The 57,671-nt window shown below is 37.9% G+C and carries 53 protein-coding genes and 1 pseudogene (2 of these 54 cut by a window edge); 9 read left to right on the forward strand and 45 right to left on the reverse strand.

Annotated elements, in window-relative coordinates; all coding sequences use genetic code 11:
* The 4 genes from rpoD to ccpN form a co-directional block, all read right to left on the reverse strand.
* On the reverse strand, positions 1–590 hold the 5' portion of the coding sequence (rpoD, locus tag AC07YC_RS08110; protein ID WP_004227165.1) for an RNA polymerase sigma factor RpoD. It extends 538 nt beyond the left edge of the window; only the first 590 of its 1,128 coding nucleotides appear in the window; its start codon is at positions 588–590; the stop codon falls past the left edge of the window.
* Between the two features lie 32 nt (positions 591–622).
* Positions 623–2,449: a DNA primase gene (gene dnaG / locus AC07YC_RS08115; protein ID WP_494919102.1), complete on the reverse strand. Its 1,827-nt coding sequence runs from the start codon at positions 2,447–2,449 to the stop codon at positions 623–625.
* Positions 2,450–2,664: 215 nt separating this feature from the next.
* On the reverse strand, positions 2,665–3,477 hold the full coding sequence (locus tag AC07YC_RS08120) for a pyruvate, water dikinase regulatory protein (protein ID WP_336635732.1): 813 nt from the start codon (positions 3,475–3,477) through the stop codon (positions 2,665–2,667).
* 17 nt (positions 3,478–3,494) lie between these two features.
* Positions 3,495–4,127 carry a transcriptional regulator CcpN gene (gene ccpN / locus AC07YC_RS08125; RefSeq protein WP_008178461.1) on the reverse strand — a complete coding sequence of 211 codons (633 nt, stop codon included), beginning with the start codon at positions 4,125–4,127 and terminating at the stop codon, positions 3,495–3,497.
* Positions 4,128–4,875: 748 nt separating this feature from the next.
* On the opposite strand from ccpN, the gene AC07YC_RS08130 reads away from it, so the two are divergent.
* Together AC07YC_RS08130 and AC07YC_RS08135 are read left to right on the forward strand one after the other, a co-directional pair.
* Positions 4,876–6,990: a serine hydrolase domain-containing protein gene (locus tag AC07YC_RS08130; protein ID WP_494919018.1), complete on the forward strand. Its 2,115-nt coding sequence runs from the start codon at positions 4,876–4,878 to the stop codon at positions 6,988–6,990.
* Between the two features lie 556 nt (positions 6,991–7,546).
* Complete coding sequence (locus AC07YC_RS08135; protein WP_144787439.1) at positions 7,547–8,932, forward strand: glycine--tRNA ligase; 1,386 nt, start codon at positions 7,547–7,549, stop codon at positions 8,930–8,932.
* Between the two features lie 49 nt (positions 8,933–8,981).
* Here the strand turns inward: AC07YC_RS08135 and AC07YC_RS08140 are convergent, their stop codons facing one another.
* The 18 genes from AC07YC_RS08140 to deoC form a co-directional block, all read right to left on the reverse strand.
* The gene (locus tag AC07YC_RS08140) at positions 8,982–10,712 is read right to left on the reverse strand and encodes an HD-GYP domain-containing protein (protein WP_494919019.1); all 1,731 of its coding nucleotides are present in this window, start codon (positions 10,710–10,712) and stop codon (positions 8,982–8,984) included.
* A 990-nt stretch (positions 10,713–11,702) separates the two neighbouring features.
* Complete coding sequence (gene recO / locus AC07YC_RS08145) at positions 11,703–12,491, reverse strand: DNA repair protein RecO (RefSeq protein ID WP_402792652.1); 789 nt, start codon at positions 12,489–12,491, stop codon at positions 11,703–11,705.
* Between the two features lie 154 nt (positions 12,492–12,645).
* Positions 12,646–13,563 carry a GTPase Era gene (gene era, locus AC07YC_RS08150; protein ID WP_025114286.1) on the reverse strand — a complete coding sequence of 306 codons (918 nt, stop codon included), beginning with the start codon at positions 13,561–13,563 and terminating at the stop codon, positions 12,646–12,648.
* The gene (locus tag AC07YC_RS08155) at positions 13,550–13,963 is read right to left on the reverse strand and encodes a cytidine deaminase (protein WP_008179431.1); all 414 of its coding nucleotides are present in this window, start codon (positions 13,961–13,963) and stop codon (positions 13,550–13,552) included. Before AC07YC_RS08155 ends, era begins: the two co-directional genes overlap by 14 nt.
* A 65-nt stretch (positions 13,964–14,028) precedes the next feature.
* Positions 14,029–14,379, reverse strand: a complete 351-nt coding sequence (locus AC07YC_RS08160) for a diacylglycerol kinase family protein (protein WP_336635735.1) — start codon at positions 14,377–14,379, stop codon at positions 14,029–14,031.
* Positions 14,380–14,853, reverse strand: coding sequence for an rRNA maturation RNase YbeY (gene ybeY, locus AC07YC_RS08165; RefSeq protein ID WP_336635736.1), 474 nt, complete (start codon positions 14,851–14,853; stop codon positions 14,380–14,382). It lies immediately after the preceding gene.
* An 8-nt stretch (positions 14,854–14,861) separates the two neighbouring features.
* Entirely contained in the window at positions 14,862–16,982 is a 2,121-nt protein-coding gene (locus AC07YC_RS08170; RefSeq protein WP_336635737.1) for an HD family phosphohydrolase, read from the reverse strand.
* 257 nt (positions 16,983–17,239) lie between these two features.
* Positions 17,240–18,196, reverse strand: a complete 957-nt coding sequence (locus AC07YC_RS08175) for a PhoH family protein (RefSeq protein WP_008179439.1) — start codon at positions 18,194–18,196, stop codon at positions 17,240–17,242.
* 2 nt (positions 18,197–18,198) lie between these two features.
* A complete protein-coding gene (locus AC07YC_RS08180) occupies positions 18,199–19,311 on the reverse strand; it encodes a sporulation protein YqfD (RefSeq protein WP_336635738.1) in 1,113 nt (370 codons plus the stop codon).
* Between the two features lies 1 nt (position 19,312).
* The gene (locus AC07YC_RS08185; RefSeq protein WP_043990604.1) at positions 19,313–19,561 is read right to left on the reverse strand and encodes a hypothetical protein; all 249 of its coding nucleotides are present in this window, start codon (positions 19,559–19,561) and stop codon (positions 19,313–19,315) included.
* Between the two features lie 56 nt (positions 19,562–19,617).
* The gene (locus tag AC07YC_RS08190; protein WP_336635739.1) at positions 19,618–20,097 is read right to left on the reverse strand and encodes a hypothetical protein; all 480 of its coding nucleotides are present in this window, start codon (positions 20,095–20,097) and stop codon (positions 19,618–19,620) included.
* A gap of 25 nt (positions 20,098–20,122) precedes the next feature.
* Complete coding sequence (gene floA, locus AC07YC_RS08195; RefSeq protein ID WP_494919020.1) at positions 20,123–21,127, reverse strand: flotillin-like protein FloA; 1,005 nt, start codon at positions 21,125–21,127, stop codon at positions 20,123–20,125.
* Positions 21,128–21,130: 3 nt separating this feature from the next.
* Positions 21,131–22,459: an NfeD family protein gene (locus AC07YC_RS08200; RefSeq protein ID WP_494919021.1), complete on the reverse strand. Its 1,329-nt coding sequence runs from the start codon at positions 22,457–22,459 to the stop codon at positions 21,131–21,133.
* Positions 22,460–22,761: 302 nt separating this feature from the next.
* The gene (rpsU, locus tag AC07YC_RS08205; protein ID WP_004227078.1) at positions 22,762–22,935 is read right to left on the reverse strand and encodes a 30S ribosomal protein S21; all 174 of its coding nucleotides are present in this window, start codon (positions 22,933–22,935) and stop codon (positions 22,762–22,764) included.
* Between the two features lie 383 nt (positions 22,936–23,318).
* Positions 23,319–23,888: a manganese catalase family protein gene (locus AC07YC_RS08210; protein ID WP_031417041.1), complete on the reverse strand. Its 570-nt coding sequence runs from the start codon at positions 23,886–23,888 to the stop codon at positions 23,319–23,321.
* A gap of 24 nt (positions 23,889–23,912) precedes the next feature.
* Positions 23,913–24,176 carry a spore coat protein CotJB gene (locus AC07YC_RS08215; protein WP_008179462.1) on the reverse strand — a complete coding sequence of 88 codons (264 nt, stop codon included), beginning with the start codon at positions 24,174–24,176 and terminating at the stop codon, positions 23,913–23,915.
* On the reverse strand, positions 24,173–24,397 hold the full coding sequence (locus AC07YC_RS08220; RefSeq protein WP_008179464.1) for a spore coat associated protein CotJA: 225 nt from the start codon (positions 24,395–24,397) through the stop codon (positions 24,173–24,175). The genes AC07YC_RS08215 and AC07YC_RS08220 overlap by 4 nt, the downstream gene beginning before the upstream one ends.
* 128 nt (positions 24,398–24,525) lie before the next feature.
* On the reverse strand, positions 24,526–25,197 hold the full coding sequence (gene deoC / locus AC07YC_RS08225; protein ID WP_025114298.1) for a deoxyribose-phosphate aldolase: 672 nt from the start codon (positions 25,195–25,197) through the stop codon (positions 24,526–24,528).
* 378 nt (positions 25,198–25,575) lie between these two features.
* On the opposite strand from deoC, the gene mtaB reads away from it, so the two are divergent.
* A complete protein-coding gene (gene mtaB, locus AC07YC_RS08230) occupies positions 25,576–26,925 on the forward strand; it encodes a tRNA (N(6)-L-threonylcarbamoyladenosine(37)-C(2))-methylthiotransferase MtaB (protein ID WP_336635741.1) in 1,350 nt (449 codons plus the stop codon).
* Positions 26,926–27,004: 79 nt separating this feature from the next.
* On the opposite strand, the gene AC07YC_RS08235 is transcribed toward mtaB, so the two are convergent.
* The 13 genes from AC07YC_RS08235 to AC07YC_RS08295 form a co-directional block, all read right to left on the reverse strand.
* Positions 27,005–27,772: a CsxC family protein gene (locus AC07YC_RS08235; protein WP_336635742.1), complete on the reverse strand. Its 768-nt coding sequence runs from the start codon at positions 27,770–27,772 to the stop codon at positions 27,005–27,007.
* Positions 27,773–27,898: 126 nt separating this feature from the next.
* A complete protein-coding gene (locus tag AC07YC_RS08240) occupies positions 27,899–29,293 on the reverse strand; it encodes a BC_2427 family protein (RefSeq protein ID WP_494919022.1) in 1,395 nt (464 codons plus the stop codon).
* A gap of 260 nt (positions 29,294–29,553) precedes the next feature.
* On the reverse strand, positions 29,554–30,354 hold the full coding sequence (locus AC07YC_RS08245; RefSeq protein WP_494919023.1) for a CsxC family protein: 801 nt from the start codon (positions 30,352–30,354) through the stop codon (positions 29,554–29,556).
* A gap of 220 nt (positions 30,355–30,574) precedes the next feature.
* Entirely contained in the window at positions 30,575–31,312 is a 738-nt protein-coding gene (locus AC07YC_RS08250) for a 16S rRNA (uracil(1498)-N(3))-methyltransferase (RefSeq protein ID WP_494919024.1), read from the reverse strand.
* A gap of 83 nt (positions 31,313–31,395) precedes the next feature.
* Entirely contained in the window at positions 31,396–32,337 is a 942-nt protein-coding gene (prmA, locus tag AC07YC_RS08255; RefSeq protein WP_494919025.1) for a 50S ribosomal protein L11 methyltransferase, read from the reverse strand.
* A 21-nt stretch (positions 32,338–32,358) separates the two neighbouring features.
* On the reverse strand, positions 32,359–33,477 hold the full coding sequence (gene dnaJ, locus AC07YC_RS08260) for a molecular chaperone DnaJ (RefSeq protein ID WP_336635747.1): 1,119 nt from the start codon (positions 33,475–33,477) through the stop codon (positions 32,359–32,361).
* A gap of 232 nt (positions 33,478–33,709) precedes the next feature.
* Positions 33,710–35,545, reverse strand: a complete 1,836-nt coding sequence (dnaK, locus tag AC07YC_RS08265) for a molecular chaperone DnaK (RefSeq protein ID WP_336635748.1) — start codon at positions 35,543–35,545, stop codon at positions 33,710–33,712.
* 75 nt (positions 35,546–35,620) lie between these two features.
* Positions 35,621–36,193 carry a nucleotide exchange factor GrpE gene (grpE, locus tag AC07YC_RS08270; RefSeq protein WP_494919026.1) on the reverse strand — a complete coding sequence of 191 codons (573 nt, stop codon included), beginning with the start codon at positions 36,191–36,193 and terminating at the stop codon, positions 35,621–35,623.
* Between the two features lie 17 nt (positions 36,194–36,210).
* Positions 36,211–37,239: a heat-inducible transcriptional repressor HrcA gene (gene hrcA / locus AC07YC_RS08275; protein ID WP_336635750.1), complete on the reverse strand. Its 1,029-nt coding sequence runs from the start codon at positions 37,237–37,239 to the stop codon at positions 36,211–36,213.
* 89 nt (positions 37,240–37,328) lie between these two features.
* Positions 37,329–38,474, reverse strand: coding sequence for a radical SAM family heme chaperone HemW (gene hemW, locus AC07YC_RS08280; protein ID WP_336635751.1), 1,146 nt, complete (start codon positions 38,472–38,474; stop codon positions 37,329–37,331).
* Between the two features lie 171 nt (positions 38,475–38,645).
* A complete protein-coding gene (chrA, locus tag AC07YC_RS08285; RefSeq protein ID WP_494919027.1) occupies positions 38,646–39,842 on the reverse strand; it encodes a chromate efflux transporter in 1,197 nt (398 codons plus the stop codon).
* Between the two features lie 55 nt (positions 39,843–39,897).
* Complete coding sequence (locus AC07YC_RS08290) at positions 39,898–40,758, reverse strand: DUF4179 domain-containing protein (RefSeq protein ID WP_494919028.1); 861 nt, start codon at positions 40,756–40,758, stop codon at positions 39,898–39,900.
* Between the two features lie 116 nt (positions 40,759–40,874).
* Entirely contained in the window at positions 40,875–42,065 is a 1,191-nt protein-coding gene (locus tag AC07YC_RS08295) for a DHH family phosphoesterase (RefSeq protein WP_494919029.1), read from the reverse strand.
* 135 nt (positions 42,066–42,200) lie between these two features.
* Between AC07YC_RS08295 and AC07YC_RS08300 the strand changes: the two genes are divergently transcribed.
* From AC07YC_RS08300 to AC07YC_RS08310, 3 genes are all read left to right on the forward strand, one after another.
* The gene (locus AC07YC_RS08300; RefSeq protein WP_494919030.1) at positions 42,201–42,908 is read left to right on the forward strand and encodes a polysaccharide deacetylase family protein; all 708 of its coding nucleotides are present in this window, start codon (positions 42,201–42,203) and stop codon (positions 42,906–42,908) included.
* Positions 42,909–43,259: 351 nt separating this feature from the next.
* Positions 43,260–44,903 (forward strand): pyridoxal phosphate-dependent decarboxylase family protein, encoded by a 1,644-nt coding sequence (locus AC07YC_RS08305; RefSeq protein ID WP_494919031.1) that lies wholly within the window; start codon positions 43,260–43,262, stop codon positions 44,901–44,903.
* Complete coding sequence (locus AC07YC_RS08310) at positions 44,887–46,584, forward strand: methyl-accepting chemotaxis protein (protein WP_336635756.1); 1,698 nt, start codon at positions 44,887–44,889, stop codon at positions 46,582–46,584. The genes AC07YC_RS08305 and AC07YC_RS08310 overlap by 17 nt, the downstream gene beginning before the upstream one ends.
* Before the next feature lie 81 nt (positions 46,585–46,665).
* Here the strand turns inward: AC07YC_RS08310 and AC07YC_RS08315 are convergent, their stop codons facing one another.
* The 5 genes from AC07YC_RS08315 to AC07YC_RS08335 all read right to left on the reverse strand — a co-directional run bounded on the left by AC07YC_RS08315 (position 46,666) and on the right by AC07YC_RS08335 (position 50,417).
* Positions 46,666–47,094 (reverse strand): GatB/YqeY domain-containing protein, encoded by a 429-nt coding sequence (locus AC07YC_RS08315; protein WP_144787418.1) that lies wholly within the window; start codon positions 47,092–47,094, stop codon positions 46,666–46,668.
* 238 nt (positions 47,095–47,332) lie between these two features.
* Entirely contained in the window at positions 47,333–48,322 is a 990-nt protein-coding gene (locus tag AC07YC_RS08320) for a zinc-dependent alcohol dehydrogenase family protein (RefSeq protein WP_494919032.1), read from the reverse strand.
* Between the two features lie 41 nt (positions 48,323–48,363).
* Positions 48,364–48,540 (reverse strand): GNAT family N-acetyltransferase, encoded by a 177-nt coding sequence (locus AC07YC_RS08325; protein WP_494919103.1) that lies wholly within the window; start codon positions 48,538–48,540, stop codon positions 48,364–48,366.
* A gap of 172 nt (positions 48,541–48,712) precedes the next feature.
* The gene (locus tag AC07YC_RS08330; protein WP_494919033.1) at positions 48,713–49,393 is read right to left on the reverse strand and encodes a VOC family protein; all 681 of its coding nucleotides are present in this window, start codon (positions 49,391–49,393) and stop codon (positions 48,713–48,715) included.
* 259 nt (positions 49,394–49,652) lie between these two features.
* Positions 49,653–50,417, reverse strand: coding sequence for an SMI1/KNR4 family protein (locus AC07YC_RS08335; protein ID WP_494919034.1), 765 nt, complete (start codon positions 50,415–50,417; stop codon positions 49,653–49,655).
* A gap of 197 nt (positions 50,418–50,614) precedes the next feature.
* On the opposite strand from AC07YC_RS08335, the pseudogene AC07YC_RS08340 reads away from it, so the two are divergent.
* The 3 genes and pseudogenes from AC07YC_RS08340 (at position 50,615) to AC07YC_RS08350 (ending at position 51,959) form a co-directional block, all read left to right on the forward strand.
* A pseudogene (locus AC07YC_RS08340) lies at positions 50,615–51,165 on the forward strand (GNAT family N-acetyltransferase).
* Positions 51,166–51,168: 3 nt separating this feature from the next.
* The gene (locus tag AC07YC_RS08345; RefSeq protein ID WP_036127223.1) at positions 51,169–51,612 is read left to right on the forward strand and encodes a GNAT family N-acetyltransferase; all 444 of its coding nucleotides are present in this window, start codon (positions 51,169–51,171) and stop codon (positions 51,610–51,612) included.
* A 212-nt stretch (positions 51,613–51,824) separates the two neighbouring features.
* Positions 51,825–51,959 (forward strand): hypothetical protein, encoded by a 135-nt coding sequence (locus AC07YC_RS08350; protein WP_255350092.1) that lies wholly within the window; start codon positions 51,825–51,827, stop codon positions 51,957–51,959.
* A gap of 80 nt (positions 51,960–52,039) precedes the next feature.
* Here the strand turns inward: AC07YC_RS08350 and AC07YC_RS08355 are convergent, their stop codons facing one another.
* From AC07YC_RS08355 to AC07YC_RS08375, 5 genes are all read right to left on the reverse strand, one after another.
* The gene (locus tag AC07YC_RS08355) at positions 52,040–53,155 is read right to left on the reverse strand and encodes a M20 metallopeptidase family protein (RefSeq protein ID WP_336635762.1); all 1,116 of its coding nucleotides are present in this window, start codon (positions 53,153–53,155) and stop codon (positions 52,040–52,042) included.
* 90 nt (positions 53,156–53,245) lie between these two features.
* On the reverse strand, positions 53,246–54,667 hold the full coding sequence (locus AC07YC_RS08360) for an amino acid permease (RefSeq protein ID WP_042737440.1): 1,422 nt from the start codon (positions 54,665–54,667) through the stop codon (positions 53,246–53,248).
* Positions 54,668–55,003: 336 nt separating this feature from the next.
* Positions 55,004–55,648, reverse strand: a complete 645-nt coding sequence (locus AC07YC_RS08365) for a GntR family transcriptional regulator (RefSeq protein ID WP_494919035.1) — start codon at positions 55,646–55,648, stop codon at positions 55,004–55,006.
* Positions 55,649–55,839: 191 nt separating this feature from the next.
* Positions 55,840–56,805 (reverse strand): ABC transporter substrate-binding protein, encoded by a 966-nt coding sequence (locus AC07YC_RS08370; protein ID WP_494919036.1) that lies wholly within the window; start codon positions 56,803–56,805, stop codon positions 55,840–55,842.
* 81 nt (positions 56,806–56,886) lie between these two features.
* Positions 56,887–57,671 carry the final stretch of a helix-turn-helix domain-containing protein gene (locus AC07YC_RS08375; RefSeq protein ID WP_494919037.1) on the reverse strand. 850 nt of this gene lie beyond the right edge of the window, so 785 of the gene's 1,635 nt are visible here — the last part of the coding sequence; the start codon falls outside the window, past its right edge; it ends in the stop codon at positions 56,887–56,889.

The raw sequence follows: 57,671 nt of genomic DNA on the forward strand, positions 1-57,671 counted from the left end.
CACCATGTAGCGTACGTAGAGAATTTAAACCCTTTACGGTAATCAAATTTCTCAACGGCCTTAATAAGACCCATATTCCCCTCTTGAATTAAATCAAGGAATAGCATTCCACGACCTACATATCGTTTAGCGATAGATACTACCAGACGTAAGTTTGCTTCTGCAAGACGTTTACGTGCTTCTTCATCACCTTGCTCAATACGCTCAGCAAGTGCGATTTCTTGCTCTGCAGATAGTAAATCAACTCGACCGATTTCCTTTAAATACATACGTACAGGGTCATTGATTTTAACACCTGGTGGTACACTCAAATCATTTAAGTCGAAAGTCTCTTCGTTCGCTTCTTCTTTCATTAGACTTTCTTCTTCAAATTCTTCTTTTCCAATGATTTGAATGTCTTTATGCTTTTCAAGATCCTCAGCAAAATGGAAAATTTCTTCATTTTCCAATTCATAAGGTGTTAGTTTCTCTGAAATTTCTTTCATAGAAATTTCACCCTCTGTTTTTGCTTTTTCTTGTAGGAATTTTTTTGCATCATCTAATGTAATTTCTACTTCTATCTCTTTTGAACGTTCTGACTTGTCCGCCATAAACCTTCCTCCTTCTAAACAACCGAATCGGGTTAAATCGCCGATAACGATTTTCTTAAATGAATAATCTGTTGGGCGATTTCAAGTGCACGTGCATACTCATGCATCTTCTCCGCTTCCTTTGACTCATGCATCTTTTGATAAATTTCTTGCTCAATTCTATATTTTTGAAGCTGACGGATTGAGTCCACAACCTCTGCCTCTGCTTGATCAGGATCTCGCTCGACTAAAGCCGCTTCCATAACAATTTTCCGTAATTCAGCGTCATCCAAAATCTCCATAAAGCGTTGATAATCAGGATGACCATATTCCTCATAAAATCCTACTAAGCGAACAAAAACAGCCATATAAGCATCTCGTACAAATGGCTCTTTTTGCTCACTCCGTAATACCCTGTCCACTACATCTATATTATGAAGCATATGAGCCAGTAATAAACGTTCGGCACGTTCAGCTGCATCCATAGGCTTTTGTTGTTGCGTGACTGGCATTGAAGGCGATTGTGTCGGCATTTCTGGTTTTGCAGAACGTACCTGATTCGCCTCCAGCTTTCGGAATTGGGCATAAATGGCTTCTTCCGAGATATTTGTTTCATTTGATAGCTGTCGTATATACAAATCTCGTTCAACTGGCGACGATCTACCTATGAGCTGTTCAAGCACTTCTTGTATATATTGAAGCGTATCATTTTCAAATTGAAAGTTCTTATTTCGTCTAGCATGCATCATCATAAAAGCAATATACGCATGAGGGTTTTCCAAAATTTGTTCCTTAAATGCTTGTCCGCCTAACGTGCGAATATATTCATCGGGGTCCAATTTTTCTGGTAACACAGCAATATCAACTTTCATGCGCTCTGTATGCAAAAGCTGCGCCGCTCTTTTCGCTGCATCAAATCCAGCATTATCACCATCATAGCAAATCGTAATTTGCTCAACTAAGCGCTTAAGCTTTGTGATATGCTGATTTGTTAGCGAGGTACCCATTGTTGCTACAGCATTCATAACACCTACAGAGTTAGCTGCTAACACATCCATAAAACCTTCCATCAATATTACTTGACGATTTTTTCTGATAGAAGTTCGTGCTTTATCTAGGTTATAGAGCACTTCACTTTTCTGAAATATTGGTGATTCTGGACTATTTAAATATTTCGCTTCCTCACCCGTTGATGAAAGTATTCGTCCTGAGAAGGCAATAATTTTACCATTCTCATCTCGAATCGGGAACATGATCCTTCCTCTAAAACGATCAAAATAACGTTCTTCTCCCTCTCTCTTAATAATGAGCCCACTTTCCGCCATTTCTTGTAAGTTATAACCTTTTCTTTCAAGCAATATGGTTAGGGCGTCAAAGCTTGGGAGAGACCAACCGATGTTATTAGATTCTATAAGCTCCCTTGTAAATCCTCTTTCTAGCAAATAATTTAAAGGTTCTTCGCCATCCTCTGTATTTAACAGTAGATGGTGGAAAAAATCTGCTGTAAAAGCGTGTGCTTCTTTCATCCTTTCTTCCGCTTTAGAAATCGTTTTTGTTCCCCCAGGAAAACTTGGCTCAACATCTAAATGTATGCCAGCTCGCTCTCCAAGTTTCACAACTGCATCTGGAAAAGATATGCCTTCAATGTCCATTACAAAAGTAATGGCATTTCCCCCTGCACCACATCCAAAGCAATGGAATATTTGCTTGTCCGTAGATACAGAGAAAGACGGTGTTTGTTCTCCATGGAATGGACAGAGGCCAAACCAATTTCGCCCACGCTTGGTCAGCTGCATGTATTCACTAATAACATCAACGATATCCGATTGTGTACGAATCTGTTCAATTACTTCCTCTGGAATCTTCCCTGCCAAATCCATCATCACCATCTTTAATAATTACGTTCTAGAAACACAATTCGCTATTCGTTTTAAAATTCCTTTATTTCTCGACAAAAAATTAGGATTTTTCTCTTATAAATATTTTTACCACAATTTTATTATTATAAAACAAAAATTAGTTTTTATCTATACTAATTTCAAAATCCACTCAAAAAAACCGCCTCTATCACCGAGGTGGTTTATTTTCGTACAATTTATTTGCAAGTCAAAATATGTTCTATGATAGTATTTGCTGTCTCTTCCACAGCTTTATTAGTCACATCTATTACTCGACAGCCTATTTTGCCGACAATTTTTTCAAAATGTTGAATCTCTTCTAAAATACGTTTATGTTGCGCATAAATGGCATCATCGTTTAATCCGAGAGACATTAATCTTTCTTTCCTTATAGAATTTAACTTCTCAGGAGAGATGATTAAACCAAAACATTTTTTAGGGTCCAACTGTAATAGCTCTTCAGGTGGTTCTACTTCTGGAACTAAAGGAACATTCGCCACCTTATACTTTTTATGTGCTAAATATTGTGAAAGGGGCGTTTTAGATGTTCGGGATACGCCTACCAACACGATATCAGCTTGTAATAATCCACGGGGATCACGACCATCATCATATTTTACTGCAAATTCAATGGCTTCAATTTTTTTAAAATAATCATCGTCAAGCATATGAACAATTCCAGGTGTCTCCAATGGATTTTCTTCCATAAAGGTTGCCATTGATTGTAATGCAGGACCTATTATATCGACTGCATGTATCTTTTCCTGTTCACATAAATCACGTAATAGCTTTCGCATTTCTTGTCGAACAAGTGTGTAAACAATAAATGCTTGTTGTTGTGCTGCAAGGAAAACAATCTTACGAATAAGCTCCTCCGATTGAATATGTGGAAATCGTCGGATAACAGTATTCTCTAGACCGGGTCGAAACTGGCTAATTACTGCTTTTGCAACTTGGTCGCCAGTTTCACCAACAGAGTCAGATACAACAAATACGCGTAGTCTTTTCATGCAGCTCTCCTTCAAATTTAGTCATTTTGCGCAAGAGATAAGAAAGCTCGTGTAATCGTTGTTTTTGTAAGACGGCCTATAATCGTCAAACCACCCTCTTGTGGTTCAACTACTGGTAGCGAATCAACTTCTCGTTCAATGAGCTTGTTCGCGGCAACAACCAAAGAATCTGATCTTTCACAGTACGAAATATTAGGCATACGTGTCATAATTATATGTACAGGAATTTTATTTAAATCCTGCGTGCCAATACTTGTACGCAGTAAATCTTTGCGAGATAGTACGCCTGTCAAAAACTCATTCTTATCTACGACAAAGAGTGTACCAACATCTTCTGAAAACATAAAGCAAATTGCATCATAAACCGTCATTGTTTCTGGGACAACTACAGGGCCTGAATGAAAATCCTTTACTTTTAAATTGTGAATACTATCCATCAATGTAACGGATGCCTTTTTCCCTGAATAGAAATAACCAACTCGCGGTCTTGCATCTAAAAATCCCGCCATCGTAAGAATCGCTAAATCTGGTCTTAAAGTCGCTCTAGTCAGATTGAGACGTTCTGCAATATGTTCCCCAGTGATAGGGCCGTTTTCTTTCACAATTTGTAAAATGTTTTCCTGACGTTTATTGAGTTCGATTGGACTCACCGCCTCAAATCTAATAGTGTTATACTTATGCTCAATTATTATATACTATAGAATGATAGGTATGCAAAGTATTACACTAATTCTATACAAAAGGTGTTATAATAATGCTTTGCATAATTAAAGCAGTATTTCAATTATACAACATACTGCATAAAATAGCAGTAATCTGTGTTAAGTTATGGCGCATATGTGTAGAGGGTTTTAGATTAAGGGTAATTTCTTTAATTTGTATTTTGTCATGAAGGCTATACGACTTGTTGAATCACTTATAAACGAGCACCATCAATCATGCTATTAAAACTATTCGTATTCCCGCGAAGTACTAAAATCAATTATTAAAAGGCTTTACGGTCGGTAATCGGTTGTTGAACAATTTAAGCCAATATTCTTATACTACGGCTCTTATGCAAGGATTCTTGCTGAGGAGAAGTAGTATTTTTTTGTTCTCCATACTAATTCAAATGGCTATCATTGCTACTTTGGTAAAAGTTCATTCGGGCTCATCATAAAAAATTTAAGGCCATTTTTAAACGAATAAATTAAACATATTGAAAAAAGCTCCTCCACTATGCATCTAAGCTGATATAAAAGCACCCCTTCCGTAATTCCTATTGTCGACTGTAACATTTTTTCACTTGTTCATACTCTGTTCATACTATCGTCACTGGCAGTACATCTCCGTTGTATAAGCTTTCCTTAGGGCCCGTTAAGAGGTCCCATTAACAGCTAATGAAAGGAGAAGATTCAAATGATAATGAGAAAGGCAATGAAAATGAGGATGGGCACTAGAACATCAATCCTTGTAATCCTCCTGCTAACCATACTAGCCCCTATGTCTACACTGGCCACATCTGCCATCGATAACAGCGGTAGTCTTACATTTGAGGTGACCACAGAAGTAGGCATAGAAAAAGCTAAGCTGCTCACTGAAACGTACGGCGCTACGAGTTTGCAATACGCACTCATCCATGATGGAGAAATTGTCATTTCAGGGCATGCTGGCAAAAACGACTTACACGGCAATAGACCGCTTACTGCAAAAACAATGTACGGTATAGGTTCTACGAGCAAAATGATGCTTACAGCGGCTGTTATGAAGCTTGTTGACGAAGGTAAGGTAGATTTGGATTTGCCCGTGGTGAACTATATACCTGATTTTAAGATGAAAGACGACCGTTACAAACAAATTACACCTCGTATGCTCCTGAATCATTCCTCTGGCCTGCTAGGAACTTCGTCGCTAAATACATTTTTATATGACGATAACGACACGTATGCATATGATTCCTTGCTAGAGCATTTAGCCACTCAAAACTTAAAGGCTGATCCAGGAGCATTTTCGGTTTACTGTAACGATGGTTTTACGTTAGCTGAGATTCTAATAGAACGAGTAAGTGGCATGAGCTTCACCACATTTATCAGCAAGTATTTGATGGAGCCTCTAGAAATGAGCCATACGAAAACGCCGCAGAATCTTGTGGATTCTTCAAAACTAGCGGGGATCTATTCCCCTGCCTATAACGGACAACTACCAGCAGAAAATACTAATATTATTGCTACTGGGGGCATTTATTCCACAGCTGAAGATCTCGTTAAATTCTCACAAATCTTCACAGGACAGGTCGATGATATTCTTTCTCGTGAATCAGTAGTAGCTATGGCACAAGATGAGTACAAAAGAGGCATGTGGCCTGAAGAAGCTGATCCATCTTTCGTTGCTTACGGGCTTGGCTGGGACAGTGTACGCTTGTTCCCATTCAGTGAATATGGCATCAAGGCACTTACGAAAGGTGGAGATACATTATCTTATCATTCTTCATTAGTTGTACTTCCGGAATACAACATGGCTGCGGCTGTTGTCTCCTCAGGAGGTCAAAGTTTATTAGATCAGCTGTTAGCTAATGAGATTCTGCTTAGTGCCCTTCAGGAAAAAGGGATTATTCATGAACAGAAGCCGAAAAAGTCGCATGGCGTGCCTATAAAGGCTGAAATGCCTCAGGAGTTATCGCAGCATGCAGGTATTTATGGTGGAATTTCAGGTGCGTTAATGAAGGTAGAAATTAATTCTCTTGGTGAATTGTCTGTATCTATGCTTACGGTCCCTAATAACCCTATCCAAACGTATTCATATACAGCAGATGGTTCATTTGTGAACAAGGAAGGGACAGAAAAGATTAAGTTCATAGAGGAGAAAAATGGACACACCTATTTATGGTCCAGCTTGTATTTTAATGTATCGGGTCTTCCCCAAACAGCTGTCTCAGAGTATAAAGCTGAAAAGCTAGAAGCCAATATCTTAACGAAAGACATAGCTTCCGTATGGGAGAAACGTAAAGGGGAAAAATATTATTTGATGAATGAGAAATATTCATCGATGCTCTACACTAATGCTGCACCAACTGTAACAATTGATATGATTAAAGATGTTCCAGGCTATTTGTTAACTAATCAAATTATTGGAGCAAACCAAGCAGTTAACCAGCTACAAATCCCTGGCATGGCTGGTCGAGATACAATGGAAATTGAATTTTTCAAGAAAAATGGAGTGGAATATTTTACAGTAGCAGGAGGTTTATACGGTCATGAGGAGCTTGTAAAACCGCTCTACCCCGGCAAACAATCTGTGACAACGATTCAAGCGGACGGCCATGCTAAATGGTTTTCAATACCAACAAATGCTAAAGACAAAATCATGACAGTTAAAATGCCGTCCAAGGGCTCCTTTGCTGTATACGACCAAGCAGGTAATTGCGTGAACTATACTGTGGTTAGTGGTATAAACGAAGTCTTACTACCAGAAAACGGTAGAGTTGTATTTGCAGGAGAAGTAGACGCCAAATTTGAGATTTCATTAAAAAAATAAATGTTCGCTTATCTAAAAAGCTGTCCTTCGGTCATGATTGACCGTATGGGACAGCTTTTTGGGAGGACTAGTAAAAGCCCCCAAACATAATTTAGCCAAAATTCATAGTCCCCACGTGTGACGAGGCTGTTAACCGTCAAAACTGGTTTATGGCCTTCTGAACATCCTATGCTCTCTACACAGTTTAATAATGATTGCGAATCAATGAACTACGTGCTACAATGTTGACACATACGCTAGCTCTCTTAATATGTTCGAGCAAATTGCGTTATACAGGCGATGATGGGAAAAAAGTATCTGTTCCATTCAAGAGCGAGTAGAAGATGGTGAAAGTCTACATAGTAACAGAGAAAAGGCACTCCTTGAGCTAACTTTTTGAAAAGAGGTTTTAAACGTTTTGTTTAAAACAATCAGGGTGGAACCGCGGGTATTAGCACTCGTCCCTGGGCATACATTGTGCCCGGAGACGGGTGCTATTTTCATTTAGTCAATACTGAATGAAAAGCTTTAGCGTTTTACCGCTAAAAAGATGAAAAATTTTGAAGGAGGCTATTTTATGGCTAACAAATCAATGGAAACAATTGTATCATTAGCAAAACACCGAGGCTTTGTCTTCCCAGGCTCAGAAATCTACGGTGGTCTAGCAAACACTTGGGATTACGGTCCACTTGGTGTTGAATTAAAAAACAATATTAAAAAAGCTTGGTGGCAAAAATTCGTTCAGGAATCAGAGCACAATGTTGGTATCGATGCTGCCATCTTAATGAACCCAAAAGCTTGGGTGGCTTCTGGTCACGTTGGGAACTTTAACGATCCAATGATCGACTGTAAATCATGTAAGGCTCGCCATCGCGCTGATAAAATCATTGAAGACGCAGCGTTAGCAAAAGGTGATGAAATCATTGTTGATGGTATGACATTCGATCAAATGAAAGAAACAATGATTAAATACGATGTAGTATGCCCTGATTGCGGAAAAGCTGATTTCACAGATATTCGCCAATTTAACCTAATGTTTAAAACATTCCAAGGTGTAACAGAGTCTTCTACAAACGAGATTTTCTTACGTCCAGAAACAGCACAAGGTATTTTCGTAAACTTTAAAAATGTTCAACGCTCTATGCGTAAACGTACTCCATTTGGCATTGCACAAGTTGGTAAATCTTTCCGAAATGAAATTACACCAGGTAACTTTACTTTCCGTACACGTGAATTCGAACAAATGGAACTTGAATTCTTCTGTAAGCCAGGCGAGGATCTTGAATGGCACTCTTATTGGAAAGAATTCTGTAAAAATTGGTTATTAAACCTAGGCATGAAAGAAGATTCTATGCGTCTTCGCGATCACGAGGATGATGAGCTGTCTCACTACTCTAACGCGACAACGGATATCGAATTTAAATTCCCATTTGGCTGGGGCGAGCTTTGGGGTATCGCTGACCGTACAGATTATGATTTGAAACAACATATGGAGCATTCAGGTGAAGATTTCACTTATATTGATCCTATTTCAAATGAACGCTATATTCCTTATTGTATCGAACCATCTTTAGGGGCTGACCGTGTGACATTAGCATTCCTATGCGATGCCTATGATGAAGAGGAGTTGGAAGGTGACGATAAACGTACTGTTTTACGTTTCCACCCAGCAATTGCACCATTTAAAGCTGCTGTTCTACCTCTTTCTAAAAAATTATCTGATGAAGCTACAGACGTTTGGGCTGAACTTCGCAAAGCGTTCCCTGTTGATTTTGATGAATCACAATCAATCGGTAAACGTTACCGTCGCCAAGATGAAATCGGTACACCATTCTGTATCACATACGATTTTGACTCAAAAGAAGATGGCCAAGTGACAGTACGTCACCGCGATTCTATGACACAAGTTCGTATGCCAATTTCAGAAGTTAAAGCCTATATTGAAAAACATCTTCAATTTTAATAGTTATAACAATAAAGAGGGGGTCGCCATTACTGGCAACTCCCTCTTCTTATGCTTTGTAAGTTGAAAATAAACGCTCTTGCATTTTTTCCTCAAATGAAAACTTTCTCACACTCATACCGATTAAGCTAACAAGTATTTCCTCTATATCGGCTAATGAGTAATAGAGAAAGGCACCTTCTCGCATTGGACGAACTCGCTTTTCAACGGTTTGTTCATCTTCAATAAAATAAGCGACATTGACATCACAATGCCCCATTAGCTGTGTAATACGTTGATCATCACCTGGATTAATGAAGAAAGGCACAATTTTATCAATATACAGAATACTTTGCACAAGCTTAATGAAGAAGTTTTCACGAAGGGTTGTTTCCACAACTAGAATGGTCGTTTTTTCATGCTGATAATCCATATACAAAACGTTTAATTGTTCTTCTAATAATTTCTTTAAAATAGTAATAGAATTTCTATATTTCGTCATATCCGTTTGTATTTCTCTCGTTAACAGACGTAGTATGCGAAATGCTGGTAAAAATATTTTTAGGACAATTTCTTTCGGGTGTAAATGATCAATTAACTTACTAAAATGCATCCTTAGATTATTTTCGTCACATCTTATTAATTGCTCCACGAATAGGTTGAAAATCTCTTCAAAGCTATTGGCACGATAATCAATCATTTTGGCTATTTTAACACTATAGTTCAAGGGTAGGTTCATTGATGTTTGCTCATCTAGTAATTTCACCTTGGGCAAAGTAGGAAATAAATCGTAAACAAGCTCGACTTGTGCACTACGATTATCGGAGAGCATCACAACAGAGTTAACGGGATAGATGCCTAAACATTCTACAAATTTATGCATAAATTTTTCGTTATATAAATGCCGGTCCTTGTATAAAACAGCTAACGCATCCGTTGCTCCATAACCATCGTGATAAACCCGCTTAGACGTCATCGCAGAATATACATCAATAATTTGTAGCAACTGTACCCCTTCACTCATATCATCTGCACAAAGCTGATTAGGATAACCTTTCCCAGCAAAGCGCTCATGGTGATCTCGCGCTAAATAGGCGATATCTTCCTCTTCATTTTCGATAAGCAGCTCATAGCCCTTTGTTGTGTGTGTTTTAACAATTTCAAACTCATCTTCTGAGAGCTTACGTTTTAAATTTAAAATTTCTTGGGGGATAAAGACCTTCCCAATATCATGGAACAAATAACCTCTTGCTAATGTTTCGATATCTGTTAACCCCAAATATCGAGCAAAAATGGTTCCTAATACAAATACATCAAATGAATGGACAAAAGAATATTCATCCCATTCCTTTAAACGCATAAGTAACTCATAGCGATGTTTTTCTTCTAAAATTTTTTCAAAAACACCGCGAACATAAGCGGTATCTTGTATGCTTTTTAAAATTTGACCATAACGCAATTCATGGACAACATTCTCTAGAGTTGTCATAAAAAGTTGATGGACGGTTTCTTTATAGTCATCGATTGGATCTTTTTCCTCCATTAGTGGTGAAAATAAATCCTCGTATTCTCTCGTTCGCTGAGCACTTAAATCATGGACAATTCGAACCGAATCCGATGGTAGATAGACAGATAATTCATCTACTTTCCGAAGTTTAAGTAAAGCAATAATTCGCTCCGTTAAAACTAAATCCTTCTTAGCTAATAAACGATAATCCGAAAAGATATCTTCCGCTAAAATATCATTCGCTTCAACTTCACGTATACTTAAGGTTACTTTTCGTAGCATATTTTCTGCCACATATGCAATGTACTAAGCACTATGTGACTCCCTCCTTCTTCCATAGGACTGCGTGATTCTGATAAACGTATAAAAATACGCTTTGCTGATAGAGGCTTGTTTTCTATTTCATAGGCATGTCAGATCTATATTAAGTACATTTATTTCGACAGGGGATTAAACGACTAAGTTATATTAAAAAAATATAAATAAGAATATCTATATCACTTACAATATCATAGGTTAAAATACCTTTTCAACTAGTATATGGGACTCGAGTGATTAGTTTCTACTATTTATATATTGAAAACTACACAAAAATACAAGACTATTCTCACAACAACTCATTCTTAGATAAAGAATAAAATGAAAAATTAAGTTATATAGACTCATAAATAAATTTTATACATTTAATATTTAATATAAAAGACTAAATTTATGTAAAAATTTTATTTTGTAAAAATTGAAATTTTATTCATTTACAACACAATTTTATAGGAACACCCCGTTCAAGACTTTGACGTCACATGACCAATTACATCATACAAAGGTTATAGTTCCCTCTCTTATCTTTCAAAAAATTCCGATATAATTTAGGGGTTAAAATTAGTAATAGCTAGTACATAAAGAATCATTCACATGCTAAAAATAGACCATCCTTTTCACATGGTCCACATTATTCAAACGATAAAATTTTACAACCTACTATTTAGGCTAAATGGTTGAGGTCTCAGTGTTTATTCTAGCTAGCAATGGCATCAGCATAGCAACATTTTGTTCGTGCTAGTCAATTGAGCAGGATTATGTGATGGCCATTTATGGTAATTCTGAACCTGCTCACATGGGATGAAAATGAGGATATGTCAGAGGCTATCACCATTCTTCCCCAAGCTGAAGGGGTAGATAAATTAGCGATAACAGGTTTTCGGATGATTCCGAGGACTTTTTAAAAACCTTTTATTAATTCCATGTAACAATATAAATTTGTACATAAAAAAAGCGAGAGGAATGTTAAGGTTCCTCTCGCTTTTCTTCGTTCACAGTGCGTATTTGTAATTCAGGGGTTCTCTCTAGCTGCTCGATAAACTTTCTCGTCTTAAAACGAATTCCGGTTTGTTCTTCATAGATTGTTGTTATAATTTTTTTTATAAAATATTTCGTTTCCTTTTTTAATTCAATTTTCCCGATTTGATCGATGGGAACTGTATAGAACATACGAATAAGCTTAAGTTGTGTCGGCGTTAAGCGAATAATATAAGGATCCTGCTGATAACAGCGATGGCATAAGAACCCACCTTGTGCAAAGGAGAAAGCAAATTCCCCATCTACAGCACCGCATGCGGCACAGGCGTGTAATATAGGCTGGACTCCTGTATAGGGTAGCATCTTCCATTCAGCAAAGAGGGTGATGGATTCAGGATCATAGCCATCCTCTATCGCTTGAAGTGCTTGTAGCAGGACATCAAAGGCGAAAGGCTCTGGTTTTCCCTCTTCTACGACCCGCTCCACAAGTTCCATAATATAGCTAGCATAGGCCGTGGCCATGATATCCTCACGAATATGGCGCATTGAATTCAAATGCTCCCCTTGTTGCAATGTCCCCATACCAGTATGGTGTTGTACCATAAACATGCCGTATGTAAAAGGCTGTGTGACCGACGCTAACCTACTAGAAGGCTTTTTCGCACCTCTTGCCATGGTTGCTACCTTCCCTGCCTCTCGCGTAAGCAGCGTAACAATTTTATTGGATTCACCATAAGCGCGTACTTTTAAAACAATTCCTTCCCATTTATGAAGCATAGTCCCCCTCCTTTCCTATAAACTGTCCATGAAAATAGAGCTCTCCAAAATATTTTGGACAGCTCAAAGTAAACACTATATGACCGAGGGCATTCACACCGCCAATACTGTAGACCTTAGTTTTTGACGGTGTTACCCTAGTCAGCAAAGCGTATTAATATTCATCGTCTCGGAAGCCGAAATCACGTAAATGTGTTGATTTATTACGCCAATCTTTTTGGACTTTTACCCATAGTTCTAAATAGACTTTAGAGCCTAATAGCATTTCGATATCCTTTCGTGCACGTGTCCCTACTTCTTTTAATAGGGCACCACGTTTACCAATGACAATACCTTTTTGTGAATCACGTTCAACCATTATAGTGGCTGAGACATGAATTTTATCATTGTTTTCCTCATCTCGACGGATTTTATCAATTACAACCGCAATGGAATGTGGAATTTCTTCGCGCGTTAAATGTAACACTTTTTCACGAATAAGCTCAGAAATGATGAAACGCTCTGGATGATCCGTCACTTGGTCAGCAGGGTAATATTGTGGCCCCTCTGGTAAATACTTTGACAACGTGTCCAATAAGCTTTCTACGTTATTGCCTTGTAACGCTGAGATAGGAATAATTTCAGCAAATTCATAACGTTCCTTATAGCTTTCGATAATTCCAAGTAATTCATCTGGATGAATCTGATCGATTTTATTAATAACAAGGAATACTGGCGTCGAATTTCCTGCCAACATTTCTAGAATAAATTCATCGCCTTTGCCAAGCTTCTGCTCAGCATTCACCATGAACAAAATCACGTCCACTTCGCGCAATGTATTTTTGGCAACTTTTAACATAAAATCACCAAGTTTATGTTTGGGTTTATGGATACCTGGTGTATCAATAAAAATCATTTGGCTATCTGTAGATGTCAGTACACCCTGTACTTTATTTCGTGTTGTTTGTGGTTTATCACTCATGATCGCAATTTTCTGGCCAATGACACGATTCAAAAATGTCGATTTGCCAACATTGGGACGACCAATAATAGAGATAAAGCCTGACTTATAGCCACTTCTAGTTTCCAGCATTCTCTAAATCCTCCGTTGTAAATGCAAACGGTAATAATTCGCCCACTGACGTTACCGTAACATCACCTTTTAAATTCGTTAAATAAACAGGCATCGTCGGTGCGCAAAATTCCATCATCACCTGACGACATGCTCCACAAGGTGCGCATGGTCCTTCTGTATCTGCAACAATAGCAATAGCCTCGAATTCATAAGTACCTTCTGACACAGCCTTAAAAAATGCTGTACGCTCAGCACAATTCGTCATACTATAGCCTGCATTTTCAATATTACAACCGTGAATAACTTCTCCGGCCTTCGTTAAAAGAGCTGCTCCTACTTTAAATTTCGAGTATGGAACATATGCTTTTTCACGCGCTTTTTTAGATTCCTCTAGTAATGCATGCATATCAATTGTCATCTATCCTATTTCTCCCTCACGTTAGTATAATACAGTTAATTTTTCATATCAGATACTCACTTCGATTACAACCATTTTGGTAGGAAGATAAGTAATCCGATTATAGCACTGAATAGCGCAAATACAAGCACAGCACCTGCTGCGATATCTTTTGCCTGCTTGGCGAGAGGGTGGAGGTTCGGTGAAGCCAAATCCACTACTCTCTCAATAGCTGTATTGATCATTTCCAATGCAAACATAAGTGCTATTAATAGTAGCACAATATACCATTCCGTTCGAGACAAACCTGTAAAATAACCAGCCAGTATGACAATGACTGCACTCATAATATGTGATTTTAAATTTTGTTCTTTACTTGCTGTTATAATGCCTTCAAACGCATAGCCAAATGATCGCAAGTATTTACGCAAATCCATTTAATCTCGTCCTAAACCAAAAGTTTGTAATATTTCATCTTGTTTTGTAAACATCACTTTTTCCTCTTCGGGCTCCATATGGTCATAACCGAGTAAATGTAAAAAGCCATGGACAGCTAAAAAACCTAATTCTCTTTCAAAGGAGTGATTGTATTCCTCAGCCTGCTCTTTTGCACGATCTGTTGAAATAATAATATCGCCTAGTATACGGGGCATTCCTTCAAAAGTTACAGCTATTTCACCTTCACCTAGCTCCTCCAATGCAAAGGAAATGACATCGGTTGGTTGATCTTTCCCACGATACTCGCGATTTATATCTTGAATCGTGTCATTTGTGACAAACGTGACAGAAACCTCTGTTTCCGGCTCGATGTTTTCCACACTCGCTGCATGCTGCAAAAGCTTTTCTACAAGCTCTGTATGCTGCGCTGCAACTTCATTTGTTTCATCAGTAAAATCAATTGTTAAAATCATAGATCCTCCTACTTATCTGCCTTTGGATACTCAATACGTGAATGGAAAATTCCGTTCAATGTTTCGCAAAGTACTCTCTCTATACATTTTAACTCTTTTATTGAAATATCGCATTCATCAAACTGGTTATCTTGTACTCGATCGTCAATGATAGCTCTTACTAGCTTATGAATTTTTTCAGAATTCGGCTCTTTCATTGAACGTACTGCTGCCTCTACACTATCTGCCACACTTATCACCGCTGCTTCCTTCGTTTGCGGTTTTGGTCCAGGATATCTAAACGTGGCCTCATCAAAGGATTTCCCTTGCTCTTTCGCTTTAAACAAGAAAAATTTTAACAAACTTGTCCCATGATGCTGCAACGCAATATCAATAATTTCCTGAGGCATTTTATAGCGTCTTAACATGTCTGCCCCATCAGTTGTATGAGCAATGATAATTTCTGCACTTGTTTCAGGAGGCAATGAATCGTGCGGATTAATGCCTGACATCTGATTTTCAATGAAGAAAGCTGGTCTCTTTGTTTTTCCGATATCATGATAGTAGCACCCTACACGCGCTAGTAGCCCATCTGCTCCTATTTCTTCGCAGGCAGCTTCAGCTAAGTTTGCGACCATCACACTATGATGATATGTGCCTGGTGCTTCCATTAGCAATTTTTTTAATAATGGATGATTTGGATTGGATAGCTCAATTAATCGCAAGGACGATAATAAACTAAATGCCGACTCAAAGAATGGTAAAAGACCCATTGTCAACGCTCCAGAAAGCAATGCAGATAACATAGCCGCTACAAAGTAAAACACTAGTTCTGGTAAACCATAGGATGATTGTGTCATTAATAAATAGAAGGCGATAAAAGCCATATTTACAAGAGAGATAACCGCAACTGCCTGTAAAATATGGGATCGCTTCTCAACACTACGTAAAAAGAATAAACTTGCAAACCCTCCGAAAATGATATAAAGCGTAATTTCCATTTGCATAACAGATGAATAGCCTTCTTGAAAAATAACGCCAGCTGAAGCAGCAGTCATAACTGTAACAAGCACTGCTGCTTTATCATCTGCCAATAGACGGACAAGCATCGTAGCTAATGCTGTAGGGAAAAGAAAGGCAATGGTCACATCAAATCCGCTAGAAACTAAGCTAATAAATTTCATTAGCAAGATGGACAAACTATAAACAATCACTGTTACCAATAATGCATTTCGTTTTTTTCGTTCGTTAGCCTCCCAACGCTCGAATAAAATATACATAAACACCATTTGGAGCAGTGTTAAAATTATGAGTCCTGCAATTGGTTTTAAGGAAGCTTGATTACTGATCATCCCTAAAAGCTCTAATTGTCGAAATGCCTCTTTATCAATAATCTGGCCTTCCTGCACAATGATTTGACCTTGTAAAATTCTTGTAGGCTCTACACTTTCCTTCGCTTGCTCTTTTCTTATTTTCGTTTGTTCTTCGTTAACGGTTTCATTTTCAATGATGCTTGTACGGCCAATTAAAACAACCGTATTGAATATTTTATCTGGATACCCTCTTTGTCCTCGAATCTTCGTCTCAAAGTCATTTTGAGCAACAAAGACATTTTCAGGTCGAATGGATTTTTGTAAGTATTCCTCTACCGTTTTGGATAATTGGATACTTGTTCTATTTAAATCCTCATCGCTCTGCACTAAAAGTCCCTCTAGCTGTGAATCCGTAAAGATGAGTGGCATTTGATCTTCATCGAGCGATTCAAATTTTTTGCGAAGCTGCCCTACTTGATCGGCAATTGCAATAGGTTCCTTACTATTTGCCACATCCTTTTTTACCTCAAGTACATAATCAAATAACGATGTGACAATCGCTGCTCTTTGCTTGGCGACATCCTCCGAAAATTGATAGACCGGGCCTACTGCAGTTGCGGCTTTTTCCCGCTCTTGCTGTGTCTTGTAGGTATCTTCTATTGTTTTAGTAGATCGTACGGTTTCAGGGGCTAACTGTAAAGGTTTGAAATCATATGTAACTCCTTTAACATTGCCATACATCAATCCAAATTGTAGGCATCCTGTTAAAATGAGAATGATGATAATAAAATAGCGAAAACCGATAAGCTCTGTAAATTTTCGAAGTTGTTTCTCCATCTGGCACCTCCTCTATCTACCTTCTATCATACCAATTCAACATACATTTTTCTCGAAAAATGTATAAGAAAGCAAAAAACAGCTATACAAATTCGTATAGCTGTCACATTTTTTTCCATATTTTAATCATTCACATTTACAGGGCAGACTTCTTTAACCCTGTTGCCCCTGTCGCTTCGCTTTCGGGGCAGACTTTCTTAAACATGTTGCCCCTGTCGCTTCGCTTTCGGGGCAGACTTTAGAATGGCTTTGCCATTCTAAAGTTGCTGTTCTTCGTAAGCTTGGATGATTTTGGCTACGATTGGGTGACGGACAACATCCCCCTGTTCTAGCACTTGGAAATGGATTGATTTTACATATTTTAATGTACGTTCTGCTACGATCAAGCCAGACTCCGTGTTTTTAGGCAAATCGATTTGGGTTTTATCACCTGTAATTACCATTTTCGAACCAAAGCCTAATCGTGTTAAAAACATTTTCATTTGTTGATGAGTTGTATTTTGTGCTTCATCTAAAATAACGAAAGCATCATCTAATGTACGGCCACGCATATAAGCCAATGGTGCAATTTCAATCGTTCCTCGTTCAATCAATCGTTGGGTCTGTTCAGACCCGTAGATGTCATTTAAGGCGTCATAGAGAGGTCTTAAATAAGGATCTACCTTTTCCTTTAAATCACCAGGAAGGAAGCCTAGAGACTCTCCTGCTTCAACAGCGGGACGAGTTAAAATAATGCGCTTGACATGCCCATTTTTAAGTGCCTGCGTTGCCATGACTACCGCTAAATACGTTTTCCCAGTACCGGCTGGACCAATACCAAAAACAACGTCTTTATGACGGATTGCTTGTATGTATTCTCGTTGACCAATTGTTTTTGCACGAATTGGTTTTCCTTTTGTCGTGCGTGCTATTTCTTCATCATACAGTTCTGCGAAATATTCAATGGTACCTTTTTGAGTCATTTCAATAGCTGTAGATACATCACGTTGATCAATATTAATACCTTTGCGAATGACCTTCAATAATGCATGTAGCAGATATGTTGCCTGTTCCTTAGCACTTTCTTCACCCGCAAGTTGAATTTGTTCACCACGGGTAATGATATGAACATTAAGTGCTTCCTCAACCAGCTTCATATTTGCATCGGAAATTCCGAGTAGCATAACCGCTTCGTTTGGATTATCCACTTGTAATACAGTTAACTGTTCTGACATAATCATTCTCCTTGTAGGCCATGTATTGGACTTGCAATGTTTTCATTGACTAAAAATAGAACTTTCCCTTCAACTGTACCATTACCCCACTTTGCCTGTAAAAGGTTTTCTTTTTTGATGATGGATTTAGCAGGTAAAGAACGTATTACTTTTTCATGCAGCAGCGGGATGAGTAAAGACTCAATTTTCGATTCATCAAGCTCCACCTGCATCGTTTTCGTTTGCTGTTCCTCCACAATTGACACATAAGGGTCTAGCCAATTCGGTAAATCCTTTTTTTGCACATAATCAACTTTTTCTTGATGAATACCTTTCACCAATACTCGCCATTGCTTTTGTTGCAAGGTTTCCATTGTAATTTTTGTAGGAATTTTAAAAGTACATTCAAGCCAATAGTCTGCATAAACCTCGCCTTTTGCGCCAACAAAGACATGATTGGTTCCACTTTCAATCACACCACTAACAAGAACATCCCCCTCATAGGCCGTATCATTTACTGAAATTTTCCTCTCCCCATTTTGGATATCAAAATGAGTAATAATACCGCTTTTCGTTGCTACTAATTGCGATGCCAATTTTTCATTTGTCTGCTTCGTTTGTTTAGGCGATTCCTGTGGTCTTAGTACCACGCGTCCTCCATTTTTTTCAATATGCACCCAAGAGAGCTCTCGATGCTGTTCTAGTAGCTTTTGACGTATAACAGTATTAGAAGGTAAATTTTTTTTAGAAAGTGGTGTTTCTATTTGAAATGTATCATGAAAGGTTCTACCTAAGCGCTGCTCCAATTCAGGTGTCGCTGCTTCAATGTCTACTTTCCAAATCACTTGCGCACCAATTATTGGGATGGCAATCATCAAAGCCAAACCAAGCAAAGTCCAAACCTGAGCTCGGAAAACTTGCAGCTCATCCGCATAAAAAACAGCCATTTTCAAACGAAAGCCTCTTCGAATACGGCGGATTTTTGGTAAATGTTGCATCGTCGTTTCAAATGAAACCTCTTGTTCTCTAAAGACAACACGCTTTAATGGAATATGTTGTGCGTGCAATGCTTGAATAAAAGGATGAACATTTTCATGGCGCTTTATACGTATAATGATTGGCCGATTATTCCACATTTTAGCTCACACCCATATTCTTTGTCATTTTCATATGAATCTCTTGTAAGTTTTCAACAGAAAGATGAAGCATTTCTTCTTTTAGTGCATGAATCTTCACCAGATCCGCAGTAACAGTAATATGATAATCTGCATAAGCAAACGAACATGTCGTTGCATCTGCATGGATAAAACGATAAGGTCCAATGATTTTTAATGATTCAAATTCGGACAATTCAAGTAGTGGCGTTAATTGAAATAATTTTTTCATAAAAAAAATGCCTCCTTCTTCGGCAATATATGCATCGAAAAAGGAGGACATGCTAGTTATTTTCTTTTTGCTTTTGGAGGACCTAATATTTCAGCCATTACCACAGCCTGCATGAAAGCGGTTTTGGATTGCGGAACTTGAAAAGGAGAATGAGTCCCAGTTGCTTTCACTTCTTCCTTCCCAGCTGCTAATCGTCCTTTTCGCTCTCGTGTAGACGAGCGGTGTGGCACATCAGCTGGAATGACAGGTGGCGCAACATAGCTTGGTACTTCCTTCTTCACTTGTTCCTCAACATATTTTTTAGTGTCTTGAACCTTTTCATTTTCTGGAATCCAATCCCCAATAAAATCTCGAGCAAAATCTTCAAAACTTTGTGGTTTTTGATGACGTTGCGGAGTTTCTTCCAAAACAGGTGACTCTACACGTGTATCCTTATTATTAAAAGGAGGCATCGGTTTTTGTGGTTTTTTATTTTTAGATTTTCCGAAAATAGAGCTGACTATGGCAATTATTGCAAAAATAATTAATTGTTCCATATGTTAGTTCCGCTCCTTTCCGTTATTAAACATTTGGTTCGTTTGTTTCTGGTTTATCGTTGCTTACTTTTGAAATGGAATCACGCATAGCCGTATCAGCTTGAATATTATGATAGTTCATGTAATCCATAATACCAAGATTACCTGAGCGTAATGCTTCCGCCATTGCTTGAGGTACTTCTGCTTCTGCTTCTACAACTTTCGCTTTCATCTCTTGAACACGGGCAATCATTTCTTGCTCATTCGCTACAGCCATTGCACGACGCTCTTCGGCCTTCGCTTGGGCAATGTTTTTATCTGCTTGCGCTTGTTCTATTTGTAATTCTGCACCAATGTTTTTACCGATATCTACATCAGCAATATCAATGGATAAGATTTCAAAGGCTGTTCCTGAATCCAAACCTTTTGATAAAACTGTTTGTGAAATCATATCCGGATTTTCTAATACTTCCGTATGGCTAGTTGCCGAACCTATTGTAGAAACGATCCCTTCCCCTACACGGGCAATAACAGTTTCTTCACCAGCACCACCGACTAAACGCTCGATGTTGGCACGTACTGTAATACGCGCTTTGGCCTTTACCTCAATCCCGTTCATCGCTACACCTGAAATAAATGGTGTTTCAATAACTTTAGGGTTTACAGACATTTGAACTGCCTCTAATACATCTCGCCCAGCTAAATCAATCGCGGCACAGCGCTCAAATGATAATTCAATATTCGCGCGGTGAGCAGCAATTAATGCATTGACAACGCGATCCACATTACCACCAGCTAAATAGTGACTTTCAAGCTGGTTAATCGTAACAGGTAAACCTGCTTTATGTGCTTTAATCAAAGGATTTACAATTCGAGACGGAATTACACGACGTAAACGCATCCCAATTAATGTGAAAATACTAACACGGACGCCTGCAGCCAGTGCAGAAATCCATAGTGCTACTGGTACAAAGGTAAAGAATACCGCTAGTACAATGAATAAAATAACCAGTCCAGCGATAGGACCAATTAATGCTAAATCAAAACCCATTTTCTATTCCTCCATCTCTTTTTCTGTTTGTCTCACGACAATGCGTGAGCCTTCAACTTTAATAATTTCTACATGTTTATTTGCATCGACATAGCCGCCTTCTGATACAACATCAACGCGTTCACTGCCAAGAACCATTGTACCCGATGGACGTAAAGGAGTAAGTGTAGTCCCTACTTTTCCTAACAATTCTGTGCGATTGACGTTGGATACATAGCCCTCTTCTGTCGTAGTTGCATCCATTAACACCAGCCTGTTTAAGACATGCAGTTTTTTCCCGAAAAATTTCATCAGAATCACCATTCCTATAATCGCTATTACAAGCGCAATGAGAATTGCTATTATCATTTGCATAATGTTTGCACCTGCCAGTAATAAACTTAGAATTATGAGCACACCACCTAAAATACCGACAATTCCTCCAGGAACAAAAAACTCTGCAACAACAAGTGCTAAACCAATAATAAATAATAATAAGGATTCATAGCCAGCAAAGCCCGCAACCATATGTCCAAAGAAAAATAAACCGAGTGCTGATAATCCCATTATACCCGGAACTCCAAATCCTGGCGAATAGAGTTCCATTACAAGACCTAGACTTGCAATGGATAATAAAATTGGAACAATAATTGGATTTGTAATAAAACGAGCCAATTTCTCAGAGAATGTTGGTTCGATTGGAACGACATCACTCTCTTGTAAGTCTATTTTCTCTAAAAGTTCCTGAAAATTTTTCACGGTACCCTCTGAGTATTGGACCTTTAATGCCTCTGATGCCGAAAGCGTTAATAGATTTTTTCCTTCCGCGCGGTACTCTGGCAATTCATAACTCGAATCAGCCATTGCTAAAGCATACTTAGGATCTCGCCCTGATGTCTCCGCTGCTGCTGACATTTGAGCAAGCCATGCACTATTTGCTTTCAAATCAGCTGCATTACCTGCTGAGTCGATCACAGCTGCTGCACCGATTGTTCCATTGGGCACCATGTAGATTTTATCCGCATGTAAGGCTAAAAAAGCACCTGCTGAATGGGCATCCTTATTAATAAAAGCAATCGTCTGTATATCCGTTGCATCCATAAGCATGGCGATATCACTTGCTGCATTTACAAATCCGCCAGGCGTATGTATATCTAAGATAATCGCTTTCGCATTGTTTTCTTTAGCCTCATTAAAAGCTCGTTCTAAAAATGCGTGAAGCCCTCGCTCCACTTCATTATGAATTGGAACGTGGTAGACCTTACTGCTTGCAAAAGCCGAAGTTAATGGAAACGCTAACAAAAAAGTCATCCATATCACTAGTAAGTAACTAAGGATTCTCCGTTTTCGCACCTTTTTCCCTCCCTTCTAACATGCTTCTCCTCTGTATATACGGTCGAACATGTAAAAAGTTTCACAAATCTAAAAAATTATTTCGACGATATGTACTATTGCTTATATTACTTAGTATTACACAAAAAAGCCGAATGAATCTACATGATATCCATCCGGCTTTTTCATATGTACGTAAAACGAGCAATGTAAAATACCTGAAATTAATTACAGCTGTAATTAATTCCAGGTATATCTTTGTCTGCTCAGTGAATCATACGATTGCGTGTTATGAACGTAGGGATTTTTAATGGGAAATTAAATTACCACTTACGTTTACGTGCAGCTTCTGATTTCTTTTTACGTTTTACGCTAGGTTTTTCGTAGAACTCGCGCTTTCTAACTTCTTGAATTGTACCACTTTTTGATACAGTACGTTTGAAGCGGCGAAGAGCATCTTCAAGCGATTCGTTTTTGCGAACGACAGTTTTTGACATCTCTCTTTCCCTCCCTCCGAACACACGTCAATACACAATTAGGCAAATAACCTTCTGTTGTGTACTAAAAAATTATATCGTATTGTCTAATAATGGTCAATAGAAAGTGTGCGAAAATATCAAGTGAATTTTTGGTTTTATTTTTGTCTAAATTATACAAGTACAATGAGGTCATATTTGAATACATTGTATTTTCCAAACAATGAAGGATTTCCCTAGCGAAAAGTTATAATATGATTTTATGTAAATGATCCTCCGACTGTTCACAATACAGTGAGGGACAGGAAGAGACTAACTAATATGCGTTAATCTCCGAATTAGTTATCCATTCTAATAGTAAAAAGGCTGTTTCAAGCCCCCTTGATACAGCCAGCCACTTTTTCTTAGAAGATTTTCTGTTGGTCTCTATCATCTTTTAAAATTTCTACCGCTTCTCTAAAACGTTGGGAATGAACAATTTCGCGTTCACGTAAAAACTTTAAACTGTCATTTAAATCAGTATCATCAGATAAATCTATAATCCATTGATATGTGGCACGTGCCTTTTCCTCTGCGGCAATATCTTCATATAAATCTGCTATTGGGTCCCCTTTTGCCTGAATATAAGTTGCTGTAAATGGCACACCAGAGGCATTTTGATAAAATAAAGCTCTGTCATGATTTACATAATGATCTCCTAATCCTGCTTCTTTTAGCATTTCTGGCGTAGCATCCTTTGTCAGCTTGTAAATCATCGTAGCAATCATCTCTAAATGTGAAAATTCCTCAGTCGCTATATCTGTTAATAAACCAACCACTTTGTCAGGAATCGTATAGCGTTGATTCATATAACGAAGTGCTGCAGCTAATTCCCCATCAGCACCCCCATATTGCTCAATTAAAAATTTTGCGAGCATAGGGTTACAAGTACTAACCTTTACCGGGTATTGAAGTTTTTTTTCATAATACCACAAGAATAAATTCCTCCTAATTATATGTTATACTTGCCACGGCCATGGGGTATCAACCCAATTAAAAGGATAATCTGAATAACTTCTTCCAAAATTCATTAATGGCCCAAATTTTTGTTCAAAGTTGACTTTGAGCTTCATACTTTTTTCAGTGTTTTCATTAAATTGTTGAATGGCAGCATAATCATGTGGATGTGTGTCTAAATAGAGATTTAACTCAACGATGACGAAATCAATTGCCTGAATTTCTTCAAGTAGGGTATAAAATTCAGGCGGCATCTTTTTAGTCATGCTTCATCCCTCCTTTTAGTTGGAAATGGATAGGGACTAAATAATTGTGGCCATAGTGTTCCTGCCATAAGTGCCTCTCTTGGGGTTTGGAATTGGGGAAGTCCAGGTGGCTGAAAACCCATATATAATTGTGGTGGCGTAGCATAATACTTTACTTCGATGGGCTTGCAGGGATCAAAGGGACTAATATAAGGCTTCCAATACTTATATTGTGTAAACATGACATCCTCCTTTCTGTATTGAAAATCGTCAGTGGAGTATATGTGATGGTAGAGGGTATTATTCTATATGTAAAAAAAGCCACTAGCTTCTTACTGAGCTAGTGGCTTGTACATACTAAAAGAAATAATTAATAATTAGAATCTGCGATTAAACCATTCATGATGGCTACGCCAGAGCTTGCACCAATACGAGTTGCTCCTGCTTCCACCATGCTTTTCATATCCTCTAAGCTACGAACACCACCTGAAGCTTTAACACCAAGATCAGGACCTACTGTTTTACGCATTAGGGCAATATCTGCTGCGGTTGCGCCACCAGTTGAAAAACCAGTAGATGTTTTCACATAATCAGCACCAGCTGCCACAGCTAGTTCGCATGCTTTTACTTTTTCTTCATCTGTTAATAAACATGATTCAATGATGACTTTTACAAGTGCACTACCTTTAGCTGCTTCCACAACTGCAGCAATATCAGCTTGTACAAGATCATAATTTTTATCTTTTAAGGCACCAATATTAATGACCATATCTACCTCATTTGCACCGTTCGCAATTGCATCTTTTACTTCAAATGCTTTCACAGCTGGTGTATTGGCGCCAAGAGGGAATCCAATAACCGTACAAACCAACACGTCTGAACCTTGTAATAATTCGCTACTTTGTTTTACCCAAGTAGGATTTACACATACAGAGGCAAAATTAAATTGCTTCGCTTCCGCACATAGTTTTTCAATTTGTTCCTTTGTTGCCTCAGCCTTTAATAATGTATGATCGATCATACGCGCAAAATTTTGTTCCATTTTTTAACGCTCCTTCTTTAATCAAGATGTACGTACCTCTTCGAATCATACCATTTTTTCACGTTGCCGTCTAATTTCTTTCTATTTAAATGATTGCTGGTGTTGTTCTTGTGAAATTAGCTTTTTGTTAATAGATACATGAAGTTCTATTCAACTAATAGTATCCTTGAACAACTTTCATTTCCGTATAGTTTACCCACTAGTAAAACAATTAGTCCCCAAAAAAGTGGATAAAAACATTCACAAAAAAATCTTTAAAGTATTGATTTTAAAAGGATTATGTTATCATAAATCACGTATCTAAAATATGTACACTACAAAATAATTTAAATGTGAAGAAACACAAGGTAATGTGAAGTTGAAAGGATGATATAAATTATGAGTAACGAGCGATCAAAAATCGTGAGTTTCCATACTCTAGGTTGTAAAGTAAACCACTACGAAACAGAAGCCATTTGGCAACTATTTAAAGATGAAGGCTATGATCGCACTGAATTTGATCAACAGGCGGACGTTTATGTCATTAATACATGTACAGTTACTAATACTGGAGATAAGAAATCACGTCAGGTGATTCGTCGAGCAATTCGTCAAAATCCAGATGCAGTTATATGTGTAACAGGTTGCTACGCGCAAACTTCGCCAGCAGAAATTATGGCGATTCCTGGGGTCGATATTGTTGTTGGTACGCAGGACCGCACAAAATTACTTGGTTATATTGACCAATATCGTGATGAGCGTCAGCCAATTAATGCTGTACGTAATATTATGAAAAATCGTGTGTATGAGGAATTAGATGTACCAGCTTTTACAGACCGCACACGTGCTTCCTTAAAAATACAGGAGGGCTGTAATAACTTCTGTACGTTTTGTATAATCCCATGGGCACGTGGCTTAATGCGTTCTCGTGATCCACAAGAAGTATTACATCAAGCACAGCAATTAGTAGATGCAGGTTATCTTGAAATAGTTTTGACAGGTATTCATACTGGTGGTTATGGTCAAGATTTAAAGGATTATAACCTTGCCCAATTATTACGTGATTTAGAAGCCAATGTAAAAGGATTAAAGCGTCTCCGTATTTCGTCCATTGAGGCTAGTCAATTGACGGATGAAGTAATTGACGTATTACGTGAATCTAAAATTGTCGTGAATCATTTACACATTCCAATTCAATCTGGATCGGATACTGTGTTAAAACGTATGCGTCGTAAATATACAATGGAATTTTTCGGCGAACGTTTAACGAAATTACATGAAGCCTTACCTGATTTAGCTGTTACATCTGATGTAATTGTCGGCTTCCCTGGTGAAACAGAAGAAGAATTTATGGACACATACAACTTTATTCGCGATCATAAATTCTCTGAACTACATGTTTTCCCGTTCTCTCCACGTACAGGAACTCCTGCTGCACGGATGGATGATCAAATTGATGAAGACATAAAAAATGAGCGTGTACACCGACTCATCTCCCTAAATGATCAACTTGCTAAAGAGTATGCTTCTCGCTTTGAAGATCAAGTGCTTGAAGTTATTCCTGAAGAATTTGTACATGATGGCAGTGAAGAGGAAGGCCTATTAACGGGGTATACAGATAATTACTTAAAAGTAGTGTTTGAGGGTCCTGAAAGTCTCATCGGACAGCTTGTAAAGGTGAAAATTACACAAGCAGGCTACCCACATTCACAAGGACAATTTGTACGTGTTTTAGAAACAGTTAAATAATCAATAATAAATGGGTTGCCTGGTAAAATAGGCAACCCATTTTATTGGTTGAATTGAATTTTAAGGTAACTAGCAATTATTAAGGACTAGTAGGAGGCGTGAGCCCGTAAAGAACTGGTGTTATGACACTACTTCCAACGCCTAATCTGATTTGTTGAACTTGTAATACTTTCACAGTTAATTCTAATACGATTTTTTCACGCAATGTGCTAAATGTACATTCTGGTGCTGCCATAATTGGTGAAAAATCAAGTTCAAAGAAGTTCGCTGCTACTAATTCACCAAATGGTTGTTCATTGTATTTCACAAGGTTTTGGAAGAAAGCCTTATCAAGACGAGCATCCATTTGAGTCGCTTCATTAAGGAAGTTTGCTTCCGCAAATTCGGAAATTCCTAAGATAGGTGTTGAGCCGCCAATTGTTTGTGGGAAAGTAAGATCTGTAAACCCGGAAAATGGAACGTCAGCAATTCTATCACGAAGTGCCCCACTACATGCTGATGAAGCATATTCGATATTTTTGCGAATATGTCCTGCTACAAATAATTTAGCTCTAGTTACTCTAAAGAAGTCAGTACCATCAATACGTGCAAAGCTAACTGGTACTAGTTTTACTTGATTTAAGAATACGTTTTTTTTCACTCTTTTGATTTCAGTTGCTGCTGGAGTTAGTGTAATATCTGACTCTACAACGATTTGCAATGTTGGTTCTGCCAGTACAACAGGAACTTTTATAGTTGGTGCCGTAACCGGTGTAGTGATTACTGGTGTAAATTCATTCGTTAATGGTATTTGCTCTGTTGATGCTACAGGACAAGGTAAATTTGGATTTTCATATTGTTCACTCAAAAAAATTTCCTCTTTTCATTTTTAGTATTAGAGAGCTCTCCTATCGCTAGAATATGTAGCAATCCAAACTATACATGGACGTATATATTAGAAAAGGAACTTTAATGCTGAGTGAAAAAACTTCTATTATTGTCCAAGGGATGGACTGTCATATAAAACTCGGATTTTTTGTACTTGTAACATATGGATAATTAATTCTAAAACTATATTTTGACATAATCGATTAGCATGAGTTATTGACTCACTTTGTGTATTCAATGCTGTATATTCAATATTCTGCTCTATATAGCCTTCTATCAATAACTTCCCCTTTATTGCTGTACATGTTCCATTCCCTAATGATTGTGATAAACGAACCGGAATAAATCTACAGTTGGTAAGCATTACCTTATTAGAGATTTCCTTCACCCCTACAATCCCTTTTTCAAATGCCATAATCTCTTCAAGACATAGTTCAATTTTATATTCCCCAACTACAACAGGTACTCGAATATGTATTAAATCAGATGCGTAAGAGCTGGCTTCCCCTTTTTCAATTGATGGTGAATTATGTACAGGAGTGACCACTGATTGAAAGGGACGATGCTGCATATTATTTTTATCATTCATATCAGTTTTCATAATTGAAATCAATTGATTAATGTCTGACCGAACTAAACGACATTCAGGATGGTCAGGATAATCTGCTGTCGTATGGAAAAGCTTTGTTTCAAATTGTGGAGTTAAATGATCGTTTTTATCCAGAAATTCGAATGTAGTATTTTGAACATGTTCACCATACATAGGTGCATGGAGAAAATTAGTAATCTCTACATACGTAGAAAACGGGCATTTTTTAGTAATGGAGTATACCTCTCCATACAACGATTTTGATATAGAATTATTTTTCTCTGTATCCGCAATGTCCTCACAATGCCTTTTATTTTCGATTGTAGATTCAGCATCTGAGTGAGCTGCTAAATCATGCTCTTCCACACGAGATTCAACATAATCAGATGGGATTTCTTCAACATCCTCCCTATTCGTTTCTGTAGGTATGAGTACATGTTTTGTTAAAATCGATTCCTCTATAGCACCAGTTTCAATATTTGGCGAAGGTACGATTTCTCCCTCCATATTCGTCTCTGCTGAAATGGGTATGCCTTCATTGGCATCTGATTGCTCTGGTAAAGCTATTTTCTCTTCAACCTTCTGATCGCTATGTAGGAAATAATCGATTTCTCCTTCAGCTAATACTAAGTTTTGATCGGATGCTACATGGTCCTCCAAAGGATTCTCATCGTTACCTAGTGGAGGTTTGTTGTCTTCCTCAATGGTTGTTTCTGTTGGACTAGGTATGTCCTGAGGGATAGCTATAGAATCCGTGATAGGTGATTCATCTTCTATTTCACTAAGTCGAGTGCTTTCCTCTACATCTTCTGGAGCTTCGTTATCTTTTGTCTGATACGCCCAATCCGTATATTTATTTTGCTTAGAGGATACTTCTCTCATCTCTCTAAAGTTAATCCATGGAGTATTCATTCGTTCACTCCCAAACAATATTAGGTACATTTATATCCATTCGTTTTTAATGGAAAGATTGCCATACTAATTACAATTTATAGTATGCTTGATTTCTTTATTTGTCACAGAAGGCTCAGCTTGATACGTTTTGCATGGTCCATTCGTTTTTGGATGTAAAAAGGCAGTTAATAGTCCGAATAAAACTCGAACTGTCAACTGCCAGCTAAAATGATGAATTTTTATCAGTGCCTTGTTATAACTTTACTCAATAGTTGAGATTAACAAAATTCAGAAGGATGAGTAGGATTAACTGGTGGTGAAACTGGTGGTGTAAGTCCTGGAAGAACAGGAGTTACTACGCTACTGCCAGCTCCCAAACGAATTTGTTGAACTTGCAATACTTTTACAGTTAATTCTAATACGATTTTTTCACGCAATGTGCTAAATGTACATTCTGGTGCCGCCATAATTGGTGAAAAATCAAGTTCAAAGAAGTTCGCTGCTACTAATTCACCAAATGGCTGCTCATTGTATTTCACAAGGTTTTGGAAGAAAGCCTTATCTAATCGAGCATCCATTTGAGTCGCTTCATTAAGGAAGTTCGCTTCCGCAAACTCGGATATTCCTAAGATTGGTGTAGAACCCCCAATTGTTTGTGGGAAAGTAAGATCTGTAAAGCCAGAAAACGGAACGTCAGCAATTCTGTCACGAAGTGCCCCACTACATGCTGATGAAGCATATTCGATATTTTTACGAATATGGCCTGCTACAAATAATTTAGCTCTTGTTACTCTGAAATAGTCTGTTCCAGCAATTCGTGCAAAGTTAACTGGTACCAGCTTCACTTGATTGAGAAAGACATGTTTTTTCACTCTTTTGATTTCAGTTGCTGCCGGAGTTAGTGTAATATCTGACTCTACAACGATTTGCAAAGTTGGTTCTGCCAATACTACTGGAATTTTAATAGTTGGCGCTGTTACGGGTGTAGCTATTAGTTGCGTAAAATCATTCGTTAATGGGATTTGTTCAGTTGATGTTACTGGACAAGGTTGAATCTGACTATCAAATTGTTCACTCAAAAAAATTACCTCTTTTCAATTTATAGTTTTAGTGAGCTCTCCTATCGCTAGAATATGTAGCAATAAAAACTATATATGGACATTGAACTTGTTCTCTTCCATATTTTATTTGGAATTTTTGAGCCTGAATTATAAATCTGCCTGCCCCCTTTTCAAAAAGGAACTCAAAAAAACCACCTAAATTAGGTGGCTTTCCTATTACTCATCATTAGCATGGGATTTATTCAAATTCATATGAGATGGCAGACAACGCATACAGTGGCGCTGTTTCCGCACGTAAAATTCTTGGTCCCAACGACATGGTTTGAGCACCTGCTTGTAACAAGGCCTCTGACTCTTTACGAGAAATGCCACCCTCTGGACCAAAAATAATAAGCATTGATGTTAATTTTTGATCATGCACAAGTCTAAGCTTGTCCGCAAATCGTGTGCGTTTCTCAGCTTTTGCATCCTCTTCATCTGCGATAAAAACGGCATCAAATCGGTCTATTTCTTGTAATAACTGTTTAAATGTAACAGGTTCATACACTGCTGGAATATGTGTACGATGGGCCTGTTCCGCCGCCTCTTTTGCAATTTTTTGCAATCTTTCTTGCTTTTTAGCCCCTTTTTTCTTGTCCCATTTCACAATCGAGCGTTCCGCTTCAAATGGCAGTAAGGCAAACATGCCAAGCTCTGTCGCTTTTTGTGTAATCAGCTCTAGCTTATCGCCCTTTGGTAAGCCACAAGCTACTGTTATTTGAATAGGTAGCTCCGATGAAGGGATAGTTTCGCCAGTAGCGTCAACCACTACCTCATCACCTTCAAATCCTGTAATCGTACAAATATGAGCAATATTTTGTGCAACAACAACGATCTGATCGCCTTGTTTCATGCGCATCACTCGCTCAATATGCCGTGCATCTTCTCCACTAATCCGTGCATTCTCTATGGCTGTTTCAATAAAATATCGTTGCATATGCTCCACAATCCTTTCTAGCAAGAAATGAAAGCGCCAAATCGCCAGCACATGGCTTACGATTTGGCGCTTCCTCCATCAAGTTATAGTGGTCGACGGGCAATAATCGCTACCCAATCTTCCATTAATAATACTTCTTCAATTATAAAGCCTGAAGCTTCCAGAGCTACTTTAACATCATCGCGTTTGGCACCGATAATGCCTGAAGTGACATATAATCCACCTGGTTTCACAATTGAAAATGCATCGTCCGTGAAGGACATAATGATTTCTGCCAAAATATTTGCGACAACCACATCTGCTGGTTCTTTAACCGTATCTAATAGGTTACCATGGAAAACAGCTACTTTGTCCTCTACTTTATTTAAGGCAATATTTTCTTGTGCTGAGCGAACTGCGACCTCATCTAAATCAAGTGCATGCACATTTTTAGCCCCAAGTAGTGCCGCTCCGATAGACAATACGCCTGAACCTGTTCCAATATCAACAACCGTATCGCCTTCTTTGATGACCTTTTCAAGACCTTGTAGACACATCACTGTAGTTGGATGTGTTCCAGTACCAAATGCCATACCTGGATCTAATTCAATAATTAATTCATCTGTTGAAACAGGTGTATATTGCTCCCATGTTGGGACAATGGTAAAGCGTTCAGAAATTTTGACAGGATGGTAGTATTGCTTCCATGCAGTTGCCCAATCTTCCTCATTAACCTCAACAATGGATACTACATTTTCACCAATATCAATGTTAAAGTTCGTTAGATTTGTAATGGCTGCTTTAATTTCCTCGACCGTTTCATTTAAGAAACTAGACTCCGATAAATAAGCTTTTACAATGACGCCATCCTTTGGGAAATCCTCTTCATTTAGCGCATAAATTTCACCAAATTGATCTTCACGTGGCTTCGCAAACTCTGCAGAATCTTCAATAACAACACCACTTGCTCCTGCTTCATGCAAAATATTCGAAATTGCTTCTACTGCTTCATTTTTTGTATGAATGGATAATTCTGACCACTTCACGTAGCTCTTCAGCTCCTCTAATTATTCACCTTGGAATTTTTTCTTAATTTTATCGAATAGTGAACTTCCTTGCTCTTCAGGGATATCGCCACTAATTTCTGCAAATTCTCGTAATAATTGCTTTTGTTTTTCCGTTAATTTCTCTGGCGTCATCACCTTCACGGTTACATACTGGTTCCCCGTACCATAGCCATGAACATTTTTTACACCTTTATCTTTTAAACGGAATTGAGCACCTGACTGTGTTCCAGCAGGAATGCGTAGTTTTACTTTACCGTGAACAGTTGGTACTTCAATTTCATCTCCTAGTGCTGCCTGTGGGAATGTCAATTTCAACTCGAAATAAATATCATCCCCATCACGTTCGAAATCATTATGACCTTGAACACGGAACATAATATATAAATCCCCTGCTGGTCCACCATTTATACCTGGCTCACCTTGACCAGATACACGGATTTGTTGACCATCATCGACACCAGCTGGAATGGATACTTTAATTTTCTTGCGTTTTTGTATTTTTCCTTCTCCACGACAAGTTGAACATTTTTCTTTAATGATCTTCCCTGTCCCATGACAAGTTGTACAAGAACGACGGTTCATCATACGACCAAATGGTGTATCCACTGCTTGGTTGATTTGACCAGCACCATTACATGTCGAACATGTTTCCGGTTGTGTACCAGGCTTTGCTCCTGAGCCATGACAAGTTTCACACGTTTCATCTTTAGGAATTTCGATTTCTGTTTCTTTCCCAAAAATAGCTTCTTCAAATTTAATATTCATGCGATACTGCAGGTCGTCACCTTTGCGTGGCGCATTTGGGTCCTGACGACGTCCACCACCGCCAAAGAATGAACTGAAAATATCCTCGAAGCCGCCAAAGCCGCCGCCTCCAAAGCCACCACCAAATCCAGCATTTGGATCCTCATGACCAAATTGATCGTAGCGTGCTTTTTTCTGATCATCACTTAATACTTCATATGCTTCAGCGATTTCTTTGAATTTTTCATCTGCACCCGGCTCCTTATTAAGGTCAGGGTGATATTGCTTTGATAGTTTACGGTATGCTTTTTTGATTTCATCTTTTGTTGCCGATTTTGTTAGGCCAAGCACCTCGTAATAATCGCGTTTCTCCATGATTCACACTCCGCTCTGTTTGCATAAAATCTATTGTAACATGCAGTCGATAAAACTGCCTTATTTTTTGAGTATTCGTCTGTATAAATTTGAGATTTTTACTTCCTAGCAGTGTTAACGTATGCAAGTATTTCTTAATTGGTACCTCTACTAGGAAGCTACCCTTACATCATGACAAAAGCCAAAGCCGCAAGCGGTCTTTGGCTTTTTCACTTTACTGTGCGTTTAATTCTTATTTATCGTCTTTTACTTCTTCGAAATCAGCGTCTACAACACCATCATCTTTTTTATCAGCACCAGCGTCTGCTTCTCCACCTTGTGCTGCTTGAGCAGCTGCTGCCGCTTGTTCATAAACTTTCATAACTAATGGCTGTAAAACACCTTCTAATTTTTCTTTAGCTGCTTTAATTCCTTCTAATTCACCAGCTTCAAGTGCTTTTTTCAATTCATCACGAGCATCTTCTACAGATTTTTTCTCGTCTTCTGTAATTTGCTCACCTAGGTCAGTAATTGTTTTATCCACTTGGAATACTAATTGGTCAGCTTCGTTGCGAAGATCTGCCTCTTCTTTACGTTTAGCATCTGCGTCAGCATTAGCCTCTGCGTCTTTTACCATGCGTTCAATTTCTGCCTCTGATAAACCTGAATCAGATTGGATTACAATTGTTTGCTCTTTATTTGTACCAAGGTCTTTCGCTTTTACAGATACAATACCATTTTTATCAATATCGAAAGTTACTTCGATTTGAGGTACACCACGTGGTGCTGGTGGAATATCTGCTAATTGGAAGCGACCTAATGTTTTGTTGTCTGCAGCCATTGAGCGTTCACCTTGTAGTACGTGAATATCTACTGCTGGTTGGTTGTCAGCTGCTGTAGAGAATACTTGTGATTTAGATGTTGGAATTGTAGTGTTACGATCAATTAATTTCGTGAACACGCCACCCATTGTTTCAATACCAAGTGAAAGTGGTGTTACGTCAAGTAATACAACGTCTTTTACATCACCTGTTAAAACGCCACCTTGAACTGCAGCACCCATTGCTACAACTTCGTCTGGGTTTACACCACGGTGAGGTTCTTTGTTAGTTTCTTTACGTACTGCTTCCTGTACAGCAGGAATACGAGTAGAACCACCAACTAGAATTACTTGGTCAAGTTCAGAAGTTGAAAGACCTGCATCAGATAATGCTTGGCGTACTGGACCTACTGTACGATTTACTAATGGTAATGTAATTTCATCGAACTTCGCACGTGTTAAAGAAATCTCTAAGTGTAATGGACCTGCTTCACCAGCTGTAATGAATGGTAAAGAGATTTGTGTTGATGTTACACCAGATAAGTCTTTTTTCGCTTTTTCAGCAGCATCTTTTAAACGTTGCATAGCCATTTTATCTTTTGATAAATCAATGCCGTTTTCTTTTTTGAATTCAGCCACTAGATATTCGATAATTGCGTCATCGAAGTCATCCCCACCTAGTTTGTTATCACCAGCAGTTGCTAATACTTCAAAGACACCATCACCTAACTCAAGGATCGATACGTCAAATGTACCACCACCAAGGTCAAATACTAATACTTTTTGATCTTGATCTTGTTTATCTAAACCATAAGCTAGTGCTGCAGCTGTTGGTTCATTGATGATACGCTCAACTTCAAGACCAGCGATTTTACCAGCATCTTTTGTTGCTTGGCGTTGTGCATCGTTAAAGTAAGCAGGAACTGTAATTACTGCTTTCGTAACTTTTTCACCTAAGTAATCTTCTGCATAACCTTTTAAGTATTGAAGAATCATAGCAGATACTTCTTGTGGAGTGTAATTATTGTCTTCCACTGTTACTTTTTCAGCTGTACCCATTTTTGATTTAATAGAGATGATTGTGTTCGGGTTTGTTACTGATTGACGTTTTGCTACTTCACCAACTTGGCGTTCGCCATTTTTAAATGCAACAACTGATGGTGTTGTACGATTACCTTCTGGATTTGGAATTACTTTTGGTTCGCCACCTTCAAGTACAGAAACGCAAGAGTTTGTTGTTCCTAAGTCAATACCGATAATTTTGCTCATTAAAATTTCCTCCTATTAATTCGACGCAAGGGATGCGTTTTTTCACTAATTTTAATTGACTAAATAGTGCTAAGACTATTCGTTCACAGATACCATTGTTGGGCGTAAAACACGATCTTTTAAGATATATCCTTTTTGTAGCTCGCGTAAGACTACACCCGTCTCTTTTTCACTATCCTGTTCCTGCATAACAGCTTGGTGGATATTTGGATCAAATTGCTCACCTTCTGCTTTAATCACTTGCAGACCTTCTTTTTCTGTTGCGTCTAGCAACGAGCGATACACCATTTCAATTCCTTTAATAATAGATGCAGTCTCTTCCGAAGTTGTCTCCACCTGTAATGCACGCTCAAAATTATCAAGGACTGGCAGTAAATCCGATAATAAGCTTTGCGCTCGGTACTTTTCAGCAGCCTCACGATCTAGTTGTTGACGACGACGCATATTATCGAAATCTGCACGTAGACGTAGGTGTCGGTTTTCCTCGTCATCTAGCTTTGCTTGTAATGCAGCAAGTTTCGCCTCATATTGTTCTTCCACTGATAATTCAACTTCTTCTTGAACCTCTGTACGTTCTACTTCCTCTGCTGTCATTTCAGCTTGTACATCATCTTGTACTAAATCTTTGTTTTCAGTTGTTTCTGTCACTTGAATCCTCCTCATAATCACTCACTACGATTCTTCATAAATGCTTGTGTTAAGTCCAAGCGTATTACGTCTAATAATGCCACCACACGCTTATAATCCATACGTGTTGGGCCAATAATAGCAATGGCTCCCTGTTGATCATCACCAATAGAATAAGTAGTGGTAATGACACTGCAATTTTCCATTTCTAGCTGTTTATTTTCAGAGCCTATTCGAATATGAATACCTGATTCATTTGGGTGGAATAATGACTGCACTTGGCTGGTCGTTTCCATTAAGTCCAATATCATACGGACTTTATTTAAATCATGAAACTCAGGTTGATTAAACATATTCGTTTTACCGCCATAGAAAATCTTACTTTCTGGATTTTGCATCGTCGCTGTTACGAGTGCATGAATAAAATCATCCGCTGATCGAACATGTTGCTGTAGAACTGCCAACACTTCAGCTTCAAGGCTTTTATGGAGCTCTTCTAATGACACACCTATTAGGCGATCATTCAAAATATTGACCATTTTTTCTAAATCCGAAGCGGTAAAATCAGGTGGTAAATTAAATAAGCGATTTTCAACATGTCCATTATTCGTCACGATAATCGCTACTGCTGTATCACTAGACAGTGGTACAATCGAAAATCTTTTGACACGATGTCTTTGAACATCAGGTCCTAATAGTATGGAAGTGTAAGATGTCAGCTCAGATAGAATATTGGCTGACTTTCGGATAATATGCTCTACTTCTACAAGTCGATCATTGAAAATCGATTGGATCTGTTGAATGTCCCTCGAGTTAATACCTTGAGGACTCAACAAATGATCTACATAAAATCTGTAACCCTTTTCCGAAGGCACTCGACCAGAGGAAGTATGCGTTTTTTCTAAATAGCCTAATTCCTCTAAATCCGCCATTTCATTTCGAATTGTGGCTGGACTAAATGTAATCCCTTGTTTTTTGGAGATTTGGCGAGAACCTACCGGCTGTGCAGATAAAATAAAGTCATCTATAATTACTTGCAAAATCTGTAACTGCCGATTTGTTAGCATGATTATCACCTCTGTTAGCACTCAGCTAAGAGGAGTGCTAATACTATTATTAAATTATCAAATCCCACAATTTATGTCAACGATATCGCTCATTCTTCTAGCAAAAATTGTTGAAACACCTCATTACCCACAAAACGCCCTTTTCTTGTGAGGCGAACACCCACATCATCATGTTCTAAAAGTCCTTTTGATACTAGCTCTTTCAGAACAGAATCATAATGAGCTACGACCGGCACCATCAACTTCTCTTCATATATTTTGTGCTTAACTCCCTCAGTTTTACGCAGTCCTAAAAACATTTGCTCTTCTCTTTTTTCAGCCTGTGATACTTCATGCTCATGGACAATTGGAAGTTCCCCTGCGAAGACAGTTTCCATATATTTTTTTAAAGGTCCATGATTGGAATAGCGTACACCTGCTAGATATCCATGGGCACCAGCACCAAAGCCAGCATATTCATCGTTATCCCAGTAGATCTTATTATGTTCCGAGTGATAGCCAGACTTTGCAAAATTACTAATTTCGTATTGTTGAAGACCATGCAATTCCATTTGCTGCATTAAAACGTCGTACATATCCGCTTCCAAATCCTCTGTTGGTAAAAGGAGCTTTCCTTTTGCATACTGATTATAAAAAATCGTTTTTGGCTCCACAATAAGGGAGTAAGCAGAGAAATGAGGTAAATCAAGGGCTAGTGCTTTTTCTAATGAGTCCTTCCATTGGGCCATTGTTTGGCCTGGCAATCCATACATTAAATCAATACTAATATTTTGGAAGCCGATTTTTTTAGCCAAAGCAATTGTTTCATACACATGCTCGTTACTATGTGTCCGTCCGATTTTTTGTAACAGTCCCTGATCGAAGGATTGCACGCCCATACTTAGTCGATTGACACCGCCCTCAAACAAAACTTGCAATTTCTCCGCTGACAATTCATCTGGATTCGCCTCTGATGTAAATTCTGTCACACTATTCATTGGAATATACGTACGAATTAATGTTAGAAGTTTGTCCAATTGCTGTGGCGATAATGCTGTTGGTGTACCTCCACCCAAGAAAATGGTTTCGATATGACGAAAGCTTTCTGGATTTTTTTGCGTTGCAAGCGCCATTTCTTTCCCAAGTGCTTCTATATATTCATCCACTGGTTGATTTTTAAAGTAAAATTTATTGAAATCACAATAATTACAGATTTGATGACAGAAAGGAATATGAATGTAAACACCTCGTGCCATAGCTTTCCCTTCTTTCTCGTTAAGTCTTTTCCATTTCTACATTATAACGAATCAATAGAAGGAACGCTATGAAACCATCTAGTGGGTTTACACATATTTTTTCCCCATTATTTTTTTCTACAAACTAAAAACTAGTATGCCAAAGAAATTCCTCTAGCCTACTAGTTCAATTCATGTATAACAAACCATACCGACTACTATGCCTAAAAGCACCAATAAGTAAGGTGGCATCTTCCAGCGCATTAAACACCATAAGAAGACAGCGACAAAGACCATATCTAATCCGTTTTGAATAGTTTGTGTCACAATCGGATGGACAAAGGCAGCGACCAAAATTCCGACGACTGCCGCATTGGCTCCTGCCATTGCTCCCTTTAGTCTGATATTACGGCTTAAGCTGAACCAAAAAGGGAGGGCCCCTATTACTAACAAAAATGCGGGTAGGAAAATTGCCAAAGTGGCTATAATCGCTCCTGGCACACCAGCAATAGCCATGCCAATATAAGCTGCAAATGTAAATAATGGCCCTGGAACTGCCTGTGTCATACCATAGCCTGCTAAAAAGTCCGCTGTACTCATTTGTCCACTCTGAACAAACTGTGCCTCTAATAAGGGTAAGACTACATGACCTCCACCAAATACCAGTGCCCCTGCTAGATAAAACTTCTCAAGCATCGTTACCCATTCATGATTCCACAAGGTACTTATCATCGGTAAGCCAAAGAGCAATATGAAGAAAATGCTTAATAAAGCAATACCAGTGGATTTAGAAATAGGCATATGAATCGCTAAAGGTGCATTGTCCTCGTTACTTTTTTTTATTCGTTGAAAGCCGATACAAGCAGCTAGTAAAATCGCTGTTATTTGTGCCAGCGGATGGACCCATAAAAATACGACGATGAGCGCCATTATAGCGATCAATCCATGCAATTTTGTCGGTAGTAATTTTTTACTCATATCAAATATCGCTTGTGCCACAATTGCCACAGCTACTAACTTCAAACCATGAATCCAATCCATTTTTAACTCTGTAAACATGGAAAAATAAGCAAATACCATCAATAACAACACAGAGGGTAGCGTAAAGCCCAGGAATGAAAGTACACTCCCTAATAGACCACCCCTTAATAAGCCAATCCCCATTCCCACCTGACTAGATGCAGGTCCTGGTAAAAATTGACTCAATATGACAAGCTGACTATAATCTTGGGCAGATAGCCATTTACGTTTTTGCACGTATTCTTGTTGAAAATAACCTAAATGAGCTGTTGGTCCCCCAAACGACGTACAACCTAACTTTAATGAAACATAAAAAATCTCCCATAGCGTTCGCAAACTCTCAACTACTTTCCATATCTTTTTTTTCATCTTACATGGAAAGATGATTCTTTCAGATTAAGAGTTTGTAAATTTTCATGCATCGCTAATCTTTTTTTATTTTAATGGCGGAATCAAGTCTACTCCCATCCTTCTCGACAGGAACTAACGTATAATTTTTCTCAGATAAGTATAGTCCATCCACACGGCTTCCCCACTTTGTCCCTTCTTTATTTAAAGGATAGGGTGTTTCAAAAGTCCATGACTGCCCACCTTTAGACTGAATTTTAAAGAGTAGAGCCTCATTGACGATACTTGTCTCCGAATGAAAATAAATGGTAGTTGAGATAGGGGTGGAAACTACACGATCAATCATTAACTCTTGCTGATCAATATGTTTGATTTTTTTATCGATTGAAAAAACATGCCGATCTTCTTGTAATTGCTCTTGTGAGGCCTCTACTTGAAATTCCCACGGATTTTCAATGCGTGTTTCTACATTCCAATCTTTATAACGAATGTCCAATTCTAAAATTTCATCTGTCGGGAAATCATCCATTTTGATGCTATTATAAATGGTATAAATATTTGCAGATTTTGCAATAGACTGACCTCCATTACGAACCATATAATCTTTGCCGTTAACAAGTATTTGAGGAAAGAAAAACACCTGATGATCTGGCTTAAACTCTTTAGCAGGCTCGAAGGTTGCATTCAATAAAATTTGATTGTCATCCATGATCACTTCATTTAACGTTAAACGCCCTAGACTATTGTTAGCTGTTTCCCCTACCTCTGTTTTATAAGCTTCAAAATCCACGTCCCTTTCCCATAGCCAGTAAAGCAAAGAAGAACTACTAACTACTAAGACTAATAAAAATACAACAACCATTCTCCACTTTTTGCGTCCTCGATTTTCCTTATTTAAATCTACAACTCGAAAGATATCATCGGACAACAAGTACACCTCTTTTTTATAAATAGTTATGATTTATTGTAGTTAGTAAAGAAGCATTATATAACCTGAATAGAAAGAAGGTTGGACAAAAATCACTATGTATGTAAAGGAATTATTCAATCCCTTTATTTTAGATGACGAGCCTTATTTACTTCTTGCATTAAATAGTCCACGAATAGATCATCCCTTACTAGCCAAGCCTGGTAATATCGCTTTACATACCATTCGGCATCTTTAAAGCTCATAAAGGTTTGCTCAAGCGGAATTTTATTTATTTCAATGATCCAATCCATTTCATTATTTGAATAGAGAAGAAATAATTCATCGTGGTGATTTTTATAGAAGGTTCCAAAGGTGGTGCCCTTAAGGTTATAGCGATTTCTTTTTGCGTCCTCAGGAATGGGCTCTAAGTGGAAAGTTTCTAGCACAAATTGCTTGTATGCCTCCACAGTTAATGAGCACCCAGCTGCTTTTGGATGCCCTCCTCCACCAAACAAGGCTGCGATGGCCGCCACATTAATATGATCATGTATCGTACGGAAGGATACTCTTTTACTCCCCATGTTAATCATGGCAATATAATCAAGATGCGCGTTTTCTTTCCCTAATTCATTGCCAAGCTCAGAATGATAAGATTCTGCATAAACAACACCACCATAGAAGTCACCTAAATTTGTTTGAATTAGCTCACGTTTTTTTCGACGAATATAACGTTCTATTTTCTCCTCTTCCATGCTTAAAATTTTCTTTTCGAATTCATCAAAGTCGAAATGAGACTGACCTTTTAAACGATCCAGCATTTTCTCTTCGAATTCTTCTATAGACACTAAAAAAAAGAGTGCATTCAATCGTTGCGCCTGATAATTTCCGTTCCTTTCCCATTCCCATGTATCATACTGTCGCACTAGCTCAACAAACTCTGTTAGAACATCTGTTTTTTCTAATAGCCCATGCATGACAAGATATTGATAAAATAATGATGTGGCAGACGTTAAAAGGCCCTGTTCATCTTCCATTACAACCTTACCCCACTCGTACTGATTGAGGTGGAGGGCTGTTTGGTGATGGTCTAAAAGCTGCACATTCCCAGTAGCCTGAAAGTAATCATCAATTCTTTTTTCGTTCCCCTCATTCGGAGAAAGATCTGTAATAAATAAAAAAGATTTGGACTGTTCATTTTCCAAAAAGAACTCGATCTCTCGGTCAAGTGCTGTAACAGAGTTATATCGTATTTTCACCTGATCGTTAAACGCTAGCTTAGCTAGAATCCCGCAGCCTACACCATCTAAATCGTTATGTGATAGTAATTTATACATGTCTTCACCTCCGATATAGTATGGTTACTTTTTTGTTATTCAAACAAAAAATATCGTTGAAAAAGTATACGTGATCACATACATTTAAAACAATTAATTCAGCTACATACATTCATATCAGAAGGAGAGATATCAATGAAACGTAAGCTCGCCTATAGTGGAATTGTCATCGTATTAATACTCGCTTTAGCATTTTCAGCCTATAAACTAATGAATGCCCGCAATTATCAATTGTTTGGAAACATAACCTCTCAAGTCGAGACAAATGACAAAGTTGTTGCGTTGACATTTGATGATGGACCAACTAAAAATACCGATGCTATCTTATCGCTACTAGACGATTATCAAGTGAAAGCAACGTTTTTTCTAATTGGAAAGGATATCGAAGGACAACCTGAGGAGGCGAAAAAAATTGCTGAGGCTGGTCATCAGATTGGAAATCATACGTATTCACACAAGCGTATGGTATTAAAAAGTCCTGCCTTTATTAAACATGAAATCGAAAAAACCGATGCCTTAATAGCCGATATTGGCTATACGGAATCAATCGTAGTAAGACCTCCATACGGCAAAAAACTAATTGGATTCCCCTATTATTTAAATAAACATAAGCGAGAGACGATTACATGGAACTTAGAACCCGATACGTTTTTCACACAGGCTGATGAAAAGGTGAGGTATGTAAAAGAAAACATTCAACCAGGTTCCATTATTTTAATGCACCCTATGTATGATTCTACGGGTAATGAATTACAGGCCATAGAGGAGATTTTACAAACAATAATGGACGAAGGTTACACATTTGTAACGATTAATGAACTTTTAATCATCAAAAACGATTAATAAAAAAATACTTAGGAGTCTGTGCCTACTATAGGACAGATTCCTTAGTCAATACTAGTTATGAAGCAGCAATATTATGTTCATTCACTATAATATTAACATTATAGTATTTTATATTATTTACTCTCCTACCATTCCACCTTCACAAATTTTACACAGCCTACACTCCCTTATTACATAGTTAAACAACGAAGTTCCTCAATGTTAGATTTTTCGGAAATGTTAATATATATTTTTTCAGTAAAATATAATCACCATCTCTGCTAAAATATGCTATTATACTTTTAGTATAAGGACCTATTTTCATTCAATTGAAAATAGAGGAAATATGAACTACGAAGGATGATGATGATGCAAAATATCCAACAATTATTCCAGAGCGAAGATGGAAATATTCAACAAAGAGAGAATTTTTTATCCTTATTAGAGAAAATTGTTTCTTCATTAGATAAGTTAAAGGATCCAAATAGAACGACACTAGGTCCAATGAAAGACCGCTCTGCTAATTTTTATCAAGAGCTTATGCAGGACCATCAAGTACCGACAACTGGCGTTGGCCTCGATCAAGTGGTAGAGGAATTAACAGAATTAATGCAAGGGCATCCCTACCATACACGTAACTTTGTCACAAATGTTTTACCAATGGCCAGCATTCCTGGCGTATTAGGTCAGTTTACAAATGCCCTTCTAAATGGCAATAACTTATGGGATGTTTATGGACCTGCTGCTGCTGAGTGTGAGGTAAAGGTAGTAGCTATGATGTCTAAATTAGTAGGCTATGATTATACGAAAAGCTTTGGCTATACTACATGGGGTGGTCAAGGGGCTGTTTTCAGTGGATTACGTCTAGCTATTGCAAAGCAATTCCCACACGCTAAGGAAGATGGTGTTCCTAATAATTTATATTGTTTTGCTTCAGAAAACGCACATTATAGTCTTTTAAAATCTATTGAAGCAGTAGGTATTGGCAGTAAACATCTAGTACGCGTAAAAGCAGGCAAAGATCACTCCATGGATGTAGAAGACTTACGTGCACGCATGACTGAGGTCATCGAAAAAGGCGGCATTCCTGTCTATGTCGTAGCAACTACAGGGGCAACAGATCAATTTGGCATCGATGATGTAAAGGCTGTCAAAGAAGTTACAACTAGCCTTGAGCAAAAGTACAACCTACAACCAGTACATATTCACGCTGACTCAGCTTTAGGTGGTTTTTATGCATTTTTCAATGATTATGATTTCAAGAATAACCCACTTCAATTTGAAGAGGATGTATTACAAGGTCTGTCACAAATCCATGAACGTATGCAGCATCTAGCCATTGCAGATAGCCTTTGCTTTGATTTCCAAAAGCTTGGACAAACACCTTATTTAACAAGCTTATTTTTAATTAAAGATGGTAAAAGCTTACAGTTATTAGATATTGAGGACTTTGATACACCTTATGTGGGTAATCGTGGCTACGGCTCCTACCATACAGGTTATACGTTAGAATGCTCTCGCATGGGTAGCTCTATTGCCATTTTGGCTGCTTTACAAGCATTCGGTAAGGAAGGCTATCAACAAATACTAGCCAATTATGTACGTGTGAATTTAGCATTCCGTGCACAATTAGCTGCAAAAATACCAAGCCTACAGGTTGTCAATGAAATGAATATTGGTCCAGTCACTGCCTTCCGTTTATACCCTAGTGACTTGAACTGGCAAGCAGAACAAGCTGGTCACTATTCACAAGATCAAATTGAACGTATTAATGCCATCAATGCTTCTTTATTTGAAATAATCGGAGAAGGTCGAGACGAAGTATTCTTTGGTGATACAACTCGAGTTTGCACAGTTCTTACAAATGATACAACACAACTTGTACCAGTGGCCGCGGCAAAGTTCTTCTCCATTTCACCTTATACGGAGACGGAGCATATCCCGAATATGATTCAATTCTTACAGAAAAAGCTTCAAGTATTGGAGGCGTCTCAAATTGCGTATCGTCAATAAATTTAAGAGTTCTTTACTCTATAAATATATTGCTAGCTTCACTATTCCGATAGCCATTATTTCGTTGATATTTAGCATTGTCATGTTTGCTGTTTCCTATCGCATTATCGACAATTTTGTTATTAAACAATTTGAATCGACATTAGAAATAACATCGAGCACTATATTTGAAAATATCGATAAAAATGATGTCAAGGCTGCGGATAATGGTAGTCCTGAAAAATATAAAAAATTATTAGATCAATTGAATGCAACAATTAATAAATACGATATTGAAAATGCCTATGTGCTTTCTAATGCAAATGGGAAAGAGCATATCGTCGCTTTAAGTGATACGGACAATCATCAGCAAGATTATGAATTTAGTGTAGAAATGCGTGAAGCTATCAACACTGGAACGATTCAAACAAGTGATATTTATAAAGATGAGTATGGTATCCATAAATCTATATTCATCCCATTCAAAGATACAGATATTATTTTTGGTTTAGATATGGACGCTTCCTTTATCTCTAAACTTCAAACAGAAACACTTTGGATTTGTATAATTATGACGGTTATTTTTGTGACTTTAGGCATTATCGTTGCTTACTTCATTAGCGTAGGCATTACGAGACCAATCAAAAAAATGACTCAATATGTAGGACAAGTTGCACAGGGAGAATTAGCAGTTGAACCGCTTCAAATAAAGGGCTCCAATGAGATTGCTCAACTTTCATCTGGCATTGAGAATATGACAGAGGATTTACGTATATTAATTCAGCAAATTGCTCAAAATGCTGAGCAAGTGGCGGCCATGTCTGAGGAATTAACGGCAAGCTCTGAGCAAACAAGTGCATCCATACAGCAAATTACTTCTTCTATGCAAGAAGTGGCGGCCGGTTCAGAAAAACAAACCTATTCGATTGAAGAAGTCGAAAGTCATATTACATCCATCTCAGGCAAAATGTCTGAGGTTGTTACTAGCGTTACGGATGTAACTGAAAAGGCATTCGATGCGTCAGCTATTTCAGAAAAAGGTAATACTACGATTAAAGATGCCACTGAAAAAATGGCTGTTACTTCTCAAGCTATTCAAGAATCTGCAACTGTTGTAGAACGCTTAAGTACGTACACGAATGAAATTGGAGATATTGTCACATTAATTACACAGATTACTGATCAAACCAATTTACTTGCATTAAATGCTTCGATTGAGGCAGCTCGTGCAGGTGAACATGGAAAGGGCTTTGCGGTCGTTGCAGAGGAAGTACGTAAACTAGCAGACCAATCATTAGATGCAACAAATAGTATTCGTACACGTATTGAAACGATTAAAGAAGAATCTGCTCAAGCCGTAAAATCAATGGCGATTAGCAGTAGTAATCTCGCTGAAAGCTCTACAACCTTCAACGCCTCAGGTGAAGCATTTGCTGATATTTATGCCCATATCACAGACCTGACGAAGGAAATGGATCATGTGAATAACATTATGGCCAATATCAACGAAGGAGTTAGCAGTATTGCTGTTTCTGTTGAGCAAGTGGGAGTCGTAGCTGTACAATCATCAGGTAATATTCAAAACGTAGCAGCTGCCTCTGAGGAGCAATCTGCAAGTATTGAAGAAATTACTGCATCCTCCAATAACTTAGCTGAGATGGCACAGGAACTTCGCCATATCATCCAGAAATTTAAATTATAAATAAACATAACCGCTATACCTGAAAAAGGTGTAGCGGTTTTTTAGTAGAACAAAAAAATCTTCTACCAAGAAGGTAGAAGATTAAGCAATAATACTTTTCACAACTTTTGAAATCACTGCACCTTCAGCTTGACCAGAAAGTAATGGCTTAGCAATTTTCATAGCCTCTCCCATATTCATTCCTTTTTCAACACCAGCGGCTACTAATTTTTCAGCAATCTCTTCTTCCGATAATTGCTTTGGTAAGAATGATTTTAAGAGTACTAATTTAGCTTCCTCTTTCTCAATTAAATCTGCTCGTTCAGCCTTTTGAGCACCCTCTAAAGCCTGATTTGTTTGTTTGACCTCTCGATTTACAATGGCCATTTCTTCATCAGCAGTTAAAGCCTCTCCCTTTTCCTTTTCAGCCAAATCTAAAGCCGATTTTAAAAGAGATAATACACCCTTTGCTAAAATATCTTTTTCTTTCATTGCTGTTTTTAACTGTTCAAATACCTCTGTTTTTAACAATGTCTTCACTCCTTCAAGCCTTTATATTCCAAAAAATTATACCACAAAACTAGCCTGAACACTTTTAATCAGAACTTCACTTGATAATGGAGCATTCCCTTTAGTTCCAACTGATAGGAAATGAGCCCCTGTAGAGCCATTTCCTCGCGCAATAAATTCTCCCCAATAAAAAACACACTAACAAAACTAGCTTAAAATTCAGCTGTTCGCCTAGCGTTGTTCATGTGTTCTCCTTTTATTAGGTTGTTAAAAAAACCTTCCCTTTATTAGTATGGCTAGATTCAACGGCGTCTATTGCCTTGTGAATGTCCAATAATGGAAAGTACGCATTTACGTTCATCATTGTTAATGACCCATTATGTACGAGGCTGATTAAATGCTGCATACATTGTTGCCATTTTTCTGTTGTCGACTGCAGTTGCCAGTGTCGTAAATGAAACATCCTAGCCTGGACCTTTGCTTCCTTCACAATGTTTGCCCAATCCACCTGTACTCCTGATAAAAGGCCAATAGCTAAAAAATTCCCACCAGGTTTCACACAAAATGCAAGTTGGTTGCCAGCATCTCCTCCGATGGAATCAATGGCAGCATCTGCACCTCGCCCATTTGTTAATGCCATCACCGTCTCATACAAGGGCATATAGGACGTATCAATGACATAGTTGGCCCCAAGTTGCTGTAATTCCTCCGTATGTCGACCGTTTCTTGTAACCGCAATTAGCTGGAAACCTAATAATTTCGCAAATTGCGCATAAATATGTCCGATAGCTGAGCCACAAGCGTTCACTAATAAAACATCACTCGATCGTAATTTTAGAACCTCTGTACAAGTTACTAAAGCTGTAAGAGGATTAATATACATTTGTGCTGCAGTAAAATTATCCATGTCAGTAGGGATAGCTACAGCAAATTCAGCTTGGGTTTTCACCATTTCCTGCCAAGTCCCCTCTCCCCGTAGAGGTAGCACTCGCTGACCAAGAAGCTTGGGAGAAACAAGCGATCCGACAGCTTCAACAATGCCAACGCCCTCATAGCCAGGTACTGTTGGTAAAGTGATTCGATGAGCATATTTCCCCCATATTGGTATAAGATCAGATGGATTGATCGGCCTTGCTAGCATACGCACAAGAATTTCCTGTGGAGCAGGAGGTGTAATGGTTTTATTTTCAACCCTTATTACCTCTTTGGGATTTCCATATTCATATATTTTAAGAGATTTTACTTTCACTATTCTTTCTAGCTCCTTTATGGATTAGCTATTAAACAGCATCATTCCATGGGCATTTTTGAGTCACGTTTCTTAAACCAAAGCTTCTGATAAAATAATTGCTTCCCTTTAGCGCAAAATAATTGAACCCATCTAATATTTTCGTGCTGACAATGCTTTAACAAGGTCTCCATCCCTATTGTACCAATTCCTTTTCGCTGAAAATCTGTGTGCACCATCACATCACAGATAAAGGTTCGATAGATGCCTATACTAAGTCAACTATTGCTATTGCCTTGTTTAGTCGTTCATACAAATAAAGCCCCTTTGCATTCCAGCCAATTGTTTGGTGTCATGCCTGATACGCTTTTTTCGTTGGATAAGACTCACCTATTACATTTTAGGGTACTGTCATTGTACGACAGTTAGATGCCCCTTTTCGTTCATTATTAATTGGAGAGTGTCATTTATTTCTATACATATTGGACTGACCTGCGCAATCTTATCTGAAAAATACCACAGACGAGCACTAGGTCCTACTAAAATGTTGGCTCCATCTTCATAGTTTCCTAGAAAATTAAGGGAATCTTGTTGAATATTTTTGTTATTAATAGGCTTTATACCATATTCATTTAACTCTCCTGCTACTGCTAAAATAGCATCTGTTGTTAAATTAATTTCACCAATATGTAACACTTGATCGATTGAAAAAGTCGTTGTATTGAGCTTTGGATTCACTTCCTGTCTAGAAATAAACTCCACTATATTGCCCTCTGGATCATAAAAATAACATGAATAGGCTTTTAAAAATTGAAAATAAACTTCATCCTGACCTTCTGAAAAAAGTAGGCGGACTCGTTCATTCGCCCAATCCTTTGCTTGTTGAAATAAATTACTTGGAATGTTTAAAGCAAAATGATATTGTTTTTGGATTTGAGAAGAGACCTTCTCGAAAGTCATCTCACTCTCCCCAACAGCTATTGTAAAATAATCCTCTGTACCTTTTACCAATGCAAATCCCATTTGCTCACAATAAAATTGCTGCATCTTTTGTACATCATGAACTACTAGTTTAACCCTCGTAATTTTCATTCAAATCCACCCCTTGCTTGTAGTTAACTCTACTATACTGGTCATACAGGGCATTTTACTTCGTGCAAAAGAATGAAGTTTATTTAGATAGCTTACAGATGCTCTCGATCTCCTTTGCTAGTTGGCTGAGAACTCATCAAAAATTCCACATCAAATTGCGAATCATTTCGCATCTGGTGGCTGATTTGATGGTATTTTCATATTTCATTAAATCAAAGCGTCGTGTTTTTATTTCATGTAATGAAATTTACCAAATCTCTCATGTTAAAAATTCCGCTAAGCTTATTTTCTTTTTTTGATAATCTGCACCAATCTGTTGTAGTTCTTTTTCTAATTGAACTGCACCCGCTTCGATGCCTCTATATATTAATAACGGCAACTGCTCTAAAGATTTTTTAGCTGTTGAATAATCATAGGACAGTCTCTTTTTAAGCAGTAATAAAGTTTTAAGCTTATCCTTTCCATTGCCGGTAATATACATCTCATAGTAATTGTAAGAATGATCCTCCTGCTGCTCCTCCTCTACATTAGGTGGTACAAGAACACTCTGAAGAAACGCTACGAGATGATCATAAGCCATTTCAAAATCCCAACTCCCTGCGCCATGATAGGCAGTGAAAATAGCCGAATCCCCTCTCGATATATCTATACAATATGGATCTCCCTCATCCGTAGCGATGACTACATAATGTTGTGGCCAATCAGAAATGATTTCTTCTGTGACTGGATTATAATTGTAACCATCCTGTCCTCGCACTAAATCGGTAGCCCCGTATATTTGTAGGTTTATATAGTCACCTGTATTCCATGTAATTCCTTCCACGACATAATGTTTCAAAAAGTAGATATATTCATCCGGTAATGGCCAATGGCTACCTATTAATTGACTACCATCTTCTTCTAGTGGCTGATGAAAAATCATTGGATATATGGCGTAAAATGAAGGATTTTGTTGTTGAATCTCTGAAATAAAACTCCGCATGTTCTCTATTACTTCATCTATGTCCTTAAATACTTCATTCATAGTAGTTCCCTCCTTACTGCTTTGCATTTAATCATACCCCATCATTACCCAATGAAGGAGAACATGTTATAATTTTAAAGTGCATAGCCATAATTATTTCGTATATCTGTCTGTAATCTGATGACTTTTATCCAAGCCGTCACCATACTAAAAACATACACCAGATCTATTAAAAACAGTAAAAGGAGAAATCTCTTTTGAAAAATATAATCATCAGACGCCCTGAGCTAGCAGATACTCCTGTACTACATCAATTCTTCTTACATGTCATTCAGGATACTTTCGCTAAAGAAGGTCTTGCCGAGCTGGTGGACGATCAACAACTTGAATGGACAACGAAAAAACAATACTTAGCTGCTGACTTTGAAAGTCAGGGCCAAAAAAGGTTTTTCTGGCTGAGGATGGCGAAACAAAAGAAATCATTGGCACCATTGAGTATGGGGAGTCAAATGAATTCATTCAAAAAACGATTTTGGAAGACCTGTCAAATTGTCCAGAAATCGGGACCGTTTATGTTCATCCAAACTACCAAGGTTGTGGGATCGGAACGAGACTTGTGAAGAAAATGCTAACAACGTTAAAAATGAAAAACATCCCTAGCTTTTGCTTAGACAGTGGCTATAAACAAGCACAACTGGTTTGGCAGAAAAAATTCGGACAGCCAAACTATGTGCTTGAACATTTTTGGGGAACAAATAATCATCATATGATTTGGAAACGCGATTTACCATTTCAACTAAAGGAGTAAAAGATGTCCTTACAAATTACACAACAATTAGATGCAAAAAATAAATCCTATGTCAATCACATGCTTTATGAATATAATGTAGAACACTTTCCAAAAGACCTACAAGGGCGCTATAAGGAAATTAATTTATTCCTAACAGATCAAGACAGTCAAATTTTCGGTGGCATATTAGGAGAGGTTTGCTGGAACTGGTTAGAAATACACACATTAATGGTCGATGAAAAATTCCGTGGTCAAGGATATGGTTCAAAATTGTTAGCAGCCATTGAGGAAATTGCTTTAGAGAATACATGCGATTTCATTAAGGTTGACACCTTAAGCTTTCAAGCGTTAACTTTTTATGAAAATCATGATTATGAAATTTACGGGACCCTCGATCAAGTAGGAAGAGATTTTAAACATTACTATTTAAAAAAGACTTTACAATATGATTTTGATGATAAGTGAAGTTCAATGTCATTGACCTTCCATCGATGTGAGCAGTCCTAAATATTTGTTATACTTTCCGATGAATGTTAGTATAGTTTATACAGATTTAGTTTTTAATAGTGGAATAGTAAAAAATATGTAAGATTTAATAGCTTCAATAGTGACATTGAGGCTTTTCTCTTTTCGCAATTTGTAAGTGCCTATACTTATTATGTTTGGAGGGAAATGAAATGTTAAAATTCATTGATGATTTAGCCGGTGCGATTTTCGATGTATTTATGCTATTTTGTTATTTCTTGGCAGGCGTAATAATTGTAGGAGTCCCGATCTTTTTATTAGCTAAATTCTTTTTATGGTTTCAATAAATATAGTAGTCGACATCGAAATGCCAAAAGGAATCACCCGCTTTACGGTGATTCCTTTTTGTTTTCTTATTCATCTATGTTTATAGCTCAGCAAGCCCTTTAAACAATTCGACTCCTGTTACGATCAGGTCATCTTTAAAATCATATTCAAAGGTATGGATGTTTGGATAATCCTCTCCATTCCCTATATAGCAGTAAGAGCCTTTTGTCAGTTTTGTATAATGACCAAAATCCTCTGAAGCACGGAAAGCCTCCTTTAACTCGAGCATTGGTATATTTTTCTCTGCACAAACCTGACGTATTTTATCGGAGCTCTCTTCGTGATTAGCCGTTTCAGGGAATTCATCCTGATATTCAAAACGAATTTTCAGCCCATATTTTTCTGCTTCTACTTGCGCTAGATTTTCCAATTTATGCTGAAGTTTACCCATCTCTTCCTCATATAGAGCTCGGATAGTCAATCGTAGTATGCCCTTACTTGCGTTAACACCAAATGCTTTCTCTCCGATATCTACTTGGACGACGGTGCATAATACATTACCTTTATTCGCTGTTGGATCAATAAAGCTTGGAATGCTATCAATAATTTTTGCTATGGCAAAAGCAGGGTTTATGCCATTCTCGGGTTCACTTGCATGAGATGGCACCCCCTCCATATAGATAGACATTCCTTTTGATGCATACTGAGCTGTCCCATTAATAACATAAACCGTATTTTCTTTGATGCCACTCATATTATGCCAGCCAAAAATCTCATCGATTTTCTTTTCTTCTATTAAGTCGGCACATTCTATAGCACCATCACCAGTTTCCTCGGCATGTTGGAATAAAAAGAATATATTATTGTCAGAGCCCTTCTGATCGATTTCAAGGGCAAAGCCGCAAAGTGTTGCGGAATGTCCATCATGACCACATTTATGAGAAACACCAGGAAACTTCGAACCGTAAGAAAGTTCAATCGTCTCCTCAATCGGGAGGGCATCAAAATCAGCCCGAAAAGCAATATTTCTTTTGCCTACTTTTGAGTGATAAACGGCATAAAACCAACGCCCCTTATCTACGACTTCAAGATTTGTATGGGTTTTAAGAAACTCTATTAAATGCTGTTTCGTCCATGCTTCATGATTTGATAATTCTGGATGCGCATGTAACTCATGTCGTAATTGTATAGCCAGCTGTAAATTATTCTTTTCCATTATTCTGTATCTCCTTTAACTCATCGCAAATCTCTTAACATTCTGATTGTTTACTAGAAAAATGGATGCAACCAACGATCATGTCATTGATTATTTTATTTCTTTATCATGTATATGAGCTTCTAAAAATGGCTTATAGCTAGGATCATGAATTTTCCCTTTTTTATACAAATAAGTACCCACAATAAAGTACATTATTAGCATAGGAACACCAATATAGAATGAGAATCTTGTTTCAGGACTATAAGCTGTATAAATGGCAATGGCTATTAAAGCAGCTAAACAAAGTAGCGTTGGAATTGGATAAGTTCGCATTTTGAATTTTAGCTTATCGACAGACCCTCCATTTTTCACTAACCACTTCCTAAATTTATAATGGGAAAGATAGCTACCAAACCAGCCAAGTAGTGTATTAAAGCCTGCAATAGATGTTAACCAAATAAATACTTTATCTGGTGAAATAAAGTTCGTAATCAGCGAAACCTGTCCAAGGAATAATGTCAAAATTACCGCATTCATTGGAATGCCTCGTTTATTAACCTTCCCTAATGCTTTTGGTGCTTTCCCTTCTTTTGATAATGCAATCAGTGTTCTACTTAGGAAATAAACAATCGAGTTCGCTGCAGAAACCAAAGATGTTAGAATAATAATATTCATGATTGTTGCAGCTCCAGGAATGCCAGCTAAACCTAAAAGACCAGCATATCCATTACTTAGAACGCTTACATTTTGATAAGGTACAACTAAACCAATGATGGTAATAGATCCAACATAGAAAATTAAAATACGAAGGAAAATTGTATTAATGGCCCTTGGAACGTTTTTCTGCGGGTTTTCTGCTTCACCTGCCGCAGAAACAACTGTCTCAACACCTAGATAGGACCAAACTACACCAGTCATCATAATAATGACCGCTGTCAAACCATTTGGAAACATCGATTCACTGTTCCAATTTGAAAAACCTATAAATCCTTGTTCTCCAATCACTCCGAAAATCATTAGGACACCAATGATAAGAAATACAATGATGGCAAGTACTTTAATACCGGCAAACCAATATTCAGCTTCCCCATAGGATTTCACATCAATTAAGTTCAAAAACAAAATGATAGCTGAAATACAAAGACAAAATATAAAGGTAGACGTACTTGGGAAAAATTGATTAAGAATCATCCCTCCCCCAACAATTTCAGCACCGAGCCCGAGGAATCCATTAATATATAAATTCCAGCCAACCATAAAACCTAGCACGGGGTGAACAAATAAACCTGAATAGGTAGTATAAGCCCCTGGTATAGGCATGAAGGTTGACATTTCTCCAAGACCCTTCATTAACACAAATACTAAAATACCAATCACTAAAAATGCTATAGGACCTCCAAGAGCTCCAGCATTTGAAACAACATTTCCAGATGCAAGAAATAATCCTGTCCCAATGGTTCCACCAATTGAGATCATTGTAAGATGTCTGCGTTTTAACCCACGTTGTAAATCGTACTCTTTATTCTCCACTGTAAATCCCCCTAAATCTTCCAAATCATAGCCTTTCTACACCATTAATTACGTCTCCACATATGCCTCTGGTGTTTCTCAAGCTCACTTGAAAAGCTTCTCTAAAAACCGTCAGCCTGATATTGCATAAACACCTGCCGTAGAAAGATTTTTTCCCCTTATTAAAGAGAGAGAAGTTTGTTGAAACAAAATAATCCCCTTTCTCCTTTGTTAAAAGACAATATATAATATTCAGTCTTTAATTCTATATATTATATATTTTATTTTATATGTCAATAAAAAAAAGAATCTGTCTCATTTGAAACAGATTCTTAGTTTTTCCAGTTTTTCTAGCAATTATAGCAATACTTTCTCCGCTCTTTCCATATTCCAGTGAACTTCTTTGAGGAATCTTTCTAAAGCAATGGCATCCCCATTCTTGAAAAAATCAAGAATTTCCCGATGTTCATTGTTGAGCTGCGTTAACATTTCCTTTACTCGATCAGTTGAGTCATTTTCCCCTAAGTTTTTCATAAATTTTTTCTCTAATTGCAGTAAAAGTTCGATCAAACTTTTATTCGGGCATAGCTTATGATAAACACCATGAAAAGCCTCTTGCATTTTATCGTACATCCTGTAATTTTCTGTATTAATGGCTAAATCAATACTTTGAATATAAAACTCCATCTCCTTCATATCTTTTTCCGTTAATAATGGCACTGCCAGTGAGGCAGCTAATCCATCCAATGCCCCTATAATAAAATAAGTCTCTTTCGCTTCTTCCTTCGTTAAACTTTTGATGACAAATCCTTTACGTGGGATATTTTCTAGTAAACCTTCTGATGTCAGCTGAATGAGTGCTTCCCTTACTGGTGTTCTACTTACATTGAGGCTTTCACTAATATGGTTTTCATTCACCTTTTTCCCAGCCAGCAAGCTCCCATTGTTAATTTGTTCCACAATATAATTATAAACATGGTCTTTTAGCGATAAATATTCCATTATGAATTCTCCAATACGTTATTTAATACAATATATTGTATGTATAAATTGATTTTAATATATACCCTATTTTTTCTCAATTAATTCTTTTCTTATCAATGGAAAAAGTACTAATTAACACAGAACACCCTAATAGAGGTAAAAAGAAAAAGACCACCCTTTAGAGTGATCCTTCAGATTGGAACTATTTATCATTGTTTTTCAGTCAGCATTTTCACTACTTCTTTAATTTGTAGTTCTAATGAGATTGGGTCATTGCCCCAGAACAACTCTGGGTCAAGCTTGAATACTCGGTCATTCTTCACAGCGTCAAGTGACTTCCAAAGTCCTTCGCTCTCTCCCCATACCTCTGAGATTAAATCACCTTGATCGATGAAAATATAATCGCCGGCATAATCAGGAATGACTTCATACGAAACCTGACGATAAGCCTCTTTCCCTATCATTTCTTTCGCCTGTTTCGCTGGTGGCTTTAGTTGAAGATGCTTATAAATAGCTTCTCCGCCTCTATAGCCTCCGTCACCATAAATATAAAACCCTTTATCTACTACAAAAACGCCCATCAGCGCAAACGTATCCTCGGGTTTAATTATATTTGCAAGCTGTGCTCGTGCTTCCTCAGCTGTGTGATCTAATTGCTTAATCCATTTTTCCGCTTCATCCTTTTTGTTCAAAGCATCGCCCAATAGACGCATGGTTTCATAAATATCTCCTGTTGAGCTATAAGGAATTGCAAGAGTTGGTGCAATCTTCTCATATTGCTGAAGGATTGCCTCATCACTTACCCAAGTAATGATTAAATCTGGTTTCAGTTGTACGATGGTCTCTAATGATCTCTCTCCGGTTGTTTCAATTCCATCAATCTGCTCCTGGATTACTTTGTTCTCCAAATCCCATTGTGTAGAACCGATCGGCTTGACACCTAGTACAAGTAGCTCTGGTAAATAACCGTCTGTCACAATACGCTTTGGATGACTTGGCATTTCCAAATCTCCACGTTGTGTTTTAATAATCTTTGTTGCGGATTCTGACGTTTCAGCTGTAGAAGCATCCTGATTTGTATTGGATTTAGTGCTGTCATTGGCATTGCCACATGCCGTAAGTACGGTGATTAAAGCAAGAAATACTATCGATTTTAACAACTTATGTAAGTACAAGATTGTACCTCCTTATTTGATAATGATTATCATTCGCGATGATATATTCATTATAGAGACAGTCTTGTACAAGAACAACGCCTATAAATTGGATGTTTCACAGGGAAAATTGTTGGATTCGATTTTATTAATTAACAATTTTACCATTACATCCAGCTGGAGCTCCAATGAGAAACCATCATCAAACCAAAATTCATTGAGCTTCAGTAGATGTAATTGGCAGCCTTGCTCATACACTAATTGTTGCCAAATGGAACGCTGCATAAGCTGAGCACGGAACGATTCCGTATCATCCGTTGGCACAATCAAAAACATATGACTAGCCGCATATATGGGCAAGTCCTGCTCTGTCACTTTAAGATGCTTACCAGTTTGAAGTATCTCCTGTTCAATGGTTTGAGGGGCTCGTAGCCCTAATAATTCAAATAGAGTGTAGGCGGAGCGCACTGATAGATAAGGGATTAGCCATAAATTATCGTGACTTAATTCAAAGATACCAGCTGTTGTATCTGACTTAAAAAATGGTTGAATGACTTCTCTTGCTTCTTGAGCGGACTGTTGCAGCTTTACAATCCACTCCTCAGCCTGTTGTGTACGCCCTAGTAGTGTTCCAAGCAGTCTTACCTCTTCCAGCTTGTCCAACTGCCCCCAAGGAATTGTTAAAACAGGGGCAATTTGTTCGAGTGTTTTCATTATATCAGGATAGTTATAAAAATAAGTTGGTGCCACAATTAACTCTGGCTCGAGCTGGCGTATCTCTTCAAGTTGATCAAAGGACTCTATTTCCACAATGGTCGACAATCGTTTATGCAATAGCTTAGAAGATTGAAGCAGCTCTCGTGTAGTAGCGAGGGGTTGAATGCCCA

It is taken from the genome of Lysinibacillus sp. GW247-5R2A, from assembly GCF_059424475.1.

What these genes read in the sequence shown, in the direction of transcription:
- AC07YC_RS08155 (WP_008179431.1), bottom strand. Translation starts at nt 13,963, where the DNA reads ATGACAATTGATATGCATGCATTACTAGAGGAATCTAAAAAAGCGCGT.
- dnaG (WP_494919102.1), bottom strand. Translation starts at nt 2,449, where the DNA reads ATGGATTTGGCAGGGAAGATTCCAGAGGAAGTAATTGAACAGATTCGT.
- floA (WP_494919020.1), bottom strand. Translation starts at nt 21,127, where the DNA reads ATGGGTTTTGATTTAGCATTAATTGGTCCTATCGCTGGACTGGTTATT.
- AC07YC_RS08130 (WP_494919018.1), top strand. Translation starts at nt 4,876, where the DNA reads ATGATAATGAGAAAGGCAATGAAAATGAGGATGGGCACTAGAACATCA.
- AC07YC_RS08305 (WP_494919031.1), top strand. Translation starts at nt 43,260, where the DNA reads ATGCAAAATATCCAACAATTATTCCAGAGCGAAGATGGAAATATTCAA.
- AC07YC_RS08355 (WP_336635762.1), bottom strand. Translation starts at nt 53,155, where the DNA reads ATGGAAAAGAATAATTTACAGCTGGCTATACAATTACGACATGAGTTA.
- dnaJ (WP_336635747.1), bottom strand. Translation starts at nt 33,477, where the DNA reads ATGGAGAAACGCGATTATTACGAGGTGCTTGGCCTAACAAAATCGGCA.
- AC07YC_RS08300 (WP_494919030.1), top strand. Translation starts at nt 42,201, where the DNA reads ATGAAACGTAAGCTCGCCTATAGTGGAATTGTCATCGTATTAATACTC.
- AC07YC_RS08250 (WP_494919024.1), bottom strand. Translation starts at nt 31,312, where the DNA reads ATGCAACGATATTTTATTGAAACAGCCATAGAGAATGCACGGATTAGT.
- AC07YC_RS08220 (WP_008179464.1), bottom strand. Translation starts at nt 24,397, where the DNA reads ATGTTTACACAATATAAGTATTGGAAGCCTTATATTAGTCCCTTTGAT.
- AC07YC_RS08365 (WP_494919035.1), bottom strand. Translation starts at nt 55,648, where the DNA reads ATGGAATATTTATCGCTAAAAGACCATGTTTATAATTATATTGTGGAA.
- AC07YC_RS08180 (WP_336635738.1), bottom strand. Translation starts at nt 19,311, where the DNA reads ATGTGGAATAATCGGCCAATCATTATACGTATAAAGCGCCATGAAAAT.
- AC07YC_RS08185 (WP_043990604.1), bottom strand. Translation starts at nt 19,561, where the DNA reads ATGAAAAAATTATTTCAATTAACGCCACTACTTGAATTGTCCGAATTT.
- AC07YC_RS08160 (WP_336635735.1), bottom strand. Translation starts at nt 14,379, where the DNA reads ATGGATTTGCGTAAATACTTGCGATCATTTGGCTATGCGTTTGAAGGC.
- chrA (WP_494919027.1), bottom strand. Translation starts at nt 39,842, where the DNA reads ATGAAAAAAAAGATATGGAAAGTAGTTGAGAGTTTGCGAACGCTATGG.
- mtaB (WP_336635741.1), top strand. Translation starts at nt 25,576, where the DNA reads ATGAGTAACGAGCGATCAAAAATCGTGAGTTTCCATACTCTAGGTTGT.
- dnaK (WP_336635748.1), bottom strand. Translation starts at nt 35,545, where the DNA reads ATGAGCAAAATTATCGGTATTGACTTAGGAACAACAAACTCTTGCGTT.
- AC07YC_RS08120 (WP_336635732.1), bottom strand. Translation starts at nt 3,477, where the DNA reads ATGAAAAGACTACGCGTATTTGTTGTATCTGACTCTGTTGGTGAAACT.
- AC07YC_RS08350 (WP_255350092.1), top strand. Translation starts at nt 51,825, where the DNA reads ATGTTAAAATTCATTGATGATTTAGCCGGTGCGATTTTCGATGTATTT.
- recO (WP_402792652.1), bottom strand. Translation starts at nt 12,491, where the DNA reads ATGCTTCATAAATGGGAAGGAATTGTTTTAAAAGTACGCGCTTATGGT.
- AC07YC_RS08295 (WP_494919029.1), bottom strand. Translation starts at nt 42,065, where the DNA reads ATGTATAAATTACTATCACATAACGATTTAGATGGTGTAGGCTGCGGG.
- AC07YC_RS08170 (WP_336635737.1), bottom strand. Translation starts at nt 16,982, where the DNA reads ATGGAGAAACAACTTCGAAAATTTACAGAGCTTATCGGTTTTCGCTAT.
- ybeY (WP_336635736.1), bottom strand. Translation starts at nt 14,853, where the DNA reads ATGATTTTAACAATTGATTTTACTGATGAAACAAATGAAGTTGCAGCG.
- AC07YC_RS08135 (WP_144787439.1), top strand. Translation starts at nt 7,547, where the DNA reads ATGGCTAACAAATCAATGGAAACAATTGTATCATTAGCAAAACACCGA.
- AC07YC_RS08330 (WP_494919033.1), bottom strand. Translation starts at nt 49,393, where the DNA reads ATGAAAATTACGAGGGTTAAACTAGTAGTTCATGATGTACAAAAGATG.
- AC07YC_RS08335 (WP_494919034.1), bottom strand. Translation starts at nt 50,417, where the DNA reads ATGAATGAAGTATTTAAGGACATAGATGAAGTAATAGAGAACATGCGG.
- AC07YC_RS08325 (WP_494919103.1), bottom strand. Translation starts at nt 48,540, where the DNA reads ATGGTGCACACAGATTTTCAGCGAAAAGGAATTGGTACAATAGGGATG.
- AC07YC_RS08345 (WP_036127223.1), top strand. Translation starts at nt 51,169, where the DNA reads ATGTCCTTACAAATTACACAACAATTAGATGCAAAAAATAAATCCTAT.
- rpsU (WP_004227078.1), bottom strand. Translation starts at nt 22,935, where the DNA reads ATGTCAAAAACTGTCGTTCGCAAAAACGAATCGCTTGAAGATGCTCTT.
- AC07YC_RS08215 (WP_008179462.1), bottom strand. Translation starts at nt 24,176, where the DNA reads ATGACTAAAAAGATGCCGCCTGAATTTTATACCCTACTTGAAGAAATT.
- era (WP_025114286.1), bottom strand. Translation starts at nt 13,563, where the DNA reads ATGCTGGAAACTAGAAGTGGCTATAAGTCAGGCTTTATCTCTATTATT.
- hrcA (WP_336635750.1), bottom strand. Translation starts at nt 37,239, where the DNA reads ATGCTAACAAATCGGCAGTTACAGATTTTGCAAGTAATTATAGATGAC.
- hemW (WP_336635751.1), bottom strand. Translation starts at nt 38,474, where the DNA reads ATGGCACGAGGTGTTTACATTCATATTCCTTTCTGTCATCAAATCTGT.
- AC07YC_RS08190 (WP_336635739.1), bottom strand. Translation starts at nt 20,097, where the DNA reads ATGGAACAATTAATTATTTTTGCAATAATTGCCATAGTCAGCTCTATT.
- AC07YC_RS08240 (WP_494919022.1), bottom strand. Translation starts at nt 29,293, where the DNA reads ATGAATACTCCATGGATTAACTTTAGAGAGATGAGAGAAGTATCCTCT.
- AC07YC_RS08175 (WP_008179439.1), bottom strand. Translation starts at nt 18,196, where the DNA reads ATGTCAGAACAGTTAACTGTATTACAAGTGGATAATCCAAACGAAGCG.
- deoC (WP_025114298.1), bottom strand. Translation starts at nt 25,197, where the DNA reads ATGGAACAAAATTTTGCGCGTATGATCGATCATACATTATTAAAGGCT.